Annotated in this window: 59 protein-coding genes and 5 pseudogenes (2 of these 64 cut by a window edge); 53 read left to right on the forward strand and 11 right to left on the reverse strand. The window is 41.7% G+C overall.

Translation table 11 applies throughout. The features are described from left to right. The 13 genes and pseudogenes from argF to G593_RS0105780 all read left to right on the forward strand — a co-directional run. Nucleotides 1–680, forward strand: partial view of an ornithine carbamoyltransferase gene (gene argF / locus G593_RS0105720; RefSeq protein WP_005340588.1) — the 3' portion only. The gene continues 313 nt to the left of window position 1, outside the view; only the last 680 of its 993 coding nucleotides appear in the window; its start codon lies off the left edge, out of view; its stop codon occupies nucleotides 678–680. A gap of 72 nt (nucleotides 681–752) precedes the next feature. Next, nucleotides 753–1,733, forward strand: coding sequence for a biotin--[acetyl-CoA-carboxylase] ligase (locus tag G593_RS0105725; protein WP_029731065.1), 981 nt, complete (start codon nucleotides 753–755; stop codon nucleotides 1,731–1,733). Nucleotides 1,734–1,823: 90 nt separating this feature from the next. Beyond that, nucleotides 1,824–2,156, forward strand: coding sequence for a DUF6145 family protein (locus G593_RS0105730; protein ID WP_005330822.1), 333 nt, complete (start codon nucleotides 1,824–1,826; stop codon nucleotides 2,154–2,156). Continuing rightward, entirely contained in the window at nucleotides 2,157–2,927 is a 771-nt protein-coding gene (locus tag G593_RS0105735) for a type III pantothenate kinase (RefSeq protein ID WP_029731066.1), read from the forward strand. 91 nt (nucleotides 2,928–3,018) lie between these two features. After that, nucleotides 3,019–3,975, forward strand: a complete 957-nt coding sequence (gene dusB / locus G593_RS0105740; RefSeq protein ID WP_022278685.1) for a tRNA dihydrouridine synthase DusB — start codon at nucleotides 3,019–3,021, stop codon at nucleotides 3,973–3,975. 147 nt (nucleotides 3,976–4,122) lie between these two features. Next, nucleotides 4,123–4,605, forward strand: coding sequence for a transcription elongation factor GreA (greA, locus tag G593_RS0105745; RefSeq protein WP_005330829.1), 483 nt, complete (start codon nucleotides 4,123–4,125; stop codon nucleotides 4,603–4,605). A gap of 24 nt (nucleotides 4,606–4,629) precedes the next feature. Next, nucleotides 4,630–6,111, forward strand: a pseudogene (lysS, locus tag G593_RS0105750) (lysine--tRNA ligase); the annotation flags it as partial. A gap of 225 nt (nucleotides 6,112–6,336) precedes the next feature. Further along, complete coding sequence (locus tag G593_RS0105755) at nucleotides 6,337–6,942, forward strand: helix-turn-helix domain-containing protein (protein WP_003525258.1); 606 nt, start codon at nucleotides 6,337–6,339, stop codon at nucleotides 6,940–6,942. Between the two features lie 108 nt (nucleotides 6,943–7,050). Next, nucleotides 7,051–7,716, forward strand: coding sequence for a phosphatase PAP2 family protein (locus tag G593_RS0105760; RefSeq protein ID WP_022156502.1), 666 nt, complete (start codon nucleotides 7,051–7,053; stop codon nucleotides 7,714–7,716). 135 nt (nucleotides 7,717–7,851) lie between these two features. Beyond that, nucleotides 7,852–9,243: a zinc-ribbon domain-containing protein gene (locus G593_RS0105765; protein ID WP_029731068.1), complete on the forward strand. Its 1,392-nt coding sequence runs from the start codon at nucleotides 7,852–7,854 to the stop codon at nucleotides 9,241–9,243. Next, nucleotides 9,240–9,419, forward strand: a complete 180-nt coding sequence (locus G593_RS0105770; protein WP_029731069.1) for a hypothetical protein — start codon at nucleotides 9,240–9,242, stop codon at nucleotides 9,417–9,419. Before G593_RS0105765 ends, G593_RS0105770 begins: the two co-directional genes overlap by 4 nt. 334 nt (nucleotides 9,420–9,753) lie before the next feature. Beyond that, the gene (locus G593_RS0105775) at nucleotides 9,754–10,605 is read left to right on the forward strand and encodes a tyrosine-type recombinase/integrase (protein WP_029731070.1); all 852 of its coding nucleotides are present in this window, start codon (nucleotides 9,754–9,756) and stop codon (nucleotides 10,603–10,605) included. Further along, nucleotides 10,598–11,749: an IS91 family transposase gene (locus G593_RS0105780; protein WP_029731071.1), complete on the forward strand. Its 1,152-nt coding sequence runs from the start codon at nucleotides 10,598–10,600 to the stop codon at nucleotides 11,747–11,749. Before G593_RS0105775 ends, G593_RS0105780 begins: the two co-directional genes overlap by 8 nt. 281 nt (nucleotides 11,750–12,030) lie before the next feature. Here the strand turns inward: G593_RS0105780 and ant(6) are convergent, their stop codons facing one another. Further along, on the reverse strand, nucleotides 12,031–12,903 hold the full coding sequence (ant(6), locus tag G593_RS0105785; protein WP_002582178.1) for an aminoglycoside 6-adenylyltransferase: 873 nt from the start codon (nucleotides 12,901–12,903) through the stop codon (nucleotides 12,031–12,033). Between the two features lie 54 nt (nucleotides 12,904–12,957). Further along, nucleotides 12,958–13,725 carry a nucleoside phosphorylase gene (locus tag G593_RS0105790; RefSeq protein WP_002582179.1) on the reverse strand — a complete coding sequence of 256 codons (768 nt, stop codon included), beginning with the start codon at nucleotides 13,723–13,725 and terminating at the stop codon, nucleotides 12,958–12,960. A 619-nt stretch (nucleotides 13,726–14,344) separates the two neighbouring features. Here G593_RS0105790 and G593_RS0105800 point away from each other — a divergent pair. From G593_RS0105800 to G593_RS0105840, 10 genes and pseudogenes are all read left to right on the forward strand, one after another. Then, nucleotides 14,345–15,169, forward strand: coding sequence for a ParA family protein (locus G593_RS0105800; RefSeq protein WP_029731073.1), 825 nt, complete (start codon nucleotides 14,345–14,347; stop codon nucleotides 15,167–15,169). Further along, entirely contained in the window at nucleotides 15,126–16,061 is a 936-nt protein-coding gene (locus G593_RS0105805; RefSeq protein WP_029731074.1) for a ParB/RepB/Spo0J family partition protein, read from the forward strand. Before G593_RS0105800 ends, G593_RS0105805 begins: the two co-directional genes overlap by 44 nt. 232 nt (nucleotides 16,062–16,293) lie before the next feature. Continuing rightward, nucleotides 16,294–16,998 carry a hypothetical protein gene (locus G593_RS0105810; protein ID WP_029731075.1) on the forward strand — a complete coding sequence of 235 codons (705 nt, stop codon included), beginning with the start codon at nucleotides 16,294–16,296 and terminating at the stop codon, nucleotides 16,996–16,998. A gap of 71 nt (nucleotides 16,999–17,069) precedes the next feature. Next, complete coding sequence (locus tag G593_RS0105815) at nucleotides 17,070–18,116, forward strand: thioester domain-containing protein (protein WP_029731077.1); 1,047 nt, start codon at nucleotides 17,070–17,072, stop codon at nucleotides 18,114–18,116. Nucleotides 18,117–18,130: 14 nt separating this feature from the next. Further along, on the forward strand, nucleotides 18,131–18,490 hold the full coding sequence (locus tag G593_RS0105820; RefSeq protein ID WP_029731078.1) for a glutamyl-tRNA amidotransferase: 360 nt from the start codon (nucleotides 18,131–18,133) through the stop codon (nucleotides 18,488–18,490). Nucleotides 18,491–18,563: 73 nt separating this feature from the next. Continuing rightward, the gene (locus G593_RS0105825) at nucleotides 18,564–19,400 is read left to right on the forward strand and encodes a hypothetical protein (RefSeq protein ID WP_003525214.1); all 837 of its coding nucleotides are present in this window, start codon (nucleotides 18,564–18,566) and stop codon (nucleotides 19,398–19,400) included. A 14-nt stretch (nucleotides 19,401–19,414) separates the two neighbouring features. Beyond that, nucleotides 19,415–19,603 (forward strand): hypothetical protein, encoded by a 189-nt coding sequence (locus G593_RS20060; RefSeq protein WP_155961782.1) that lies wholly within the window; start codon nucleotides 19,415–19,417, stop codon nucleotides 19,601–19,603. Continuing rightward, nucleotides 19,555–21,765, forward strand: a pseudogene (locus tag G593_RS18385) (VirB4-like conjugal transfer ATPase, CD1110 family); the annotation flags it as partial. The gene G593_RS20060 and the pseudogene G593_RS18385, both read left to right, overlap by 49 nt. 37 nt (nucleotides 21,766–21,802) lie before the next feature. Further along, nucleotides 21,803–22,573 carry a class B sortase gene (gene srtB / locus G593_RS0105835; protein ID WP_029731079.1) on the forward strand — a complete coding sequence of 257 codons (771 nt, stop codon included), beginning with the start codon at nucleotides 21,803–21,805 and terminating at the stop codon, nucleotides 22,571–22,573. A gap of 40 nt (nucleotides 22,574–22,613) precedes the next feature. Then, nucleotides 22,614–24,323, forward strand: coding sequence for a CHAP domain-containing protein (locus tag G593_RS0105840; RefSeq protein WP_029731080.1), 1,710 nt, complete (start codon nucleotides 22,614–22,616; stop codon nucleotides 24,321–24,323). A 276-nt stretch (nucleotides 24,324–24,599) separates the two neighbouring features. Here the strand turns inward: G593_RS0105840 and tet(W/N/W) are convergent, their stop codons facing one another. Beyond that, nucleotides 24,600–26,519, reverse strand: a complete 1,920-nt coding sequence (gene tet(W/N/W) / locus G593_RS0105845; protein ID WP_029731081.1) for a tetracycline resistance ribosomal protection protein Tet(W/N/W) — start codon at nucleotides 26,517–26,519, stop codon at nucleotides 24,600–24,602. Between the two features lie 672 nt (nucleotides 26,520–27,191). Here tet(W/N/W) and G593_RS21425 point away from each other — a divergent pair. Then, nucleotides 27,192–27,431, forward strand: a pseudogene (locus G593_RS21425) (winged helix-turn-helix transcriptional regulator); the annotation flags it as partial. Nucleotides 27,432–27,472: 41 nt separating this feature from the next. On the opposite strand, the gene G593_RS0105850 reads toward G593_RS21425, so the two are convergent. Together G593_RS0105850 and G593_RS0105855 are read right to left on the reverse strand one after the other, a co-directional pair. Further along, nucleotides 27,473–28,006, reverse strand: a complete 534-nt coding sequence (locus G593_RS0105850) for an ImmA/IrrE family metallo-endopeptidase (protein ID WP_024532699.1) — start codon at nucleotides 28,004–28,006, stop codon at nucleotides 27,473–27,475. A gap of 100 nt (nucleotides 28,007–28,106) precedes the next feature. Next, nucleotides 28,107–28,517, reverse strand: coding sequence for a helix-turn-helix domain-containing protein (locus tag G593_RS0105855; RefSeq protein WP_003525181.1), 411 nt, complete (start codon nucleotides 28,515–28,517; stop codon nucleotides 28,107–28,109). Between the two features lie 148 nt (nucleotides 28,518–28,665). Between G593_RS0105855 and G593_RS0105860 the strand changes: the two genes are divergently transcribed. The 8 genes and pseudogenes from G593_RS0105860 to G593_RS0105890 form a co-directional block, all read left to right on the forward strand. Continuing rightward, on the forward strand, nucleotides 28,666–29,256 hold the full coding sequence (locus tag G593_RS0105860; protein ID WP_029731082.1) for a DNA polymerase Y family protein: 591 nt from the start codon (nucleotides 28,666–28,668) through the stop codon (nucleotides 29,254–29,256). Further along, nucleotides 29,235–30,527 (forward strand): type IIL restriction-modification enzyme MmeI, encoded by a 1,293-nt coding sequence (locus G593_RS0105865; RefSeq protein ID WP_081646496.1) that lies wholly within the window; start codon nucleotides 29,235–29,237, stop codon nucleotides 30,525–30,527. The genes G593_RS0105860 and G593_RS0105865 overlap by 22 nt, the downstream gene beginning before the upstream one ends. 15 nt (nucleotides 30,528–30,542) lie before the next feature. After that, nucleotides 30,543–31,319 carry a DUF6414 family protein gene (locus G593_RS0105870; protein WP_029731084.1) on the forward strand — a complete coding sequence of 259 codons (777 nt, stop codon included), beginning with the start codon at nucleotides 30,543–30,545 and terminating at the stop codon, nucleotides 31,317–31,319. Further along, on the forward strand, nucleotides 31,306–32,424 hold the full coding sequence (locus tag G593_RS0105875; RefSeq protein WP_029731085.1) for an AAA family ATPase: 1,119 nt from the start codon (nucleotides 31,306–31,308) through the stop codon (nucleotides 32,422–32,424). The genes G593_RS0105870 and G593_RS0105875 overlap by 14 nt, the downstream gene beginning before the upstream one ends. Nucleotides 32,425–32,691: 267 nt before the next feature. Then, a pseudogene (locus G593_RS0105880) lies at nucleotides 32,692–34,875 on the forward strand (AAA family ATPase); the annotation flags it as partial. A 342-nt stretch (nucleotides 34,876–35,217) separates the two neighbouring features. Further along, nucleotides 35,218–35,526 carry a type II toxin-antitoxin system RelB/DinJ family antitoxin gene (locus G593_RS21430; protein ID WP_005339370.1) on the forward strand — a complete coding sequence of 103 codons (309 nt, stop codon included), beginning with the start codon at nucleotides 35,218–35,220 and terminating at the stop codon, nucleotides 35,524–35,526. Continuing rightward, on the forward strand, nucleotides 35,523–35,861 hold the full coding sequence (locus G593_RS0105885) for a type II toxin-antitoxin system RelE/ParE family toxin (RefSeq protein ID WP_029731087.1): 339 nt from the start codon (nucleotides 35,523–35,525) through the stop codon (nucleotides 35,859–35,861). The genes G593_RS21430 and G593_RS0105885 overlap by 4 nt, the downstream gene beginning before the upstream one ends. Nucleotides 35,862–35,912: 51 nt before the next feature. Then, nucleotides 35,913–36,083: pseudogene (locus tag G593_RS0105890) on the forward strand (IS110 family transposase); the annotation flags it as partial. Between the two features lie 72 nt (nucleotides 36,084–36,155). Here G593_RS0105890 and G593_RS0105895 read toward each other — a convergent pair. Together G593_RS0105895 and G593_RS0105900 are read right to left on the reverse strand one after the other, a co-directional pair. Further along, nucleotides 36,156–36,488, reverse strand: coding sequence for a type II toxin-antitoxin system RelE/ParE family toxin (locus G593_RS0105895; RefSeq protein ID WP_029731089.1), 333 nt, complete (start codon nucleotides 36,486–36,488; stop codon nucleotides 36,156–36,158). After that, a complete protein-coding gene (locus G593_RS0105900) occupies nucleotides 36,485–36,748 on the reverse strand; it encodes a type II toxin-antitoxin system prevent-host-death family antitoxin (protein ID WP_029731090.1) in 264 nt (87 codons plus the stop codon). Before G593_RS0105900 ends, G593_RS0105895 begins: the two co-directional genes overlap by 4 nt. A 483-nt stretch (nucleotides 36,749–37,231) precedes the next feature. On the opposite strand from G593_RS0105900, the gene G593_RS0105910 reads away from it, so the two are divergent. From G593_RS0105910 to G593_RS0105925, 4 genes are read left to right on the forward strand one after another with little or no spacing between them, the layout of a single operon-like run. Further along, nucleotides 37,232–37,936 carry a hypothetical protein gene (locus tag G593_RS0105910; RefSeq protein WP_029731092.1) on the forward strand — a complete coding sequence of 235 codons (705 nt, stop codon included), beginning with the start codon at nucleotides 37,232–37,234 and terminating at the stop codon, nucleotides 37,934–37,936. Then, complete coding sequence (locus tag G593_RS0105915; RefSeq protein WP_029731093.1) at nucleotides 37,927–38,574, forward strand: hypothetical protein; 648 nt, start codon at nucleotides 37,927–37,929, stop codon at nucleotides 38,572–38,574. Before G593_RS0105910 ends, G593_RS0105915 begins: the two co-directional genes overlap by 10 nt. 34 nt (nucleotides 38,575–38,608) lie before the next feature. Further along, a complete protein-coding gene (locus tag G593_RS0105920; RefSeq protein ID WP_029731094.1) occupies nucleotides 38,609–39,913 on the forward strand; it encodes a hypothetical protein in 1,305 nt (434 codons plus the stop codon). After that, entirely contained in the window at nucleotides 39,894–40,493 is a 600-nt protein-coding gene (locus tag G593_RS0105925; RefSeq protein WP_029731095.1) for a response regulator, read from the forward strand. The genes G593_RS0105920 and G593_RS0105925 overlap by 20 nt, the downstream gene beginning before the upstream one ends. 164 nt (nucleotides 40,494–40,657) lie before the next feature. On the opposite strand, the gene G593_RS0105930 is transcribed toward G593_RS0105925, so the two are convergent. The 4 genes from G593_RS0105930 to G593_RS0105950 all read right to left on the reverse strand — a co-directional run bounded on the left by G593_RS0105930 (nucleotide 40,658) and on the right by G593_RS0105950 (nucleotide 43,249). Next, nucleotides 40,658–41,029: a cysteine-rich VLP domain-containing protein gene (locus G593_RS0105930; protein ID WP_081646497.1), complete on the reverse strand. Its 372-nt coding sequence runs from the start codon at nucleotides 41,027–41,029 to the stop codon at nucleotides 40,658–40,660. After that, nucleotides 41,026–42,360, reverse strand: a complete 1,335-nt coding sequence (locus G593_RS0105935) for a relaxase/mobilization nuclease domain-containing protein (RefSeq protein WP_029731097.1) — start codon at nucleotides 42,358–42,360, stop codon at nucleotides 41,026–41,028. The genes G593_RS0105930 and G593_RS0105935 overlap by 4 nt, the downstream gene beginning before the upstream one ends. Continuing rightward, nucleotides 42,321–42,650 (reverse strand): plasmid mobilization protein, encoded by a 330-nt coding sequence (locus G593_RS0105940; RefSeq protein WP_029731098.1) that lies wholly within the window; start codon nucleotides 42,648–42,650, stop codon nucleotides 42,321–42,323. The genes G593_RS0105935 and G593_RS0105940 overlap by 40 nt, the downstream gene beginning before the upstream one ends. 230 nt (nucleotides 42,651–42,880) lie before the next feature. Further along, nucleotides 42,881–43,249 (reverse strand): helix-turn-helix domain-containing protein, encoded by a 369-nt coding sequence (locus tag G593_RS0105950; protein WP_029731099.1) that lies wholly within the window; start codon nucleotides 43,247–43,249, stop codon nucleotides 42,881–42,883. A 278-nt stretch (nucleotides 43,250–43,527) separates the two neighbouring features. Between G593_RS0105950 and G593_RS0105955 the strand changes: the two genes are divergently transcribed. From G593_RS0105955 to G593_RS0106030, 17 genes are all read left to right on the forward strand, one after another. Beyond that, nucleotides 43,528–44,118 carry an MptD family putative ECF transporter S component gene (locus G593_RS0105955; protein WP_028085898.1) on the forward strand — a complete coding sequence of 197 codons (591 nt, stop codon included), beginning with the start codon at nucleotides 43,528–43,530 and terminating at the stop codon, nucleotides 44,116–44,118. Then, nucleotides 44,119–44,853 carry an energy-coupling factor transporter transmembrane component T gene (locus tag G593_RS0105960; RefSeq protein ID WP_044994146.1) on the forward strand — a complete coding sequence of 245 codons (735 nt, stop codon included), beginning with the start codon at nucleotides 44,119–44,121 and terminating at the stop codon, nucleotides 44,851–44,853. Then, nucleotides 44,850–46,313 carry an ABC transporter ATP-binding protein gene (locus G593_RS0105965; protein ID WP_029731101.1) on the forward strand — a complete coding sequence of 488 codons (1,464 nt, stop codon included), beginning with the start codon at nucleotides 44,850–44,852 and terminating at the stop codon, nucleotides 46,311–46,313. Before G593_RS0105960 ends, G593_RS0105965 begins: the two co-directional genes overlap by 4 nt. 34 nt (nucleotides 46,314–46,347) lie before the next feature. Further along, nucleotides 46,348–47,289, forward strand: coding sequence for a helix-turn-helix domain-containing protein (locus G593_RS0105970; protein ID WP_029731102.1), 942 nt, complete (start codon nucleotides 46,348–46,350; stop codon nucleotides 47,287–47,289). 106 nt (nucleotides 47,290–47,395) lie between these two features. After that, the gene (locus G593_RS0105975; protein ID WP_028085902.1) at nucleotides 47,396–48,766 is read left to right on the forward strand and encodes an MATE family efflux transporter; all 1,371 of its coding nucleotides are present in this window, start codon (nucleotides 47,396–47,398) and stop codon (nucleotides 48,764–48,766) included. A 1-nt stretch (nucleotide 48,767) separates the two neighbouring features. Next, nucleotides 48,768–50,522, forward strand: a complete 1,755-nt coding sequence (locus G593_RS0105980; protein WP_029731103.1) for an ABC transporter ATP-binding protein — start codon at nucleotides 48,768–48,770, stop codon at nucleotides 50,520–50,522. A 47-nt stretch (nucleotides 50,523–50,569) separates the two neighbouring features. Continuing rightward, nucleotides 50,570–52,249 (forward strand): ABC transporter ATP-binding protein, encoded by a 1,680-nt coding sequence (locus tag G593_RS0105985; protein WP_330360806.1) that lies wholly within the window; start codon nucleotides 50,570–50,572, stop codon nucleotides 52,247–52,249. Nucleotides 52,250–52,251: 2 nt separating this feature from the next. Continuing rightward, on the forward strand, nucleotides 52,252–52,407 hold the full coding sequence (locus tag G593_RS19340) for a TetR/AcrR family transcriptional regulator (protein WP_081646498.1): 156 nt from the start codon (nucleotides 52,252–52,254) through the stop codon (nucleotides 52,405–52,407). 205 nt (nucleotides 52,408–52,612) lie between these two features. Further along, nucleotides 52,613–53,692 (forward strand): DNA/RNA helicase domain-containing protein, encoded by a 1,080-nt coding sequence (locus G593_RS18400; protein WP_049946463.1) that lies wholly within the window; start codon nucleotides 52,613–52,615, stop codon nucleotides 53,690–53,692. 1 nt (nucleotide 53,693) lies between these two features. Continuing rightward, complete coding sequence (locus G593_RS0106000; protein ID WP_029731105.1) at nucleotides 53,694–54,026, forward strand: nucleotide pyrophosphohydrolase; 333 nt, start codon at nucleotides 53,694–53,696, stop codon at nucleotides 54,024–54,026. A gap of 89 nt (nucleotides 54,027–54,115) precedes the next feature. Further along, a complete protein-coding gene (locus G593_RS0106005) occupies nucleotides 54,116–54,313 on the forward strand; it encodes a helix-turn-helix domain-containing protein (RefSeq protein WP_029731106.1) in 198 nt (65 codons plus the stop codon). A gap of 60 nt (nucleotides 54,314–54,373) precedes the next feature. Further along, on the forward strand, nucleotides 54,374–54,574 hold the full coding sequence (locus G593_RS0106010; protein ID WP_029731107.1) for a hypothetical protein: 201 nt from the start codon (nucleotides 54,374–54,376) through the stop codon (nucleotides 54,572–54,574). Between the two features lie 185 nt (nucleotides 54,575–54,759). After that, nucleotides 54,760–55,194: a hypothetical protein gene (locus tag G593_RS0106015; RefSeq protein WP_029731108.1), complete on the forward strand. Its 435-nt coding sequence runs from the start codon at nucleotides 54,760–54,762 to the stop codon at nucleotides 55,192–55,194. A 16-nt stretch (nucleotides 55,195–55,210) separates the two neighbouring features. Then, nucleotides 55,211–55,339 (forward strand): hypothetical protein, encoded by a 129-nt coding sequence (locus G593_RS21730; protein ID WP_442852370.1) that lies wholly within the window; start codon nucleotides 55,211–55,213, stop codon nucleotides 55,337–55,339. Between the two features lie 168 nt (nucleotides 55,340–55,507). Next, complete coding sequence (locus G593_RS0106020; protein ID WP_192925217.1) at nucleotides 55,508–56,377, forward strand: hypothetical protein; 870 nt, start codon at nucleotides 55,508–55,510, stop codon at nucleotides 56,375–56,377. Between the two features lie 145 nt (nucleotides 56,378–56,522). Continuing rightward, complete coding sequence (locus G593_RS0106025; RefSeq protein WP_044994159.1) at nucleotides 56,523–57,137, forward strand: class I SAM-dependent methyltransferase; 615 nt, start codon at nucleotides 56,523–56,525, stop codon at nucleotides 57,135–57,137. Further along, on the forward strand, nucleotides 57,107–57,671 hold the beginning of the coding sequence (locus G593_RS0106030; protein WP_029731111.1) for a DEAD/DEAH box helicase family protein. 1,925 nt of this gene lie beyond the right edge of the window; only the first 565 of its 2,490 coding nucleotides appear in the window; its start codon is at nucleotides 57,107–57,109; the stop codon falls past the right edge of the window. Before G593_RS0106025 ends, G593_RS0106030 begins: the two co-directional genes overlap by 31 nt.

Raw genomic sequence — 57,671 nt, forward strand, 5'->3', positions numbered from 1 at the left:
ACCGTGGATTTGGTCAGGAGATTGTAGAAGACCTTGCAAAATATGCAGGAGTTCCAGTATGGAACGGACTGACAAATGAGTATCACCCGACACAGATGCTGGCAGATATGTTGACGATCCGTGAGCATTTCGGACATTTAAAAGGAATAAAACTGGTGTACATGGGTGATGCAAGATACAATATGGGTAACTCTCTTATGATCGCATGTGCGAAACTGGGAATGCATTTTGTAGCATGTACCTCTAAGAATTATTTCCCAAATGCAGAGCTTGTTGAAACTTGCCAGGGATATGCAAAGGAAAGCGGAGCAACCATCACTCTGACAGAAGATGTAGAGAGCGGAACAAAAGATGCAGATGTTATCTACACAGATGTATGGGTATCTATGGGAGAGCCTGACGAAGTCTGGGAGGAGCGTATCCGCGAGTTGTCACCATATAAAGTAACAAAGAAAGTTATGGAGAATGCAGGAGAGAAAGCAATCTTCCTTCACTGCCTGCCGGCATTCCATGATCTGAAGACAAAGATTGGCAAACAGATTTACGAGAAATATGGTCTGACAGATATGGAAGTTACAGACGAAGTATTCGAGTCTTCCCAGTCAAAAGTATTTGACGAGGCAGAGAACCGTATGCATACGATCAAAGCAGTTATGGTAGCGACACTCGGCGAGAGATAAGCATAAGATCAATGAAATGACAAGGCATTCGAGAAATGTCTGAATATAGAAAAAGATAAGAAGAGATAAAAGATGAAATCAGAAATATTACGCTTATTAAAAGAAAGTGATGATTACATCTCCGGGCAGCAGATGTGCGACAGATTCCATGTGTCCAGAACGGCTGTATGGAAAGCGATAGAACAATTAAAAAAAGAAGGTTACGAGATAGAGGCGGTGCGCAATAGAGGGTACCGCCTTCTCGAAAGTCCGGATATTATGTCAGAGGCGGAGATCCGAAGCCTTATGGATACAGAATGGGCAGGAAAGAATATCGTTTATTTTGATGAGATTGATTCTACGAATAATCGGGCAAAAGAGCTGGGTGAGAAAGACGGTGCTCATGGAACACTTTTTGTGGCAGATCGTCAGGTGGCTGGAAAAGGGAGAAGAGGCCGTGTGTGGGAATCCCCAAAAGGAATCAGCATTTATATGACAATTCTGCTCCGACCAGATCTGATACCGACAAAGGCACCGATGCTGACATTAGTTATGGCACAGAGTGTGGCAGAAGGTATCCGGGAAGTGACCGGCATGGAGACTGGAATCAAATGGCCGAACGATATTGTTATGAATAAAAAGAAAGTCTGCGGAATTTTGACAGAGATGAGCACGGAGATTGATTATATCAACTATGTGGTCATCGGTGTAGGAATCAATGTCAATCAGAAAGTATTTGACGAGGAACTGAAAGAGAAAGCCACCTCCCTTATGATTGAGACAGGGGCACCGGTAAAACGTTCCGCACTGATTGCAGCTGTCATGAAGCATTTTGAAATAAATTATGCACTTTTTATGGAAAATGGTGATTTGTCCGGATTACAGGAGAGTTATAATGAGATGCTTGTAAACCGGGGAAAAGAAGTACGGATTCTGGAGCCGGGAAATGAATATAATGCCCATGCATATGGAATCAACGAGACAGGAGAATTAATCGTACGCACACAAAAAGGCGAAGAAAAACATATATTTGCAGGAGAAGTATCTGTAAGAGGGATTTATGGGTACGTATAATCCCAGGACATAAGCTTGTGTGACGTGAGAAGCCTGACAGGATTTTGCCTGGTGTTACACGGCTTAGAAATTATAAAAAAGGAGTAGTTTATGTATCAGGATAAGGTCGTGCTTTGTGGCGCGAATTCATATGAAGAAAAATATTATCTGAACCCGGATTTTGACAGACTTCCGGATCATGTAAAGGATGAGCTGAAGATCATGTGCGTACTGTATGTAAATGATGTAGGCGGAATTCTGACACTCGTATTTGAAGAAGACGGAGAACTGTGTTTCGAAGTGACTTCCGAGGACTTTGATCCAACATTTGATGATATTGGAAGCCATCTGAAAATCAAGCAGATCCAGAGAGAAAAGCAGGATCTGTTAGAAGCACTGCAGTTGTATTACCGAGTATTTTTTCTGGGAGAGGAGATTGAATAGATGCTGTTAGTTATCGATGTTGGAAATACAAACATTACATTAGGAGTATTTAACGGTGAGAATTTGTCAGCAACATTTCGCATGACTACGAAGATACAGAGGACCTCTGATGAGTATGGAATTGCGCTAAATGAACTGATCTGGCATCAGGGATTTGAAAAGTCAGATATTGATGCCTGTATTGTAGCATCAGTTGTGCCGGACATTATGCATTCTCTTGGAAGTGCCATGATCAAATATTTCGGAATCAAGCCAATCGTAGTTTCCGCCGGAATCAAGACCGGGCTGAAGATAAAGACTGAAAATCCAAAACAGGTCGGAGCAGACCGTATTGTTGATGCAGTGGCAGCATATACACTTCACGGCGGACCAGTCATCGTGATTGATTATGGAACTGCTACAACTTACGATGTAGTAGGAGCGGATGGAACATTTGAGGCAGCAGTTATCGCTCCGGGAATCCGCACCTCTGCACAGGCAATGTGGAATCAGGCAGCAATGCTCCCGGCAGTCGAGATTAAGAAACCAGAATCAATTTTAGCAAAAGAGACCATTTCCTGTATGCAGGCCGGAATTGTATTCGGACAGATTGGGCAGACAGAGTATATCGTCAAGAAGATAAAAGAAGAGTCCGGATATGTAGATGCAAAAGTTGTAGCAAGCGGCGGTCTCGGTAAGATCATTACAAATGAGACAGATATCATCGACGTATACGATCCACAGCTTACATTAAAAGGATTACGGATGATTTACGAGAAGAATAAACGTTAAAATAATAACGGGGGGCGTAGTAAAATGCCAAAGTACTACGTCCCCAATTAGGAAAAGGGGTGTCCCTAATTAATTAAAGAGGTGTTTCAAATTGGAAATAGGAAATTTAAAATTAGAGAATCCGTACATTCTGGCTCCTATGGCAGGCGTGACAGACCTGCCTTTTCGTTTGCTCTGTAAAGAACAGGGGGCGGGGCTTTTATGTATGGAAATGATCAGTGCAAAAGCACTGCAATATAAGAACAAAAATACAAAAGTGCTACTTGCGATCCACCCGCAGGAGTATCCGGTATCATTACAGTTATTTGGTTCAGATCCTAAGATTATCAGCGAGCAGGCGAAGAGAATTGAAGACCTGCCGTTTCAGATTCTGGACATTAATATGGGGTGTCCGGTTCCAAAAGTCGTGAAGAATGGAGAGGGGTCTGCGCTCATGAAGAATCCGAAGCTGGTGTTTGAAATCGTATCACAGCTTGTGAAAGCGATTGAAAAACCAGTGACGGTTAAGATTCGAAAAGGTTTTGATGATGATCATATAAATGCGGTGGAAATCGCGAAGATTGCAGAGGAAGCTGGGGCATCAGCGGTTGCAGTTCATGGAAGAACAAGAGAACAGTATTATTCCGGCGAGGCGGATTGGGATATTATCCGTCAGGTGAAAGAGGCAGTGCATATTCCGGTTATTGGAAATGGAGATGTGACGTCTGCCGAAAAGGCAGCAAAAATGCGGAAGATCACAGGCTGTGACGGCGTGATGATAGGACGTGGTGTTCAGGGAAATCCATGGATTTTCCGAGAGCTGGCTGAGTATGACAGAACCGGAACAATTCCACCAAGACCGACACAAGAAGAAATTCGGAATATGATGCTTCGGCATGCAAGAATGCAGTTGGAATTCAAAGGAGAGTACCTTGGAATCCGGGAAATGCGTAAGCATGTGGCATGGTATGTAAAAGGAATGAAAGGTGCAGCGAAGTTCCGCGCACAGATCAATCAGGTAGAATCTTACGAAGAGCTGGAAGAATTGTTGAAGATGTTAATAAAATAGAAAGAATTTGTAATTGCAACATCATAAAAAGACTATAGACTGCGTATACTTTATCGTGCAAAATGATTGACAATAGTCGGCTGGTTTTGTATAATAATGAAATTGTGAAAGTATCTTTATTTTCAAGAAAGGGAGCAAAAGAATACCATGGAAGCAAAGAAGAAATTACTTACTTATGCAGGATTAAAAGCACTTGAAGAGGAGTTAGAGAATCTGAAAGTTGTTAAGCGTAAGGAAGTTGCTGCAAAGATAAAAGAAGCCAGAGAACAGGGAGATTTATCAGAAAATGCGGAGTATGATGCTGCAAAAGATGAGCAGCGTGATATTGAGGCTCGTATCGAGGAGCTGGAAGCAATTCTCAAGAACGCTGAAGTCGTTGTAGAAGATGAAGTTGATTTTGATAAGATTAACGTAGGATGTACAGTAAAGGCATATGACATCACATTTGACGAAGAAATCGAATTCAAATTGGTAGGTTCAACAGAGGCTAACAGTCTGGAAGGAAAGATTTCAAACGAGTCACCAGTTGGACATGCCCTGATCGGCAAGACGATTGGAGATGTTGTAGAAGTGGAGACACAGGCTGGAGTTATGCAGTACAAAGTACTGGATATTACACGTACAGTATAAGAAAAGGAAGAGAGGAGAATCGCAGTGGGAGATCAGCAGAAGAATACACAGGAACCTGACGTAAGTCAGCTTAGAAAGGTTCGTCGTGAGAAACTTGCAGATTTACAGGCAAACGGAAAGAATCCATTTGAGATCACAAAGTATGATGTGACTTGTCATGCAACAGATATTAAAGAAAATTTTGAGGAGATGGAAGGAAAACACGTATCCGTAGCAGGACGTGTGATGCAGAAGCGTGTTATGGGAAAAGCTTCTTTCTGTAACATTTTAGACCTCAGCGGAAATATTCAGTCTTATGTTGCAAGAGACAGTATCGGAGAAGAGTCATATAAGGATTTCAAGAAACTGGATATCGGAGATATCATCGGTATTGAAGGTGAAGTATTCAAGACTAAGACCGGTGAGATTTCTATCCATGCATCTGCAGTAAAACTTCTGTCTAAGAGTCTGCAGATTCTTCCAGAGAAGTTCCACGGACTGACAAACACAGATACACGTTACCGCCAGAGATATGTAGATCTGATTGTGAACCCGGAGGTTCGTGACACATTTATTAAACGTTCCAGAATTATCAGTGCAGTTCGCCGTTATCTGGACGGACAGGGATTTATGGAAGTTGAGACTCCGATGCTGGTTGCAAATGCCGGTGGAGCTGCAGCAAGACCTTTTGAGACTCATTTTAATGCACTGAATGAGGATTTGAAGCTTCGTATTTCTCTGGAACTTTACTTAAAAAGACTGATTGTTGGTGGACTTGAGAGAGTTTACGAAATTGGACGTGTATTCCGTAACGAAGGTCTTGACACAAGACACAATCCAGAATTCACTCTGATGGAGTTATATCAGGCATATACAGATTACAACGGAATGATGGATCTGACAGAGAATCTGTACCGTCACGTTGCACAGGAAGTACTTGGAACAACGAAGATTGTTTACAAGGGGATCGAGATGGATCTCGGAGAACCATTCGAGCGTATCACGATGGTAGACGCAGTTAAAAAATATGCCGGAGTTGACTGGAATGAAGTTGAGACTCTGGAGCAGGCAAGAGAACTTGCAAAAGAGCATAATTTAGAATTCGAAGAGAGACATAAGAAAGGCGATATCCTGAACCTCTTCTTCGAGGAGTATGTAGAGGAGCATTTGCTCCAGCCTACATTCGTTATGGATCACCCGGTAGAGATTTCTCCACTTACAAAGAAGAAACCGGAAAATCCAAACTATGTAGAGAGATTTGAGTTCTTTATGAATGGCTGGGAGATGGCAAATGCTTACTCTGAGTTAAATGATCCAATTGATCAGAGAGAGCGTTTCGCTGCACAGGAAGAGGCATTTGCTGCCGGAGATGAGGAAGCAAACCATACAGATGAAGACTTCCTGAATGCACTGGAGATTGGTATGCCGCCTACAGGAGGCATCGGATTCGGTATCGACCGTATGTGTATGCTTCTGACAGGAGCTGAGGCTATCCGTGATGTGCTTCTGTTCCCGACAATGAAGTCCTTACCGAACGACAAGTAAGAAAACCCCAGTATTTATGCGGGTTTCGGGACTTTCCAAACCGAATAAATTTACCTCTTTACACCAAATTTACACCAATCGGTGCTAAAAACGGTGCAGAGACTAAAAAATCGCATAATTTACGGAATGAATGGGCAGTCCCATAGTGGGATTGCCCATTTCTAATAAAGGATACATTCGTATCTGAGTGCAAAAGGAATGTTTATTATGGAATTAAGTGAAAAATTACAAGAGTTGAGGAAAGAAAAAGGACTCACGCAGGAAGAACTTGCGGAAGCGTTATTTGTGTCTCGCACTGCAATTTCTAAGTGGGAATCCGGCAGAGGAGTTCCCAATATCGAGTCATTAAAAGCAATTTCAAAGTTTTTTTCAGTGTCAATAGATGAGTTATTGTCCGGTGAAGAAATACTTAAAATTGCTGACGAGGATAATAAGCAAAAGGAAAAACATACAAGAGACTTAGTGTTTGGTTTACTCGATTGCAGTTTGATTATGTTTCTGTTTCTGCCTTTCTTTGGACAAAAGGGTGATGAGATTATAAAAGAGGTATCTTTACTTTCGCTGACAGGTACCCCGCAGTATATCAAAATACCGTATTTAATTATTGTATTTGGAATTGTACTTACAGGTGTTTTGCTTCTCGCTCTACAAAATTATGAAGCAGTGTTTTGGTTGAAACACAAACATCAAATATCCATTGTGTTAAGCACAGTTGCTACAATAGAATTTATGATAACACTTCAACCTTATGCAGCCTTTTTCACTTTTGTTTTCTTGGCGATAAAGTCTCTGATGCTGATAAAATGGCGATGATACGAAGCGTGTCGCCAATGTGACGGTGAAATTCTTTTCATTTTTATTCATTCCGCCTATATTGTAAACAGGCGAAAGCCAAATAATTATGGCAAAGGATTGATAAAAATGAAAAAAGAAAAAAGTCAAAAAGTATTGCTTTCAGGAATAGCAATGGTAGTGTTATTTATTTTGTGGACAGTGGCAATAAGCCTTATTGATGTTCAGCCCATCGGGCCACAAAACTCTTCTGTTGGATTTGCAACCTTGAACGGCTTTATCCACAGCCTGACAGGTGTGCATATGGCAATATATACCGTTACGGACTGGTTAGGACTGATACCGCTTTGCTTTATTTTGGGATTTGCGTTGCTTGGACTTATACAGCTTATTAAAAGAAAAAGCTTATTCAAGGTCGATTCCAGTATTTTGGTGTTGGGAGCATTCTATATTGTTGTAATGGCGGCATATTTGTTTTTTGAATTTTATGTTGTCAATTACCGCCCGGTATTGATTAACGGTTTTCTTGAAGCTTCGTATCCATCATCGACAACCTTGCTTGTTATGTGTGTTATGCCGACAGCTGTTATGCAGCTAAACAGTAGAATTAGAAATACAAAAATGAAAAGAGCATTTGCCTTTGCTTTAATTGCATTTACTGCTTTTATGGTAATTGGCAGGTTGATATCCGGTGTTCATTGGATTACTGATATTATTGGCGGGGCAATTTTAAGTGCGGGTTTAGTGATGATTTATTATAGTGTAACCACTCTTATTGCCCGACAGGAAAGATAAAATTCTAACTGAGGAATCACTTATTGACCTTGAGAGATATTTTCTCCCAAGGTCTTTCTTATTATTCGCAAACTACACCAATCCCGATTTTCTCAATATAATTGGGATAATCACAAAGGAAGGGGTGGTTGTACTATGACGGGCAGTTTAGCAAGCGTTCATCCGGAACTTATTCCTGAATGGTCAGAGAAGAACTTACCGCTAACGCCGGATAAGATAACCTTCGGTTCAAATAAAAGAGTGTGGTGGAAAGGTGCTTGCGGACACGAGTGGGAAACGAGCGTCAAAGCTCGTTCAAAGGGCGAGAAATGCCCGATATGCTCAGGAGCGAGAGTAATAGAGGGTATCAATGATTTAGCCACATTGAAGCCCCTGTTGGCTCAGGAGTGGTCTAAAAAGAACAAATTAAAGCCTACCGAGGTATCTGTCGCTTCTCATAAGAAGATTATTTGGAAATGTAAACACGGACACGAATGGGAAGCAAGCGTTAAAAGCAGAACGGTAAACGGCACAGGCTGTCCATACTGCTCACATAATAAAGTCCTTGCCGGATTCAATGACCTTGCTTCACAGTATCCCGATATTGCTGCTGAATGGTCTGACAGAAATCTTCCGTTGCTGCCTACAATGGTAACAGCCTTTGCAAACAGTAAGGCTTGGTGGAAATGCAAAGATTGCGGAAACGAGTGGTACACTCTTATTTCAACCCGTTCCGGTGGGAGCAGATGTCCGTATTGTAGCGGATATACATTGCTCAAAGGTTTTAATGACTTGGCGACTACGCACCCTGACCTTGCGGCTGAGTGGTCAGAAAGAAATTATCCCCTAATGCCTGATGAGGTAAACGCAAAATCAAGACACAATGTTTGGTGGAAGTGTAAGACCTGTGGCAATGAGTGGAAGTCCGTTATCAATGCTCGTGTAAAAGGAACAGTATGCCCGGTTTGTGCGGACAGGGCGGTTCTTGCAGGATACAATGATTTAGCCACAACGGACAGGAAACTGCTTGCTGAATGGGATTACGAAAAAAACTCTCTGCTCCCGACACAAGTGTCAAGAAAGTCAATGAAAAGTGTGTGGTGGAAATGTTCACTTGGACACTCTTGGAAAGCAAAAATCAGCGACAGAACAATTATCGGAGAAAAATGCACTGTGTGCGAAAACGAATATCGCTCCGTGTTCCCCGGCTTGGCTGTCGCCTATTACGCCAATCAAAAAGGACTAAAGGTACAGCTCGGTTCGGATAAACTATTGGGAATACCTCTTGAAACATACATTCCGTCAGAAAAGCTGGCGATAGAATTTACGAACGGCTCAGAACATATGGAGGTTCTCAAAAGCCACTTATTCAAGCAACGAAATATAAAACTCGTAAAACTCCCTTTTAAGACAACCGAAACGGAAGCGGAGTATGCCGACAGAGTAAAAGCAGTTTTCAAAAGCGTACATATCTTTATTTATTCTGATGTCGAAGCAGATGTTTCGGTAATCAGAGCAAAATTCAATGAATGGAGGAAGCGACTGTGAGAGAAGAAAAGTTCCATATCTATCTTAATGATGACGAATATAGCAGAGTAATACAAACACTTATCCGCTTAAAGAACAGTCTGATTTCACAAGGCAGATACACCGACGGAGTTGACGATGTTCTCTGCAAGGTGCTTTCAACCAAGAAAAGAAAGCTCAAAATCAAATATATCTGAACACGAAAAGAGACCGCCTACACGATGTAAGCGGTCTTTGCTAATTTAGAGTAAGTTCGACAAATTGGAATTGAACAAAATCGCTGCGCGATGGCCTGCCAAGGCTGTGGCATAGCGATTTTCTTTTTCCTATAACAAAACAGTGGAAAGTAAGTCCTAAAAGTAGTATTGTTAAGTCACCACAACGAAACAATCAAACAGGATTGACCTTCCCACTGCCTATGAAAAGAATACCACCCTTCCGCTTGGTTGGCAAGCGGTTTTATGACCCCAATGCACCTCCATATAAAGCAGTGTTTCGGATAACTACTGATTTTATATGGAGGATTTTATTATGTATGAAAAATATTTAGAACAGCTTGAGGAAGCCGGAAAAATCCGTAACCTCAAAGAACGTTCCATCAGCTGCTATAAAAACTATGTTTCTTACTTTCTGAAATATCAGAATAAGAATCCTGAAGAGCTTACCTGTCAGGATGTCAGGACTTTTTTGCTTGCGAAAAAAGAGGAAGGACTGAAAGCCACAACTCTGAATCTTTATAATTCTGCCATCCGTTTTTTCTATCGGAATGTCCTGCATATCCTTTGGGATGATATCACAGTTCCACGTATGATTCTGGAACATAAGCTTCCGACTATATTGACCGCCTCTGAAATCGACCGCCTGTTAGATGCTGTTGATGATATCAAATATAAGGCTATGTTCGCAGTCATGTATTCCTCCGGCATGAGAGTTTCTGAAGTAATCCACCTTCACTATGATGACATTTCCCGTTCTAATATGCAGATCCATGTCCGGGATACGAAAAACCGGATGGACCGCTATACTATTCTGTCCAGACGTTGTCTGGATATCCTTACACAATACTGGTTTGAGAAAGGACGTCCTCGTGGCATCCTGTTTCCAAATAAATTTACCGGTAATTACCTGACTGTCAGTACTCTGGAACAGGTAATGCGACGGGCAGTGGCTGATGCTGAACTTTCAAAGGCGGTAACCCCGCACTGTCTCCGCCATAGCTTTGCAACCCATCTGATGGAACAGGGCGTAGAACGGCAGAACATTCAGGCGCTGCTTGGACACCGTGACCCGAAATCTACGGAAGTTTATCTTCATGTCAGCAACAAATCCCTCATGGGCATTCAAAGCCCTTTTGACAGGAAAGAAGGTGCTGGCTATGAATAAACCCACCGTCCAGGATATTTTCCGACGTTTTTATCCAGCATACCTTGAAAAGTATTCTCCATCCCCGGAACAGGCAAAAGCTGTCCGGAACATCCTGAACTGCAAAACAGGAGCCTATGGTGCAAATATCAGTGTATGTGAAGACTGTGGTGCTGTCCAGATTCATTATAATTCCTGTCGTAACCGCTGTTGTCCCATGTGTCAGGCTATTCCAAAGGAAATGTGGATGGATGCTCGCAGAGAAGATGTACTTGATGCACCTTATTTCCATCTGGTGTTTACAGTCCCTGACATTCTGAATCCGGTCATTTACAGTAACCAGAAACTGTTATATGACACGCTGTATCATGCGGCTTCCGCTACTATTCAGGAACTGACATCCGACCCAAAGCACCTCGGGGCTTCTGTTGGTTATATCTGCATCCTGCATACATGGGGCTCAGAAATGAATTTTCATCCCCATATCCATACGATACTGCTTGGCGGCGGCCTGACACCGAAAAATGAGTGGAAAGACAATGGTACGGAGTTTTTTCTCCCCATATGGGCTATCTCCAAAGTCTTTCGTGGGAAATATATGGATGAACTGAAAAATCTCTGGAATACAGATCAGCTTGAGTTTCATGGAACAGCAGAAAAATACCGTAATCATTATGAATTCAAAGAACTTATAGATTCCTGTTATGACGCAGAATGGGTTCCTTACTGTAAGAAAACTTTTAACGGTGCACAATCTGTGATTGATTACCTTGGAAAGTATACCCATAGGATCGCTATCAGCAATCACCGCATCATCCATATGGATGATGAAAATGTTACTTTTTCCGTTAAGGATTACCGGAAAGAAGGACAATGGAAGGAACTGACCATTTCCGGCATTGAATTTATACGGCGTTTTCTGATGCATGTGCCACCCAGACGTTTTGTCAGGATCCGGCATTACGGACTTCTATGTTCCCGCAGCAAACACAAAAAACTCACTTTATGCCGGAATCTCCTTGGATGTAAAAAATATCTTTCAAAGCTCAGGGATAAAGAGATGCCGGAAATATTGAAACAGCTATACGGGATAAACATCTGTGTATGTAAATCCTGCGGCGGACATCTTGGGAAGCCCCAACTTCGAATGCCGCAAAGGTGTTAAAATACACTTTCGTTATATGTTTTTTAAGCCTCAAAATCCTGAGGTTTTATTGTTGTACCTATTTATCTGAAAACACTTGATTTCTGTAGCGTCTGCACAGGAAATCCTGTATAATTATGGATAAGAACAAAAGATTGAAAGTCCATAGGTAGCAACTACCCGGACGCTCACTTTGTTCAATTAGGTCAAATCGAAAATGGAGTAAACGAAGGGGCAGTTCACTGGAATGTCAAAACTGCTTTTTCGTTTACCCCATCATCGATTCTAACCTAAAGAATTTGTCAATACCTATTACCATAAAGATATTTATTTGAAATTCTCTTTTGTGTTTCCAAATATTTTGTAACGTTTTCATCATAATCAGGATAATTATAACCAAGTGAATCTGCCACTTTTTTAGATATTTTTTTGAACAAACATAGACACAAATCAAACGATTTCCACATTTCTTCATACGAACTCATTGAATATGTATTTAGTAAGTTATCCCACAATTCTTTTGAAATATGCTTATCTAAAAATTTATAGTTTTTACCCAAACTGAAATTAAATCCTTTTTCAGTACCGACATACCAACTAATCATCCTAAGAAGCTCATGACGTAATACTTCATTCATATGGTCTATTGCAAATAGTATTTCACCACGAAGTAAGCCCTTGGATACATATGTTGCAACATTCCAAAATTCGTTACAACAGTCATCAAACTTTCTTTCTGTTGGACACTTAATGTAATAATCTTCATCTGTGGGAACTATTTCTGTTTTAATCATATTATCTTTATCTAACATGATTTTTACAAGTTTATCGCGAGTAAGATACTCCTCAAGCATTGAAACAGGTAACAAAGTTAAATCAATCTTTACACCATCATCAAAAAGCATTATATAAGAAAATCCTTTTTCTTCTGGAGGAAATAATTCCATATCTTCAGGTTTTTGCATCATAATTCTGTTACCAAAAACACTAAGCCAGTCATCGCTTTTCAAAAATTCTCCCATATCTATAACAAAAAAAGTAATATCATAATCTTGAAGATTGTCTTTTGGTATATTAACATTAGTGCGAGACCCCTCAAGAGTTACAATTCTAATTCTCTCATCTTGAAAAGCAAAATTCAAAACTAAATCGTATATTTCTTTTTCAGTCCTCATTTCATTCACCTCAATAAAATTATATCACAAAAAAAAGATTGATTCTAACTGTTCTTATAATTTGATAACCGCATCAAGGCAGAGCGTAAGTGCATATTCGTATGCATTACCGCCCCAGTTTCTTTCGTCGTATTTGTCAACATCTGCAAGACTGTCTGCGGTATAAAGTATCATACCCCAGGTTGCCCCTCTGAAATCAGCACAGGCCGCCAGAGCAGAACATTCCATTTCTACAACTGCACAGCCTTCACTTTTGCGATAAGCCACCTTTTCTTTGGTTTCACGGAAAAATCCATCCGTTGACCAGGTTATAACCTCCTGATATTTCATACTATGCTCAAGAATGGTTTCTTCAATTGCTTTTCTTGCCTTCTCGCTGATTTCCACAAATCGAGAAGGGGGCGCATAGTGATAAGATGTTCCCTCATCACGCAGAGCCTTGTTTGGTACGAGGAATGTACTTTCGGGGAACTTTTCCAGAGCACCGCAACTACCTGCCGAGATTACCTCTCTTACACCATAACCAATCAGCCAATCAAGTATCTGTGTGGCTGCTGCCGCACCAACGGGTGCTTGACAAAGCACAATGTCCTCACCCTTGTATTTGGTGATGTAAATGGGATAATGCTTCGTTGCACTCTCAAAAGTGGATACCTGTTTGGTATCACTTTTACTGGCATATTCATCTATGTAAGCACCAAGAAATGCGAACACACATTTCTTGGGTAAGTTCAAACCAAGATTTTCATGAGTGGGATTAAGAACTGCTGTCTGCTCTGTATCAAACTCCAAAATCGGTATTTCGTTTTTAATAATAGCCATACTATCTCTCCGTCAAATTCAAATTTGTCTTTCTCTTAATTTCCTATTATACACCAAAATTATGAATATTTCTACCCGCCGTCTATTGACCTCAATTACGAGGGAAATAGGCGGCTTTTTTGTTTCTAAAAAAATATTTTCAAGAAATTTTTGAAAAAGGGGTGATTTTGGGTGTGCATTTTGACCCCCTTTGTCCAAATGAGTGAAGGGGTTAATTCCGAACCACGAAAAGGTCAGCCCATTCACTTGTATTTTGACAACTGAATAAATCATTCACTAAGACTTTAATTCTGATGATTTTAGCCACCTTATCGGGTACGCCGTGACTTCTGCATTGCAGAACAGCGAGAACTCCCGGTATAAGTAACAGGTTGCCCCTGTTACGGCGATGACAGTCAGAAGGATAATGATACTTCTCTACGGAGCTGGCGGAGTACCCGGCAGAGGTGAAATTCCTATGATACAGATTAGCAACCTGTTTCTTAGTGACTTCCCGTGAGCTTTATGCTCGGCAAGGGGTGTTGAGAACAAATATTGCCCGACCGGTTAGGAAATGAGCCGGTCAAGTACATAGCCATACTGCGATGGCTATGAATTTTACGAAAGGAGGACGCACAAAGTGTCGAACTGCAAAACGATTGCGATATGCAATCAAAAAGGCGGAGTTGGAAAGACGACCACTACGGTAAACCTCGGCGTCGGTCTTGCAATGCAGGGAAAGAAAGTGTTGCTCATAGACGCAGACCCACAGGGCGACTTAACCACTTGTCTCGGTTGGCAGGATATGGATAACTTGGGTATCACGCTTGCAACAAAACTCACAGATGTCATAAACGAAACGATGAATGACCCTACGGTCGGTATTCTGCACCACGACGAAGGTGTTGACCTTGTTCCGGCAAACCTTGAGCTTTCTGCGATGGAATTTAACCTTGTAAACGCAATGAGCAGAGAGACGGCATTGAGAAACTATCTCAGCGAAGTGAAGGACAAATACGACTATATCCTTATAGATTGTATGCCTTCCCTCGGAATGGTAACAATCAATGCTCTATCTGCGGCAGACAGCGTAATAATTCCTGTTCAGGCTCAGTATTTACCGGCTAAGGGTATGACGCAGCTTGTTCAGACCATTTCACGAGTAAAGAAGCGTATCAATCCGAGTTTGAAGATTGACGGTATGCTTCTCACTTTGGTGGATAGCCGTACCAACCTCGCCAAAAGCACGGTAGAAGCTCTGAGAGAGAACTTCGGTAATCAAATTAAGATGTATCGAACATATATCCCGATTGCCGTAAAAGCCGCAGAGACTTCTTCCAAAGGCAAGAGCATTTTTGCCTATGAACCCAACAGTACGGTGTCAAAGGCGTACACCGAATTTACAAAGGAGGTGTTAGCCGATGGCAGGAAGAAAGAGCGACTTCACTCTCACGAAGCTCGATGACTTATTCTCAACGCAGGAACAGAGAGATGAAGAAAAGCTTTCCAAAATCCGAGATATTCCCTTGACTGAGATTGACGATTTCCCCGACCACCCTTTTAAGGTGCGTGATGACGAGGATATGGCACAGCTCATAGAGAGTATCAAGGAACGAGGGGTAATCACTCCGGCAACGGTAAGGCAAAAAGAGGACGGCAGATACGAACTCATTTCAGGACACAGACGAAAGCGAGCTTGTGAGCTTGCCGGGTTTGATACGCTCCGCTGTGAAGTCGTTGACCTGAACCGAGACGAAGCCACGATTTTAATGGTTGAGAGCAACTATCAAAGGTCGCAGATACTTCCCTCGGAAAAAGCCTATGCCTACAAAATGCGTTTGGAAGCGATGAAAAGGCAAGCGGGCAGACCGAGCAAAGATAATTTAGTCCCAGTGGGACAAAATTTTTCAAGGGAAGAACTTGCAACTCAAAGTGGCGAAAGCCAAACGCAAATTCAGCGATATATTCGCCTTACAAACCTTGTTCCCGAACTTTTGGATTATGTTGACGAGGGACGAATTAAAATGCGACCGGCGGTTGAATTGTCCTTTCTCGATGAGGACAGTCAGCGTGATGTGGTTGATGAAATCGACCTGAACGATGCAACCCCGTCCCACGACCAAACAATCCGTATGCGAAAGTTCTTTGAGGAGGGCAAGCTCACAACCGAAGCAATCCAAGCGATTATGTCGGAGGAAAAACCAAACCAAAGGGAGAAAATTGTTTTGAGGGGCGACAGGGTTCGACAGCTTATCCCGAAGAACATTCCCATAAGCCAAACGGAGGATTTTGTGTGCAAGGCATTGGAGCATTACAACAAGTTTCTGCGAAGCAGAGCCGACCGTGACAGCCGATAGCCTTCCCCCTTTCTCACACTCTAACCCCTATATATACCGGCTATTAACCTGCTGAAAAATATACTCTATCTCCCTTGAGTATATCTATCTCAATAACATATAGCTGTCTATATAAGGGTTCGCACATTTAGAGCAAAAGCAAAATGTCTGCTACGATAAAAAGTTCAGCCAATCGCACCTTTGATGTTTTGACCGGTTTTGATTACGATTAAGGCAGAAAGGAGCGATGGATATGAAAAACAGGCTGATTCCTTGTGTTCTTGCCTGCCTGATGATTTTCCTCGTAGGTTGTACCGGTAACACAGCCAAAGAAGCTGCACAGGAGATTACGAAAACAGAGACTTCTTTTCCGGCTGGTAATACCGAAACAAATTCTCAGGAAGATACGGCAGAAGAACCGGAAAGCACGGCAGTTCAGGAAGAAACACCGATTACGGCAGAAGAAAGCCAATCAACCGCTGAGAGTCAGACGGTTACGACGGTTCAGACAAAACCGGCGGAAGATAAAACGGCTGAAACTCCTGTAACTGAAAAGCCAAAGGCAGAGCCACCAAAGCAGACAACCACGCAGGCTGAAACCGAAAAACAACCGGAGCAGCCAAAAGAACAGACAACTGCCGAACAAAAGCCGGTTGAAAAACCGACGGAGAAGCCGGCAGAACCGAAACCGACAGAGCCGCCTAAGCAGACATTTGATGTCAGCCCTTATGTGAGTTACGCAAAAGAGTATGCGGTAAGCATAGGGCTTTCTCTTGACAGCACGGCGACAGAATGTTGGGACAATCCCATATCCGCAAATCCTAACCGTAGCGGTATCAAATCTGATATTGAAAGCAGGCTTAACCGATACAAGAACAGCGAGGGTTTTACCGCTGTGTGGATATGGACAGAAAAGCTATCCGATACGGAGTACAACATCTATATCGGCTACTGTTAAAACAAAATAAATTCTAAGAGGACGCACTGAGTAAAATCGGTGCGTTTTTGCATTTCAAGGAGGAAAACGCAATGGTTAAAACAAAATTCAAGAAAGCCGTCTCGCTTATGTTGGCGGCGGTTATGAGCCTTACTGCTTTTATGGGCATTGGGGCAACGACAGCCTTTGCAGCCGTAGGCGAAAAAGCCGATGTGTACCTCGTCGATTATCCCCGAAGCGGAGATACCAATAACAACGGCGAATGGGGACACGGCAATCTCAACTATATGAACGGTTGGAGAGGCTTGTCCACGAAATATACGGGACTTCGTGCAATGGGTTCGTATTCGGGCAATATCGCCTACTGTATCGAGCCGGGTACAGGTCAGCGGACTGGAGATACTCTCACCGAAAAGGACGAGAACTTCTTCAGCAACATCAGTCCGAACGGTACGATTTCCGGCGATGATATTCGCCTGCTTATCGGTCGTATCTTGCAGTACGGCTACCGTGGAGGAATTTCGACAAGCTGGAAGTCGCAGAATGAAAGCGACGCAAACTGTATCGCCCACGCTTATGCCACTCAGATTTTGATTTGGGAAACGATTGTCGGCGAAAGAGACGCAGGCTTTAATCACGTTTCTACCGGCGGGTACAATGCCGTGCTTGAATGTGTAAGCTCCGCACACCCACTCCGCAGTAAAATCTTGTCTTACTACAACAGTATGGTAACAAGCGTTCAGAATCACACCAAAGTACCGAGCTTCTGCACAAGGTCAAGCGGTTCTGCAAAAAGTACCGGGCGAAGCGGCAACTACTCCACCAATTATCAGATTAGCGGTCGAGAGCTTCTTACCCCCGATGAGGTTCGTATGCTTGATAACCAATATGCAATTCTGTTTATTCGTGGAGAACGCCCCGTTATGGACTTCAAGTATGACATCTTGAAGCACCCGAATGTGGCACTTACAACCGATGGAAAGGCTTCTGCCTATAAGCACGGTGAAGTTACCATCAAGCACTCATCAATTTCCGTTCTTTCTATTGACCCGGAAGAACTTCCGGAGGAAAGCTACGGAGAAACCAATTACGAGCTTCTGTCCGATGAGGATTTTGAAGTAAATAAAAACTTATATTAACGGAGGAAAACACAATGAACATTTTTAAGAAGAACAACGAAAAGAAAACCACTCAGAAGCTGCCTATGACCGGCAAGGCTCAGAAAGGCTTCCGTGCTTACTGCGGCGTAGTCGCAGCAGCAACTCTTGTCTGCGGCATGAGCGTTACCGCTTTTGCCGCCAGCGACCCGATTGCCGTGGTCAACAACCTGTCTGATTTCATCTTCGGACTTATCCGTGCCATCGGTCTTATCCTGCTTGGCTTCGGTATCGTTCAGGTCGGTCTCTCTTTGAAGTCTCACGACCCGTCTCAGAGAGCCAACGGTTTTTTGACTCTTGCAGGCGGTATCATCATTACCTTTGCAAAGGAAATCCTGACCCTTATTACCGGTTAATAGAACACAGTTATCAAACGGGGCATACCTGGCATTTCAGGTATGCCCCTAATCTTAAAGGAGGTGCAAACAGATGAGCGATAACTGGGTAGTTCAGAACCTCGAAAATGCCCTTGAAACTTGGAACAGCAAGCTGTCGGAAATATGGCAGCTCTTAACCACTTCGCCGCAACAGTTCAAAGGCGGCAGTATTTGGTCTGTAATGGTGAATATCAACGGGGCGGTTCAGGCTATCGGTCTTGCCCTGCTTGTTCTGTTTTTTGTTGTCGGTGTGGTTCGCACCTGCGGAAGCTTTACCGATGTAAAGAAACCGGAACACGCATTAAAGCTGTTTATCCGCTTTGCCATTGCCAAAGGTGTGATTACCTACGGGCTGGAGCTTATGCTTGCCCTGTTCGACATCGTACAAGGTACGATTTCAACCATTATGACATCTGCTGGGTTCGGTACGCCAAATCAAACAACCTTACCTGCTGAAATGGTAACAACCATTGAAAGCTGCGGATTTTTTGAAAGTATCCCATTGTGGGCGGTTACTCTTATCGGCGGACTTTTTATAACAGTCTTGTCGTTCATTATGATAATGACGGTGTACGGACGATTTTTCAAGCTGTATATGTACACGGCTCTCGCTCCGATACCGCTTTCCACTTTTGCCGGAGAACCGTCGCAGAATGTGGGTAAGAGCTTTATAAAGAGCTACTGTGCCGTTTTGCTTGAGGGAGCAGTAATTGTACTTGCTTGTATCATATTCTCCCTATTTGCTTCTACGCCGCCGGTAGTGAACCCTGACGCAGCAGCCGTTACTCAGGTATGGGCATATATCGGAGAACTGGTATTCAATATGCTTGTGCTTGTCGGTGCGGTTAAGATGAGCGACCGAATTATCCGTGAAATGATGGGCTTATAACGGGAGGTTCTCTGATGAAGAAAAATAAGAAAAATAACGATAGATGGCAGGGCTATACGCCTGCCGACTGCGACTGCAAATATTGTGTGTATTACGGAGGAAAGAAAAACAGCAATGTAATTTGCCTTGCGGACACCTGCGTCTGCTCTGATGAAATCCGTCACGCAAGAGCTTCAAGTTCACGGATATTAACTATGCCGTAGCGAGCCGTGAGGATAAGGAAGCGATGTTCCTTGAATATTCCGAGCTTCTCAACTCTCTTGACAGCGGAGCTACTACAAAGCTGACCATCAATAACAGACGGCTTAACCGTTTGGATTTTGAGAAAACCATTCTTATCCCCGAAACCGGCGATGAGCTTGATGTTTACCGAGAGGAATATAACAAAATGCTTCTCGACAAGGCGACCGGTGCAAATGCAATCGTTCAGGATAAGTATGTTACTATCTCCATTAACAAAAAGAGCGTGGAGGACGCAAGAACCTATTTTGCCCGTGTCGGTGCTGACCTTATTGCCCACTTTGCAAGACTCGGAAGCAAATGTGTGGAGCTTGAAACCGATGAGAGGCTGAGAATTGTCCACGATTTCTTCCGTGTCGGTGAGGAAACCGCCTACCACTTCAATATTAAGGAAACGAGAAAAAAGGGACACGATTTCAAGGATTATGTTTGCCCGGATACAATGGAATTTGAAAAGGACTACTTCAAAATGGGAAACCGTTACGGGAGAGTCCTTTTTCTTCGTGAGTACGCTTCCTATATCAAGGACAGTATGGTAGCCGAGCTTACCGACCTGAACCGCAACCTGATGATGTCCATTGACATTGTACCCGTTCCGACCGACGAAGCGGTGAGAGAAGCAGAGAGCAGACTGCTCGGTGTTGAGACGAACATTACCAACTGGCAGAGAAAGCAGAATCAGAACAACAACTTTTCCGCCACCGTTCCGTATGATATGGAACAGCAGAAAAAGGAAATGAAGGAGTTCCTTGATGACCTCACCACTCGTGATCAGCGAATGATGTTCGCTGTACTCACTATGGTTCATACTGCGGACTCCAAAGAACAGCTTGATAACGACACCGAAGCTTTGCTTACGACTGCAAGAAAGCATTTGTGCCAGTTTGCCGTTCTCAAGTATCAGCAGATGGACGGACTGAATACGGCTATGCCGTTCGGAACACGCAAGATTGACGCATTCAGAACCCTTACCACAGAAAGCCTTGCGGTATTTATCCCATTCAGAGTTCAGGACATTTACCACGAAAACGGAATTTACTACGGTCAGAATGTCATCAGTAAAAATATGATTATTGCCGACCGCAGACAGCTACTCAACGGCAACTCTTTTATTCTCGGCGTATCCGGCGGCGGTAAATCCTTTGCGGCAAAGGGAGAGATTGAAAACATCATTCTTTCCTCCAATGCAGATGTTATTATCATCGACCCCGAGCGAGAGTATTCGCAGCTTGTAAAGGCTCTCGGCGGCGAAATCATCAATATTTCCGCTACTTCTCCGAGCCATATCAATGCAATGGATATGAACAAGGAATACGGCGACGGAGCAAATCCGGTTATCCTGAAATCCGAGTTCATTATGTCCCTTTGCGAACAGCTTATCGGCGGCACAAACCTCGGAGCAAAGCAGAAATCTATCATCGACCGTTGTACGGCGAGCGTTTACCGAGACTATCAGCAGAGAGGATATACCGGTACTGTTCCTACTTTGCAGGACTTCCGTGCGGAACTTTTGAAACAGGACGAGCCGGAAGCAAAGGAAATCGCCCTTGCTATCGAGCTGTTTACACACGGTTCTTTGAATACTTTTGCAAAGCCGACCAATGTTGATACGGATAACCGACTTATCTGTTATGACATTCTTGACCTCGGCAAGCAGCTTATGCCTATCGGTATGCTTGTTGTCCTCGACTCTATCCTAAACCGTATCACACAGAACCGTGCTAAGGGTAAGCAGACTTTCATCTTCATTGATGAAATCTACCTCCTTTTCCAGCACGAGTACAGTGCAAACTTCCTCTTTACCCTTTGGAAGCGTGTAAGAAAGTACGGAGCTTATGCCACCGGTATTACACAGAATGTGGACGACCTTTTGCAGAGCCATACGGCAAGAACTATGCTTGCAAACAGCGAGTTTTTGATTATGCTCAATCAGGCGTCAACCGACAGAATTGAGCTTGCCAAGCTCCTTAACATTTCCGACCTCCAGCTTTCGTATATCACGAATGTTGACGCAGGACACGGACTGATTAAGGTCGGCAGTTCGCTTGTGCCGTTTGCAAACAAATTCCCGAAGAATACGAAGCTGTATAAGCTGATGACAACCAAACCGGGCGAGGGTGCATAACCCTTGCCCTATTCTGTAAATGAGAAAGGAAACACCTATGAAAAACAAAATCTATATTGCCATAATCTGTGCTTTCAGCATTGTATTTGCCGTCAGTTCAGGTTTTCTCATCAAGCACTATTACGACTCTGCAAGGCAGGCGGAGATGTACGACAATCTGATTGAGGTTGTGGAGACCGAGCCTGAAGAAACCCAAGAGCCGATGAACTACTCCGAAGAAAAGACTTTTATCCCGGAGTATCAGGAGCTTTATCTGCAAAACAACGATATGGTCGGCTGGATTAAGGTTGAGGACACAAAAATCAATTATCCGGTTATGCAGTCAAAGGATAACCCGAACTTCTATCTGAAGCACGGCTTTGATAAGGCATACACCGACTACGGATGTCCTTATGTTCAGGAAAACTGCGATATGGAACTGCCAAGCGACAATATCATTATCTACGGTCATCATATGAACGACGGCTCTATGTTCGCCGGTCTTATGAAATTCAAGGACAAGAGTTTTTGGGAAAAGCACAAAACAGTATCCTTTGATACACTGACCGACAGACAGACCTATGAAGTAATTGCCGTATTCAAAACCGTGGTTTATACGGACAGTCCTGAAAGCTTCAAATACTATCAGTTCATCAATGCGGAAACCGACGATGATTTCACAGCCTATGTTGAGAGGTGCAAGGAACTGTCGCTTTACGATACGGGCGTAACCGCCGAATACGGCGACAAGCTCCTGACCCTTTCCACCTGTGAGTATTCCCGGACAAACGGCAGACTTGTTGTAGTGGCAAAACTCATTAACGAATAACGCAATAGGTGGTTCAGCCTGCATAGGAAGGAGGGATTGTATGGCTGATATTAAAACGAAAGACAATGCAAAAGGTACAATACGAACCATAGATAAGGCTGCCGTTGCAACCCAACGAATGAAGCAGGCGTATATCGCAACCAAAGAAAAGGCGGAGCGGTCGGTAAATGCCAACAGCAGTTCTGCCGAGGAATACGCTTCCGATAAGCTGGAAAGCGGTATTGACGAGGTAGTTCACGATGGTGCCTATGCGTTTGACAAGGCGGGACGAAAGGGACTTGAAACCACAAAAGAAAATATCCGCACCGCAAAGGACGGTATTCAGCGTTTCAAGCAACAGCGAGCCGAGCAGTCTTTACGAAAACAGGCTTCGCATAACACAAGCTCTGCGATTAAGACTGTCGATAAGGCGGAAAAGACCATAAAGCAGTCTGTCACTTCCTCCGGAAAGAAAACCATTAAGTTTGCCGGAAAAGAAGCAACCAAAACCGCACAGAAATCAGTTAAGACGGCTGAACAGACTGCAAAGACAGCGATAAAAACAAGTCAGCAAGCGGCGAAGGCGGCACAGAAAACAGCTCAGGCGACAGTTAAGGCTTCGCAGAAAGCGGCACAGGCGGCAAAAGCTACCGCCAAAGCAACAGCCTCTACGATTAAAGCCGCAGCCAAAGCCACCGTTGCCGCAGTAAAAGCAATCATAGCGGCGGTAAAAGGTCTTATTGCCGCTATCGCTGCCGGCGGCTGGGTTGCGGTGGTAGTAATTATTGTTCTATGCCTTGTAGCTCTGATTGCGGGTTCTGTGTTCGGTATCTTCTTTTCAGGAGAGGATTCCGGCACAGGAATGTCAATGCAGACAGTCGTTCAGGAAATCAATCAAGAATATGATGACCGATTGGAACAAGAAAAGAACTCTGTAAGCTATGATGTGCTTGAAATGAGCGGAAGCAGAGCTGTGTGGAAAGAAGTTCTTGCGGTCTATTCCGTTAAAGTAAATACCGACCCCGATAATCCGATGGAGGTTGCTACGGTTGATGAAACCAAGAAGCAGCTACTGTCGGATATTTTTTGGGAGATGAACGATATTTCTTCCAGAACGGAATCGAAAACCCACACCGAAATCGAAGAAAGCGACGACGGACACGGCAACATCGTACAGACCGAAACCACAGTAACAGAAACTTTCCTGTATATCACGGTATCGCACAAGACCGTTGATGAAATGGCGGCTATGTACGGCTTTAATCAGGAGCAGAAAGAGTATCTTGCCGAGCTGCTAAAGGACGAAAACAATAAACTATGGTCTCAGGTGCTTTACGGTATCGGATACAGCGACGACCAAATCGTAACGGTTGCTCTGTCTCAGGTAGGTAATGTAGGCGGTCAGCCTTACTGGTCTTGGTACGGATTTGACTCCCGTGTAGAGTGGTGTGCCTGCTTCGTTTCTTGGTGTGCCAACGAGTGCGGATATATCGACGCCGGTATTATTCCGAAGTTTGCCGGCTGTGTAAACGGCGTTCAATGGTTCAGAGACCGAGGACAATGGGCAGACGGTTCGTATGAACCTTCGCCCGGTACAATCATCTTCTTTGACTGGGAGGGCGACGGTGTGACAGACCACACCGGTATCGTTCAGAAATGCGAGAACGGTACAGTCTATACCGTTGAGGGCAACTCAGGCGACACTTGCAGAACCAAAACATACACGGTTGGTAGCTCAGTTATCTACGGATACGGTATTCCGGCATATTAAAAAAAGATGGCTGCTCGTTTGAGTAGCCATCAAGTACATTATTCAAAATCGTTGTTGGGCATCATATTTAACGGATTTTGCTTCATAAATTTGATACCTCATTTTTTTGATTATTTGATGTGTCCATATTATCCAGCCCTATACGATGGGCTGTTATCAAATTGTTATCGGTGGTGATAACGGGGGGTAGCAGGGTTGTTGTTTTCTCTGGTGGTTTACAACTACATTTTACCACGAAAGGCAGGGAAATGCAATAACCATCCTTGCTGTGGCGTATCAAGGAATCTTACTGAACATATGGCGCACCTTATCCAAACGGCTGTTTGGACGACGGGGCTGGATGACTGGCTTGCCGACAGCGGCCTGATACCCTTTCAGTTCTGTAAGGCATACGCTCTGCCCGTTGGTGTAAAAGGCCAGATCAGTACGGTATGCCTGTATACAGCGGGCGGGAATCTCGCCAGTAAAGACAACTTCATCCTTTTTTACCTGGACCGTTTCGATGGTGGCACAGTATTTCGGTGCATCATGATAAGCCCTGGAAAGATATTCCCGGGGCGCATAGAGGGTGAAGGAGAGATAAGGTTCCAGCAGTTGCGTCCCTGATTCCTTCAATGCCTGTTCCAATACAATCGGGGCCAATGAGCGGAAGTCCGCCGGCGTGCTGACCGGACTGTAATAAAGCCCGTATTCAAAGCAAATCTTACAGTCCGTTACGTTCCAGCCGAACAAGCCCTGCTCCAGCCCGTAACGGATACCATCCCTGACAGCGTTTTGAAAACTCTGGTTCAAGTATCCCAGCGAAACCCGGCTCTCGTATTGTACACCGGAGCCAAGCGGGAGTGGTGTAACAGACAGTCCGATGGATGCCCAAAACGGGTTGGGCGGCACCTCGATATGGATGGTGTGGCTGGCTGCTTTGAGCGGCCGCTCCATATAAATGACGGTGGGTTCCTTCACTGCTGTTTCAATCTTGTATTTTTCCGTCAGCAAAGCGGAAACAACCTCCAACTGCACCCGGCCCAAAAAAGAAAGAATGATCTCATGGGTGATGGAATCCACCTCGCAGCGCAAAAGCGGGTCAGTATCCGCAAGTTGCGTAAGAGCGTCCAGCAACCGGTCTCTTTGCTCTGCCGTTTTTGGCGTAATCGTCGTCCGCAGCATAGGGAAGGGAACATCACTCCACATTTCACGAGGAAGTTGGGTTTTGTCCCCCAATATATCGTTTAATCTCACGCTGTCGCTGGGAAGGATAACAATTTCACCCGGATAAGCGGTGTCTGTCCGAACAATTTCCCCTTTGGATGGAATACGCATCTCTGTGATTTTCAGCTTTTCTCTCCCGGCCAGGGCCACCGTATCCCGCAGACGCAGCGTTCCGCTGTATAGCCGTAGATAGACACGCCGCTGGCCGCAATCTGTATACTCCACCTTGAAAACGCTGCCGCATAGGGCGGCGCTCCCCTGTTCCCCAATCGGTTGGAACAGCCCTGTCACCGCATCCATCAACGGTTGAATGCCAAGGCCCTTTTTGGCGCTGCCATAATAGACCGGGAACAGGGAGGCGTCTTGAACCCGCCGCTGTTCCTCCCGCACAAGTTTTTCCCGGCTGATTGGTTCTCCTGCGATATACTTTTCCAATAATTTATCGTTATTTTCGATGACCGCATCCCATGCTTCTATGTCGGTATTTTCCTCCAGGACTATTTCCGGGGACAGCGACACCGTCTGCTTGATGATAATATCGGCGGAGAGCTTATCCCGAACAGACTGAACCACGCTCTGCAAATCAACGCCAGCCTGGTCGATCTTGTTGATAAAGATAACGGTGGGAATGTTCATTTTCCGCAGGGCATGGAACAGAATACGGGTCTGGGCCTGCACGCCATCTTTAGCGGAGATCACCAAGATGGCCCCATCTAAAACAGCCAAAGAGCGGTACACCTCCGCCAAAAAATCCATGTGGCCGGGCGTATCCACAATGTTGACTTTACATCTGTGCCACTGGAAGGAAGTGACTGCCGCTTGAATGGTAATCCCACGCTGCCGCTCCAAAAACATGGTGTCCGTCCTCGTTGTCCCTTTTTCGACGCTCCCCGGTTCTGAAATGGCTCCGCTGGCATATAGCAGGCTCTCCGTCAAGGTCGTCTTTCCAGCGTCTACATGGGCAAGAATTCCAATATTGATTATTTTCATGTGATTGTCCTCCCTTTACTGCCCCGAAGGGCATAAAAATCCCCAGCAGTAAAATACTTTTACCACTGGGGATGATAATTTGCGGACATACACATATACAGCATACACCTGTTTGTGAGTGCTGTTTTTGGGGATATGTCAAAATTGATAAGGCAAAAGTATTCTTAAATTGGGTACAAAAAACTAAGCCCCTACAAAAGGGACTATCATAATCCTTTGTTCCCACTATTTGATTATAGTTTTATTTAAGAATACCTTGCCGCATATTTTTTACTCCTTTTCTGGAATTGAATTATTATATCACAATTATATCACATCAGTTTTAGGAAAACAAGTATCTAAAAGAAATTTTTCTTCCCCTTATATGTAACAATCATACCGGCTTCCTAACGTTCAGAATGGTTTCTACTGTCTGCTGCGGTGTTTGGTTGGAATTGTCCAGCCAAAAGCCGATCCGTGGTGTTGTCTGCATTTTACTAAATACAAATTCAATGTATACAGAAAGAAATATATAAGGAGTGGGAGGGATTCCGCCGTAGTCGGCATTGTAGGAAAATCCAAAAGTTTAGATTTTCTCAAAATGCTTATCTTTTGGTCTTTGGTTCGGAATAGTGTAGTGCTGGCGGTCTATCTATTGTTTTCGGTTGCTTGCTTCTTTACCGTACATGAGCATTACTGCCGGGTACAAAGCGTTTCGGTGAATTAAAAAAATCAATCGGCAGCGTTTCTCAAAAGGTTTTGACTGCTCAGCTTCGTGATATGGAAGAAAACGGACTCGTTAATCGAAAAGTGTATGCTGAAGTTCCGCCGAGAGTAGAATACTCTCTGACAGAATTGGGACAAAGCTTGAAACCTATTCTCGACGCTATGTGGAGTTGGGGCGAAGATTATAAAGAAAAATGTAATAAATAACGAAAAGACCGTCAAATCTCAACATTCGAGACTTGACGGTCTTACATTTTGTGATTGTATTTAAGAAAATCGTTTTGGTGTTCCTGTTTGCGAAGTTGATAGCCCTGTGCAATCAGCGTATCCACTTTCAGAGCAATCAGGTTTATGTCAGAACACATTGCCCGTGCAATCTGCTGAATGTCATAGCCGTTTTCAATGTATTCCAAAATGGTGTCGTCCGGGAGCGAAGCCTGAGAAGCGAAGATATTTGCTTCATACTCCATACGGTTCTCTCTCATATCAAAGATGTTGAACTCTTTGAACCCGCCGACAGCAACCGCTTCTTGCCTGTGGAGAACATCGTGTCCGATTTCGTGCCATAGCACTATCTGCTCCACGACCGGGTGCATACCGTTTTTAAGAAAAACAAAGCGGTTCTTCAGAATAACTTTATATGCTCCACGCTGCTTGTCAAAATTTCGGTAGATTATATTGATACCAAGCTCTTTTGCGACCTTGTATGGGTCACGAGTACCGCAGCGGTCAATGAGCTTGTTTACGATTTTCACAATCTCAGCCGTAGTGTAATACCCCAATCCGGCTCACCTCCCATATTATAGTATATCGGATATTAACCCTATAATAAATTATAAACTATTATATGTCCCATATATTGGACTTAGTTCACTTCGAGGATTACTCGTCTTTGCGGTATTTCTTCGGGGTGTATTTTTTATTGTTTTTCTTTGCAATAAGATAGGCTTCCTGAATGGCGTCAACCATTTCACGCATATCCTCGTCAGCCATTTCGCCGCCGGCAAACAGACCGGTAACTTCTGCAAGCAACTCCTGAGCCTGTCTTGCTCCTCTGCGTCCGTACTTATCCTCTACATCGGCGATGAAAGCGTCGTCCTCAGACAGCAGATAATTCACATTTACATTTAAGGATTCTGCCAGCTTCTTATATCTTTCCATTCCTCTCGGACGGGATTTATCATTTTCATAAGAACCAATTATGCGTCGGGTTACGCCGATTTTAGCTGCCAACTCATCTTGACTCATACCAAGCTTTGTTCTTTCAGCCTTGACTTTTTCACCGAATGTCATTGTGATTTCACTCCTTAAAAGAATATTTACAGTTGAACTACCCATTTGCTCTTGACAAGTACAGTTGAAGTGTATATAATATGAATTGGGAAGTTGAACTACACATAGTGTACACCAAACTACCCAAAATGTCAAGGGGGTTCTAAAAATGTTACGAAGCATACTTCATTGTGATATGAATAACTTCTATGCCAGCGTCGAATGTATGCTCGACCCCGCATTGAAGAAATATCCGATTGCTGTCTGCGGCTCTGTGGAGGAACGACACGGTATCGTGCTTGCAAAGAACTACAAAGCAAAGGCTTTTGATGTGAAAACCGGGGACGCAGTATGGCAGGCTAAACAGAAGTGCAAGGACTTGGTTGTAGTGCCGCCCCATTATGAGGAGTATATCAAATACTCAAAGCTTGCGAGAAGCGTTTATGAGCGATATACCGACCAAGTTGAACCGTATGGTATGGACGAGTGTTGGCTGGATATTAGCGGGACAGAAAGCCTTTTCGGTTCGCCGGAAAAGGTGGCAAATGAAATTCGTGAAACGATGAAGTTTGAACTCGGCTTGACGATTTCTGTGGGTGTTTCCTTTAATAAGATATTTGCGAAGCTCGGCTCGGATATGAAGAAACCGGACGCAGTAACCGTTATACCAAAGGATACATTCAAAGAAAAGATTTGGGGACTTCCTGCCGCTGACCTGCTCGGTGTAGGACTTATATCATGGGTAACCCACCATTTGTAGGAACTAAAAATATGAACACTGAGCAGAAAAAGGATGCAAAATTAGTTTTATCAGATTGGAAAAACTATGGAACCTTGGACTACGTTTCTTGCTGGTATAAGAAAGCCGCAGATTTTATTAATAATACGTTGATACATTGTGCCTATGTTTCTACCAATTCAATATGTCAGGGTGAACAAGTTGCAAATTTATGGGAACCGCTTTTTAAAGCAGGTGTGAAAATTGATTTTGCACATAGAACTTTTCAGTGGGATAGCGAAGCTAGTTTAAAGGCACATGTACATTGTGTAATAGTCGGATTTAGCCAGGTGGGTGGAAATGTAAAGAAAATATTCTCTGATGGAAGAATGACATTAGCAAAAAATATAAATCCATATCTTGTTGATGCGGATAATGTTTTCATTGTAAGTAGAAAAACGCCAATTTCTGATGTACCTAAAATGTATATTGGCTGTGAGATGAAAGACGATGGAAACTATGTTATGACGGAAGATGAAAAAAATATATTTCTACAAAATGAGCCGCAGGCGGAAAAATATATACATCCTTATATGATGGGAAAAGATTTTATTGCGAGAAAATCGAGATATTGCCTTTGGCTGAAAGATATATTGCCATCGGAGTTAAAAAAATATCCTAAAATTATGGAACGTGTAAAGAACGTTCGTGAATTTCGATTAAGTTGTCCAAGTCCTGATACTAATCATTATGCTGACAAGCCGACATTTCCAGTTCGACTCCGATATTATAGCGAAGACAGAATAAATCCGGCGTTAGCATTACCGAAAGTATCTTCACAAAATCGAAGATATATTCCGATGGAAGTAATCGATGCTGATGTTATTGCTGGAAGTAAATTGTTTTTGATACCGGACATTTCTCTGTATCATTTTGGTGTATTGACATCGAATGTTCATATGGCGTGGATGCGAACAGTTTGTGGCAGATTAAAGAGCGATTATAGTTATGCAAGTAATGTGGTATATAATACATTTCCATGGCCAGAGCCGACCGCTCAGCAACGGCAAAAAATCGAACAGACTGCACAGGCAATCCTTGATGCCAGAGCATTATATCCGGATAGCAGCCTTGCAGATCTTTATGATGAACTGACCATGCCACCGGAACTGCGAAAAGCACATCGCCAGAATGATATGGCAGTCATGCAGGCATACGGATTCACAAAAGGCAGTGAAGCCTATAAAAGCGAAGCTGCCTGTGTTGCAGAACTGATGCAAAGGTATCAGAAATTGTGCGAGGAACAGAAATAGTAAGGAGCAGAAAAGTTGAAAAATAATAACATTGAGAAAACAGAGTTTCTAAAAATAGTATATTTTGATGAAGCTGCTGCACAGGATTATGTTGATGTTACCAATGGAGGACGGCTTGATTGGTCAACGCAGGAAAATAAAGAAAAAATAGCTAAAATAGTTGCTGAAATTGAAGCTCAGGCCAAAAGTGGCTTTAATATTTTGAATTATATTAAAGCAACATTTCAGGGAAAGGTTGATGCCAGTGCTTCCGCTGAGCTGACTAGCGCTTTTGACAAAACAATAAAAAATACGTTGCTTACAGATTATATACAGGCAGCATCGGAAGATGAACATGTAAAAAAATTCGAGAATAGTGGTGTTTATGCTCCGGAAAATTCTGTAACATTGTATAAAATGGTCAGTTCGTATTTGACTATTGTGCCTAAAGAAGAAATGCCAATAGATATGGAAAAATTAAATGAGGCAATATTAGGTGAACGAGGTTATTATGATATGTTGTTAAAGACAGAGAAAGAGCGGAAAAGCGTATTGAGATTTAACCTTAAAGCATTTAAAAATAATTATAACCTTGTCGATTTAAGTAAAATGAAATTGACATATTTTGGAATAAAGGTTGGAACCTGTGGAGAAAATCATTTATCAATTGATAAAGAGTTTGAGTTTCAACCAGTAGAAAAAAAGACTACAGCAGAAGAAATTGTTGAGGGAGAAAAGTCTGCTGATGAAAGAGAAAAAGAATTAGATGTTTATGATATAGTATTGGCAGGTGTGGTACGTGAAGAAGATTGAAATTTTTGTAGGATCTGATTCTGCTTTTGAAAAGATTGTTCCGAAAAGTGCAAGAAATCTTAGTGAAATGGCAGCGAAACTTGATGATGGTAATAAAAAAATGGATGTGTTTGTTAACATTCCAGGGCAGCCAGAACCAAAGTCTAAGAAAAAGAAGAAACCAAGAGTTCAAGATTTTATTATTCATGCAGACGAGTATTGTAGTGTTCAAGAACATGTTATTATAAACTTTATAAATTTTATTTTCCAAATGTCCATAACAAATATGTACATTCAAAATCCACCGAAAAATATTCGAGAGCAGATATATCGAACATTTGATAAAAGTATTATTCATGAAACGCAACAGCCATATTTGGAAGTTTCAAAGGAAATGATACAAACATTTAACAGCCAATATAGTGAAAGAGTAATTGGCCAGGAAAGAGCAAAAAAGAAATTGCTTCAGGCAATATATCCTTTGGTAGATGGTAAGCAGAGTAAGCCTGTTGTAATATTATTATATGGAGATTCAGGGCTTGGAAAGACGGAATCCGCACAGTATATGGCAGAATTGATGGGTGGAAAATTATTAAGAAAACAGTTCTCCATGTATCAGAATAATGAGTCAGCCAATTACATTTTTGGTGGAAGATATAACGAGAAAAGCTTTGCACAAGATCTTTTGGCTAGAGAAACAAATGTATTGCTGTTTGATGAGTTTGATAAAGCTTTATCTGTATTTCATAGTGCATTTTATCAATTATTTGATGAGGGGATTTATGAAGATCATAATTACAAAGTGGTAGTAAATAAGGCAATTATTGTGTGTACCTCAAATTACAAAACAATTGATGAGATAAAAGAACATCTGGGGTTGCCTATATATAACCGTTTTGACTCAATTATTAAATTTGCTGATTTGCCAGATATGGCAAAAGAAAAAATTGCGGAGAGGGAAATAGAAAGGTTAAAGAAAGATTATGATATCGAAGACAGAGAGTTGTTCGACAAAATAAAGAAAGGTGCAGTTACTCAATCAAATGCAAGAGAAATAAAACATTTGATTAAAGACACTTTTTCACTTGTAGCACTCAAAAAAATATGTGGTGAAACGGAAATATAATTCTCTTAGCGAAGCTAAGAGCGCACTTCTATACAGGTGATTGCATCTACCTGTATCGTGCGACCTGCGGTGCTGTTCCCGGATTTGAAAAATCCCAATCCATGGATATAGCAAAATCATAGATTTCGGACAAGGGGAAAGCCTTTTGCGGCGGCATGCATATTCTTAGTTTTATATTAATCAAATGAGTTAGAAACAGATGATATCGACAGAGAAGGTAGAATATGGTATTTGAATGAAAATGTAAAATTTAAAGGGGGATTTTAAATGTTAAGAGATATTGCAGGCATAAGATTATGTGGTGCTAATTTTGATGAAGTAACGAATATATTATTATTAGATCCGCATGAGGGAAATAAGGTTAAGCCAGTTAAAGGGACTTTGCTTTATGGGAGAAATGGTGCAGGAAAGAGTACATTGGCTAAAGCGGTACGAAAGGCAAAGGGTGAGAGTCAGGATACAATTAGTCAAGCTGAATTTTTAAGCATTAACAATTTGCCAATTGAATTAACAGAAGAAGAAAAGTCGCATGTTTTTGTATTTGATGAAGAATATATAGATAAGAATGTAAAATTCCATGAGTCAGGATTAGATACAATTATTATGCTAGGACACCAAGTTGAGATTGCAGAGCAGCTTCAGGAGGCTCAAAAAAATTTAGAGAAAGCTAAGGGGGAATTTGACATCCAAGAAAAAACAATAATAGAGAATGAAAAAATTGAATGTAAGAATTCGCCAAAGTATCATATAAAAAAGATGAGATTAGCATTACAAGGAGATGATTGCTGGGCTGGAAGAGATAAGTTAATAAAAAACAATCGTCAGAATACAGGGGTTCGAGATGATACATATAAGCAGTTTATTACCCTTACTACGACAAAAACCAGAGATCAATTAATTATAGAGTTCAATGAAATATTAAAAGTATTGCGTATAGCGCAGCAAGGGGATGCAGCAATATCAACAAAAGTACCTATATTTAATAAAAAATATGACGAGACAAATATCTTAAAACTTTTAAGAACAAAAATTGAGAGACCGGAATTGTCAGAAAGAGAATGTTATTTACTTGAACTAGCACAAACAGGGAGAAGTAGTCAGCTAAATGATATGATTGATATTTTTTCAAATACTAAAACGTATATATGCCCTACATGTCTGCAACCGATATCGGAGAAGTATAAACAGGATTTAGTGCAAAGCGTTCAGAAAGTACTAAGTAAAACGGTTGAAGAACACTTAGCAGAACTGCGTACAGTTATGGCAGAAGAAATAGAAATTGATTTTTCACCATTTTCAAAATTGGAAATGTCTACGAACTCATGTTTAGAAATATTAGCACAAATAAATATGGGGATTAGGAATAATAATTTGCTGATTCAAAGTAAGATTGATAATCCGTATTCTGTATGTAATGGGGAGATTATATCAGTTTCGAATTTATTGACACAACTGAATAAAGCACTTGAAAATTTAGAAAATGAGCGATTGGAATATAACAAGAAAATTACTGATACAAAACCGATAATAAAGCGTCTAACTGAAATCAATAATCTTATTGCATATCTAGATATTAGAGAATTATATATCCAATATCTAGCATGTAAAGCACAATTGAAAAAAGAACATGAGAAGTTAGAGGAAAGACGAGCTACATGCACTAATTTGACAAAGCTTGTGGATGAATTAGAAGCGAAACAAAAAAATGTTAGGGTGGCTCTTTCGATTATTAATAGGAATTTAAGTTATATTTTTTTCTCAAACGATAGATTCAAAATTGATTATCGTAACAATAATTATGTATTGCTTTCTAATGGGAAACCTGTACAGCCCTCTAAAATATCGCAGGGAGAAAGAAACATAATAGGACTGTGTTATTTTTTTGCAAGCATTTTAGAAAATCAGGAAGAAACAACTGCTTATACAAAAGAATATTTGCTGTTAATTGATGATCCTGTGTCAAGCTTTGATATGGAGAATAAGACTGGGATAATGTCTTTCCTAAGATATCAACTAGGAAAATTTTTGCTTGGAAATGAATATACAAAATCAATTATTATGACACATGACTTGCTTACATATTATGATTCTGAAAAAATGTTTGGAGAGTTGATTGAAGCAAGTAAAGTGAAATACGGTGGAGATAAGCCTGTTTATAAACGATATGAATTGAAAAATAAAATATTAATTCCATTTCCGCATAATGGGCGTCAAGAATATACAGAATTAATGAAAATTGTGTATAGATTTGCTTTGGGGGATGCTGATGAATATGAATTGGTAATAGGCAATATTATGAGACAAGTATTGGAAGCATTTTCTACATTTCAATACAAAAAAGGTATTGAGGAGGTTTCTACAGATCGAAGTATATTAGCAATACTACCAGAAAAAGAATATCAAAGTTACTTTGAAAATTTAATGTATAGATTGATATTGAATAATGGAAGCCATAGACTTGATCAAACCAGATCAATGTCAGATATGAATTTTTTTACAGTAATATCTGATTCGGAAAAGAAAAGGACAGCAAAAGAAATACTCTGTTTTATTTATCTCTTGAATGAGAAACACGTGTTAGCACATTTGGATGGATGTTCTAATGTGCAATCCAAACAGTATTCGATTAAAAGAATGATGGGTGGCAGAGTCATTGAAGAAAATATAGATTTTTATAGATACCTTATCTGCCGTCTGCCACCTGCCAGCGTATTAATGATAAAAAAGATTGCGAACTGCTTGCAATTTGCAATCAAACGAAATATAATGAAGAAAAAAGAGGAGGCGATATCTATGGCAAGAACAGCAAATGTATTTGCACGTGTTGAGCCTGAAGTGAAAGAACAGGCAGAGCAGGTGCTTGATCGACTTGGAATTCCAATGTCCAATGCAGTAGGAATGTTTCTGAGACAGATTGTACTCCAGAGAGGAATTCCTTTTGAGATGAAACTTCCAGCTTATGAGGAGCCTGTGGCATATGGCTCTCTGACAAAGGAACAGTTCAATGCAGAAATAGAAAAAGGCATGGAAGATATTAAGGCTGGCAGAGTGTATTCAGCAGATGAAGTTGAAGCAGAAATGAAACAGGAATTTGGTATATGAAATATAAAGTGATGTATACAGCAGGAGCAAAGAAAGATCTGCGAAATATTTTCAGATATATTTCAGAGGAACTGTTAGCTTCGGAGAATGCTGCAGGACAGACAGAGCGGATTATGACGGCAATTCGGAAGCTGGATACTATGCCGAACAGAAATCGGCTCTATGAGGAAGAACCGTGGCACAGCAGAGGACTTCGATTCTTTCCGGTGGGTAATTATCTGGTATTTTACAAAACAGATGATGAAACTGAAATAGTATATGTAGTGCGAATTATGTATGGTGGACGTGATGTTCATAAACAGTTAAGTCAAACAGAAGACGTTTCAGTAAATTAAAACAGAATATGGAACAAAAACACGAGCAGTTAGTCTATGAAAAATAGGTTAGAACTAAAGCCTTTAGGTCGACAGTACCGCCATTATATGCGGATGCGAGTGGAAAGTGTGTTGGAACTGATTCATCTTTTGGACTATACGATGCCAGGGATTAAAACGCTACTGAAAGGGTGGAATGAACCAAATGGGAAAGATAAGCTGGGGGATTTTGTGGAAGAATATTGACATTATGACAATATTACAAAGAAATCGGAGGAACAGTTTATAGAAAAGGAATCTGCAAAAACAGATTCCTTAAACCAGGGGAAATCCCTGTCGAAGAATGGAACACCAGTTACTTTTTTGATAGAGAAAACGGACTACAATAACGGTCTGCTTTTCTTCATCAATAGTATAAAAGGCAAGGTAATTATTGATGATTACAAAACGAATTTCCCAACTGGCTAAAACAGGATCATCGACAAGACGGAACTTTTGAGGAAAATCTGATAATGTTCCTATCTGCTTTGTGACAGCATCTAACAGATTGTCAGCAGCTTGTGGATTTTTTAGGGTAAATTCGATGTAATCCACAGCACGCATAATACCATGCTCTGCGGTGGATGTGATATGAAGCTGATAACTCATCGTGTGCGGCGACTCCTGATATCTGCCATAGCTTCAGAGAAAGGTCGGGTGTTGCCTGATGCAATATCGTCCATTCCGTCCTTGATTTGGCTGTAAAGCTCAAATCGGCTGGCAAGATTTTCGTAGGCTTCAATGCTCATAACTGCAAGGTCTCCTTTTCCATTCTTCGTAATGAAAACTGGTTCTGGATAATTATGACAAAATGTAGAAATTTCATTGTAATTATTCCTTAAATCAGCACTTGATTTGATTATCGGCATAAAAGCACCTCCTTATCTGATAACAAAATTATACATAAATTTTGTTATGAATTCAATGGGTTTGCTATAAGTGTTGGTAGAATTAAATCTTAATATGTCAATGAGATTGATCTTTCTTTAAAGAAAGTAAGTATCAAGTTTAGAAAATTTAAAATCAATACAGATTGAGCAGACAACTGAATAACTGAGCTTTGTACCGAGCCACGGAACCGATATGAGTTACCAAATAGCCGGACATTGAGAATGATGGGATAACCAGATCCCGCATATTCTTGATATCCAGAGTAGAAATCCGTAGTTTGATAGAGGCTCTAAAAGCTGACGGAAAAACGGTTCTTATCACTTCACATGACCTTAGCGAGATTGAAAAGTGCGCTGATGATGTATCTATGATTAAAAATGGCAGATTGCTGTTTGATAAGGGTATTCAAGAAATGCAAGGACAATCATTGGAAGAAATCTTTATTAAGGAGGGCAATCGGCATGAGTAACATGGGAAAAGGCGCAGGCTACTATCTTACCAGAAGTAAAAGCCTCCTAATTGATACTGCGATTGTTGCCATTCTGGCGATTTTTATGAGCTTTGCAATGCAGATGGACGCCTTGCAGTCTAAGGGAGAAGATTATTTAGTCCTAATGCTCTATGCGGTTATTTTTGGTCTTACCTCCCTGCAATCCGGTGCTATGATTGTAGATTTGACAGCAAAGGATAAGTTAAGCCGGAGAATTGAATTTTTTGCAGCTTCTGGAATTGCGGTAAAAGAGATTATAAAACAGTATTCGATACAGATTTTCCGCTTTTCTGGTATTATCCCGTTCTTTGTTTTTATGAGTTGCTATTACTTTACCGACTGGACAATGAGCTTTGGGCGGATCGTATGCGTTTATCTTAGTATTCTTGTACTTAGTTTTTGTGAGATTGTCGCTTTGAATATCATTGTACTGGATGTGAAACGAGTAAAACTGTTCAAAAATGTTCTATTCTTTGGTAATTTTGCACTGGTTTATTTGATTGCGATGTCGGCAGAACGAATTACAGAGTTTGTGAATCAACATCATATAGGAATTGACTATTTGATTATTGTGGTTGATGTTGCACTTTGCATGATGTTTGCACTATTAAGTTTCTTTAAGGCTCGGCACATGAGCAACGAAGCAGTTATCAGGAGGGATGGCGAATGGGTTTGATAACCTTAAACCTTAAAAGGGTATTGAACTGGAATTTTATATTTATGAGTGCGGTAGCAGCTATCTTTGGCATGATCTCTCTGATGAACTTTGGGGATATTTCAGAGAACATTGTATTTGGCGTTGATATAAAGTATTTTATGCTTGATGGATACCTGTGCTTATTTATCTTTTTTGCCGGAGAAATAAGCAAGGATATGTTGCAGCAAGAAAAAATTACAAAGAGAATAGAATGGAAACTTGCTAATGGTATTAAAATCTCAAGTATTGTTAAGGAGAATCTGCTATCACTATGGATTGGAACGCTGATCCTTTTGTTTCCTCTACTTTTGATGATTTCCATTCGCCTGCCAAACCTTATCTTGTTATTAGGCACCTATTTTCTGATCCTTAGCATATTGTATTCGGCATTTATAAATGTTTTGATTCTCTGGATTAGAAATATGAACTGGTTTAAGAGTATTCCTATCTTTGCAACACTGCTTCATATTTTGCTGGTTGTCTTAAAATGTGGGATATTTATGAAAACGAATAATGTGTGGGTGTTGCTACTATTTTCTCCAGTGAGTATAATAGTTTTGACTGCGTGTGGTTTATGTCTGATGACTAAAGAACGGATCGTATCATCATATTACTAACATAATGAATTTTAGCTGAAAGGAGGGGTGTCCTATGCAGGATAAACGCTTCTATCCGTATCTGTTTCTTCATGCGGGTATTGTGACTTTATGGGTTATATTGGATAGAACACATAAAGGAATTGCGAATGACGGAGCCATCAACTTATTGTCGATTGCCGTCTTGTTTTGTTATTTCAATCTGCTCTATCTTCATGTAATGACATCACGGCGAAAGGCAACAATATCTGAATGTGGCTGGAACCTGCTTTCTGTTTCCTTTATTGCGGCGCTGATGTATGATGGATTTTCTACCTTATACACGGGTGCATTTCTGGCTTTTGCATTGATTATCGGAATAATGCTGGTAAGAACTGACGCAAGCCGGGGTAAAATGGTTCGCTTGCTGTTTGGAATTGCGGCTATCATACTGTCGTTTTTCAATTTCCAAATTCTCCCTGCTATAACTATGTTAGTTGGAATGTTCATGGGAATTTTCCTTGATTATAGATATATAAATTTGAAACAGGTTAATATTCTTCCGATTGCCCAGAGGAAAGCAAGATATGTCCTCGCTTTTATGATTCCCTTGTTTACAGTCGTACTTTATTGCTTTGATTTGTCCACCCTACAAGTCAATGTATTTTTTCAGCTTATAATGCTTTTATTTGAGGCTTTTGCTGTCATTCATCTTGGCGACATGGAGGCCCGTTACAAGGAGTTGACAAAGTATTATGAATTAACGAACTATATTGCAAATGAGAGGGAAGATTTCTCAAGACTGCTTCATAACGATGTGCTTCAAGACATTGGAGGTGCCAAAAATCTCCTGTCGCTTCGCTCACCAGATGTTGATGAAACAAAAAGGATATTGTCTGATTTGGAATTGCGGGTAAGAAATATGATGAATTTCTATTCCTCTAATATCTTTTCGTGGTATGCTTCATGGGAACATATCGGATATATGCTTGACGCGATTAAGAAGCTGTACCCAAAGAAGAATATACTTGTAGATTTCACGATTGACAGCGAAGCAAGGATTGCTTTGAAAAAAGATAACAGTTTGGAACAGACCATGCAGATAATCAAAGAACTTGTCAACAATGTTTATAAACACGCTGCCGCTACTTTTATCCATTTGGAAATCGCGCTAAATGAAGAAAGTAAACTCGTAATTACCTGTCAAAATGATGGAGCGAAACCAAATGACATTGAAAACATTCTTTCTTCCAAAGGTGGTATGCTGTTCTTGACGGTGTTGATAAATGGGAATGGTGGTAACATTCAGTATTTAGAGAAAGATGGTATTTTAACTGCAACGGCAGTTTTGGGGAGAAAAAATGAAGATATTACTATTTGATGATCACAGGATATTTGGAGAGAGTTTAAGCAAACTTCTGGAAGATTGGGATGAAATCTCTATCTGTCGCTATGTAAGTAATGAAACAGAGTTTTGGAATATTCTTTCCGTAGACGAATGGGACATTGTATTACTTGATGTCAACCTAAGAGAGCAGTCAAAAAGTTCTGGCATTGATCTGATAGAAACGATATATAGTAAAAAGCCAAAAATAAAGGTGGTTATGCTATCCTCTTATGATATGCCAGTTTATAGACAGGAGGCACTTAAAAAAGGCGCCGTAAGTTATATTGATAAGTCTGCTTCTGCTGACGAGTTGGTAAAAAAACTCACAGCTATTAGTAAAGGTCACAAGTCCACTGTGTCCCCTTTATTAGATTGTCTAACAGATCGTGAAGTAGAAATTATTAAGGCGATTGGAACAGGGAAAACAAAACATGAAATAGCAAAGGATTTATATATCAGTGAGAGAACTCTTTATAATCATATCCAAAATATTTATGAAAAATTGGATGCCACAAATTCTATTGAGGCGTACAACAAAGCTATTATTTTAGGATACATTAACCCTTTAATGTAACCCAGTGATAGAAAACGCCGAGCGCGGGGGCTGTCAAAGCCTCTGCGTCCGGCATTTCTTTTTGTTCGTTTTCCCGCATTTAGAACCCCGTTTTAAGGGGAACAGGATAACTTTATCCACCTGCCTGCCGACTATGCGGAAAAACCCTTGATTTCCGTGGACTTTTACCGTCCTAAATGCGTAGACAGGAGGTATCTTTTCCGCTGGCGTTCCGCCTCTTTCTTCCGGCGTACCTGCACCGCGCAATCCGGGCAGTATTTGGCCTGGTTGGAGTTGGGTGTAAACGCCGCCCCGCAGACGGCGCAGCGTTTGATCTCGTCCCGGCCTTTGGTGATCTCGGCACACAGGGCCGCGTCCAGCGGCAGGACGGCCACCTTGAACCACCGGCACAGCAGCGAATAGGAAATACTCTGCACACAGACACATTCCTCCCCATCGTCCAGCAGGAGGCAGTTTCCGTTACAGTAGTTGCAGCACTCATGGGTGAGCCTGCGGGCCTTGCGGTATTGGGGATAACTCATTCCCGGTATGTTCATCGTTCCTGCGTATGCTCCTTTCCCGGCGCTGTCCGCAAAATGCTGTCTACATTCTGTTTGACAATGCCGTATTCTTTCAATTTCTGTTTCGCTTCGCTGTACTGTGCGGACAGCCGTTCCCGTTCTGCGTCTAGTTTTTTATACTTGGGTTTGAGGGCGTACAGATTGGGGAGCTTTGTGACCCCGGCCTCTTTGAGCGCCTTTGCCGCCGCCTCATACAAGATCAATTGGCTTTCATGCTGCCGCCGGAACGCGGCCTTGTCTTTGGCATTTCGCAGTTCCAGCGCCACAGGCCGCAGCCCCTTGTAGGTGGAAATATGCTTTATCAGTAGCGCCATGTCCCCAAGACGGCGCTCCACCGTTTTTAGGGTAGCGGCGGCTTTGTCGTTGGTCGCGCTGATCTCGTGCAGCCTGCTTTCCAAGCCCTCGTAGCTTTCAATCTGGTGTTCCGTCAGGAAGTTTAAGGCTTTGGCGGCCTGCTTCAAGTTATGGACTTTCGCCCACCGCGCATAGCCCGCCGATTGCTGGGCCTTGATGTTGTTTTCAAGCTCAATCCGCAGGGAGATTCCCTTATCCACTTTCCGTTTCGGCCCTCTGTCCACGGCCAGCCCCTTAATGCGCCGGGTAATGGCTTCTTCGGTGTAGTCCTCGCCCAAGGTTTTGCAGCGGGTGAAGCGTTCTTGTCCGGGGGAGCGGAATGAAATAAATTTCCCACGCTTTATCTCGTAGCCCTGTGCCTCCATGAGCCGCAGGAGGCCGTCAAAATCTTTGGCCTGCGGGATAGCTGCGTCAATGGCGGTTTTCAGTTTTGCTTTCCAGCTCTTGCCCTTTTTCTGTGCGTCCCACTCGGCGTAGGTCTTGCCCTTGCCCTTGCCGGGCTTTACCACAGACAGGCCGTGTTCCTTGCACAGCCGGTCGCTAGTGCGCCGGATAAAGGCATAGGTCTGGCGGTTGGAAATGTACTTGCGCTGGTTCGCCATATCCACGGCGCAGAAAATGATGTGGTTATGCAGGTGGCCCTTGTCAATGTGGGTGGTAATCACATAGGGATATTTCCCTCCCAGCACTTCATCGGCAAGCTGCCGTCCGATTTCGTGGGCCTGCTCCGGCGTGGTTTCGCCCGGCTCAAAGGCTTGTATCAGATGGTGGGCCAGATTGCTGCCTTTCTTGAACGCCTGATCTAACAGCATTTGAAATTCTATATCCGCCGTTTCATAGGAACAGCCGTAGGAGGAAACAAACAGTTTATCATCGGTCTTGTCCGGGTTTTCGATGTAGTCCAGGGCTTTTTTCAACGTTGACTTGATAGGATGGATCTTTGTAACTGCCATATCTGCGCCAGCGCCCCCTTGATGTCCTCGATGTCCTGCGCGTACACCGGCCCCATGCTGTTCAGCCGCTTTGCAATCTGATTGACGTTGACGCCGATCTTTTGCAGCTCTGCGGTCTGCGCCCGGACTGGGCCGGTGTCGATATGGACGATATAACCGTCGATCAGCATTTTCCGGGCGTAGGCAGAGAAGTTCTTTGTGCCAAGCTGGGCCATCTTCTGTTGGATCAGCGCCCGTTCCTCCGGCGTCACCGGGACGCGCAGCACAAACTTCCGTTTTCGGTTTGCCACTTTCGCACCTCCATTCATTCAGGGGTTTGGGGACTTTCCAAAGATACAAACGGGAAGCCGTTTGCCGGGAGTGTGGCTACACTCCCTATGCTTGCTGTTTTTCTTTTCCTCCGCATATAGAGCGAACAGAACGCCCCATTTTACCCGCAAAACCGGAATTTCCGGGAAAAAATCTATAAAAAATAAGAGGCTCTTTCGCGGCCTCCATAAAAAGCAAAACAGAGGATGTTTTATTCACCCTCCGTTTTCCCGTCGATTTCATTCAATTTGATTGCCCCGTCAATGACGCCCTCGACGATAGGCAGGTATTTTTCCGGGCAGAGCTGCAACTTGTGGCTTGTCCACTGGCGCTGTTCGCTGTCCTCCCTGATTAAGCCGGGATTGAAATAGCGTTCCGCTGGCAGCTTGCACAGCCGGATAAGCTGCATAACAACCGGCATACTCGGTATAGTGCCGCATAGTTCAATGTTGGCAAGATAGCGCGGGGCAATTCCCACCCGTTCCGCCAATTCCCTGCGGGACATTCCAGCGGCTTCCCGTGCCTGCTGCACGTCCGCCCCGAAACTTTCAAAACCAGGACAATCTTTTACATTCGGCATATCATATCACCCAGTTACATTCTATTGTTCATAGAGTGCGTCGGGAATGATTTGATATGCGTTTTATCTTCATTTTATAATTCTTCCCAGTGATATTTTTGTAAAGTGTGTTCTTATAATTTATGAACCAACGGGAGCATATTTGAGCTATTGAGAGTGGAAGAAAATTTTTGAGATTGATATACTTAAAAATCGAAAAGGGGTACAAAATTTTTCCGTATCCCTTTTCTAAAGAAAATAGGTTAGCATTTTCTAACCAAGAAACGGAGGAACAATTTATGAATCAACAATCTTCTAAATTGCAGGCAAAAGACCTGATTACCATAGGTATTTTTACTGCAATCTACTTTGTAGTCTTTTTGGCTTGCGCTATGTTAGGGTTTATTCCAGTTTTCCTGCTGGCTATGACATTCTATGGCCCGATCATTACCGGGATTCCTTTCATGCTCTACTTAACCAAAATCAAAAAATTTGGCATGGTAACAATTACAGCAATTATCTGCGGGATTCTCATGTTTGTATTTGGCATGGGATATTTTACAATGTTTACCGCACTGATCTTTGGCCTTGCGGCTGATTTCATTTTGAAAGCCGGGAACTATACCAGCAAAAAGAATACGACATTAGCCTACGCTGTTTATAGCATTTGGTTTATTGGCAATTACATACCGCTTTATCTGACGAGGGAATCCTATTTCGCAGATTTAGTGTCTGGTTATGGACAGGAATATGTTGATACGCTTCGCGCCTATACACCTGGCTGGATGTTCCTTGTTTTACTGGCGGCCTGCTTCATCGGCGGATTGATCGGAGCCGCATTGGGAAAAGCTGTTCTGAAAAAGCATTTTGTCCGGGCAGGTATTGTTTAAGTGTCTGCCGGTCTGATTTCAGGCAACGAAAATACAGTACGCTTTACACTTGCCCCACGCACAAAATTGGCTCTTGTAGCCACAGTATGCACCATTATGATAAGTGGCAGGGTTGGTGGAATTATGACCGTCATTCATCCTGTGCTGGCGTTGGTTCCATTTGCCCTGCTGCTTTTGTCTGGCCGTGTAAAAGCTGCTGTTTCTTATCTCTTAGCTTATGCCGCCGCATATAGTATGATTTCTTTCGTTATGCCTGTAACAAGTGGAATGATAAGTATTCTGATCGGAGCAACCGCTGGCATTATTTACCGAATGATGCCGAGCCTGATCACTGGATATTTTGTGGTAAGTACAACAAAGGTCAGCGAGTTTAACGCAGCTATGGAACGTATGCACATTTCCAATAAAATAACGATTCCTATGTCAGTTATGTTCCGTTTCTTTCCGACCATTAAAGAGGAGAGCGCAGCAATCAAGGACGCTATGCACATGAGAGGAATCAATTCTTTGCGTAATCCTATGGAAATGTTGGAGTATCGTATGGTTCCCCTTTTAATGTCAGTTGTAAAAATCGGGGAAGAATTATCTATTTCTGCACTGACAAGAGGACTAAGCGGAGATACAAAACGCACAAATATTTGTGAGATCGGTTTTCATCTTTCTGACCTGTTGTGTTTTCTGTTATGTATTGCCTGCTGGATATGCTTTGTGCTTCATGTAGGGGGTATGATATGATTCAACTTGAAAACGTGACCTTTACTTACAATGGAAGTGAGGAAAAAGGGAACCTGAAAAATATCAATCTTTCCATCCGGCAGGGAGAAGTCATACTTCTCTGCGGAGAATCCGGCTGTGGAAAGACTACGCTGACACGATTGATAAACGGGCTTATTCCGTGGTATTATGAGGGAGAATTAAATGGGATTGTCAGGGTGGACGGCAAGGAAATCCGGGAGCAGCCATTACATATTTTGAGCCGGAAAATCGGTTCTGTCTTTCAGAATCCCCGCAGCCAGTTTTTTAATGTTGATACCACCAGCGAGATTGCGTTTAGTTGTGAAAATCAAGGACTTCCAGAAGATGAAATCCGTGAGCGAATCCATCAGACGGTTTCTTTGTTTCAGATTGAAAATCTGATCGACCGGAATATTTTTCATTTATCAGGTGGTGAAAAACAAAAAATCGCCTGTGCGTCTGTATCTGCCGGGGAACCTGAAATTTTTGTTTTGGACGAACCATCTTCCAATTTGGATGTAGCGGCGATTGAGGACTTAAAGCATATCATTTCATGCTGGAAATCTGCTGGAAAGACTGTCATTATCGCAGAACACCGGCTCTATTATCTTATGGAATTGGCTGACCGCATTATTTATATGCAAAACGGTGAGATACGCCGTGAATGGACAACGGCTGATTTTTTAGGACTCTCCCAAAGGGAAGTAGAAAATTTAGGGCTGCGGCCCGCCAGTCTAAAACAGATTTATGAATTGCATATAGAAAAATCCTCTGGTTCCGGCTTCTATCAATTAAAGCAGATGGATTTTGCCTATAAAGGGGAACAGCAATCGTTACATATTCCTGCGGTGAATTTTACAAAAGGGACAGCGATTGCAGTCATTGGTAAAAATGGCGCGGGAAAGAGTACCTTTCTCCGCTGTCTGTGCGGTTTAGAAAAAAGATGTTCCGGGGAAGTGCAGGACAATGGAAAATCGTACTCTTTGCGTAAATGGGCGAAAAACTGTTATCTTGTTATGCAGGATGTCAACCATCAGCTATTTACAGAGAGTGTGTTTGATGAAATTGTTTTGGGGGCTGATAATGCAGACACAAATAAAGTAGAACAGGTTATGGAACGTCTTGACCTCATTTCGTTTCGTGAAAGACATCCTATGTCATTATCTGGTGGGCAAAAACAACGGGTAGCCATAGCCGGTGCTATTTTTTCTGATAAGAAAATGCTTCTATTAGACGAGCCTACAAGTGGCTTAGACTTCCGACATATGGAACAGGTGGCGGAACTTATGCAGCAGCTTAAACAACAAGGAAAAACGCTGTTGATCGTGACACATGACCCGGAATTTATTCTAAAGACCTGTGACAATATTATCCGTATAGAGGACGGAACAATCGCAGAGCAATACAGCCTTGATACTGCTGAAATGGGAAAGCTGTTAGATTTTTTTCACTTATATTAGTGATAGAAAATAAGTTAGAAAGTAAGGTGACGGAATGGGTGAAACGAAAAAAAAGCCGTATTATAAATCAGATACTTGCGAAGTGAGCCGTATGGAAAATGAAACCGGCGACGGGATTTCTACGGCCTTTCGGGTGTTCCCCGGTATTTATCTGCTTCATTCTGATTTTCATATGCAGGAGTGTCCTACGGTTAAAAGTGACGACGTTGATATTCTTTGGCTGGATTTTTGCAGGGAAGGCCGTGTAGAATGGGAAATTTCCAAGGATAAATATGTTTATCTGGAATCAGGAAACTATGTGATTGATATTCGGGCGGGACGTAAATTTACCCTCCACTTTCCAATGGGACATTACCACGGAATCAGCCTGCGTATTCACATGAAAGAAGCAAATCAGGCGTTGGCAGACTTTATAAAGGGTGTAAATATTGATATTTATACCATCAGGGATAAGTTTCTTTCGGAGGGGCAGCCCTTTATTACAAAAGGAAATGAAATCATCCATCATATTTTTGAGGAAATTGAGCAAGTACCGTGGGATAGCAGTGGCGAATACTACAAGATCAAAGTATTGGAAATCCTGTTTCAGTTAAAAAACATGGAACGCTCCAAAGAACAGATCGAGAGGCCCTACTTTGTGAAACAGCAGGTTGAAATTGTGAAAGAAATACGCGATTTTATTACCGCTTCTCCAGAACAGCATTATACGATGGAGGAATTGTCCAAACGGTTTGAAATACCTGTTTCCAGCCTGAAACGCTGTTTTAAGGGCGTATATGGAACGGCAATCTATTCTTTCATGCGTTCTTACCGTATGGATATGGCAGGTCATTTGCTGGCGGAAACCGGCGAAACCGTAGCTGCGATTGCGGCTGAAGTGGGTTATACAAATTGCAGTAAATTTTCAGGAGCATTTAAGGAGGCCACGGGAATGACGCCGATTGATTACCGTAAATTCAAAAGCCATCGGGAGTAGGTTTGAGCCGTAGAGAGTGGATGAAAAAAACAAATGCCAGTACAATAAGTGGTAGGTTAGAAATAGCTAATCTATCACTTATTTTTTTGATTGCGAGGTGTTCAAAATGAAAACTTCTGACAGTAGAACAAAGTTGCTGACAGAACGCCCAATACCTCTTATGATTTCCCTTTGTGTTCCTGCGGTAATCGGTATGCTGGTAGTTGGGCTGTACTCTTTTATGGATGGAGTATTTGTAGGACAAATGGTAGGTACAGCCGGTGTAGGCGCGGTATCTGTTTCCTACCCGTTCACTTTGATTAACAACGGGCTTGCGATTATGGTAGGCGTCGGCTCCGCTTCGGTATTATCACGGGCTATCGGGAAAAAAGACCAGGCCACCGTTGACAAAATCATGGGTAACTTGATTATGATGATTGTTGTCTGCTCCCTGATTATTACTGTGATCGGAACGGTATTTACCCGTCAGATTTTGCTTCTTTCCGGCGCTTCCGGGGAAACTCTGTCCCTTGCAGTAAAGTATCTTAGAATTGTCTTTTTAGGCTCTGTATTTGTAAACTTTTCACAGGCGGCAAATATGGTAATGCGCGGCGAGGGCTTATTGAAACGCGCCATGACAATTATGGGAATCGGCGCAGTTTTGAATATTGTCCTTGACCCTATTTTGATTTCCCTGCTGAATCCATTGGGAATGGGAATTGAAGCGGCAGCTTATGCAACAATCTTCTCCCAATTTGTTCAGGCAGCAATCACACTTTGGTATTTCGTGAAAAAGAGCAAAAATGTCCGTATCTGTAAAATCCGGTTTGAGCGTACTCTGGTGCCAGAGATTGTCGGCGTGGGAATTTCTGCTATGTTAATGCAGGTTACAACCTTGCTTCAGCAAACAGTTCTCTATAACGTAGCCGCTAACTATGGCGGTGATACATGGCAAACCTTATTAGGTGTTGCCCTGCGTATTCAGTCTTTTGCCTTTATTCCTGTTTGGGGAATCAGCCAGGGATTCCAGCCCGCCGCCGGGACAAATTATGGAGCAAAACAATATGACCGGGTAAAAACGCTCGCAAAAGTTTTTATGATTGGCGCGACGTTAGTTTCACTCCTGTTCTATATTCCCATTGAACTTGCGCCGAAAGCTGTTATGTCTTTGTTTATTACTGACCCGGCGATTGTAGATCAGGGAGTGGCAAATTTCCGTATCTTCTTTAGTTCTTATATTTTGCAAGGCTCCATGATTGTGATTATCACGCTGTTGCAGGCATTGGGACGGGCGAAAAAAGCCAGTATCATGTCGCTTCTTCGGCAGATTGTTCTTTTTATCCCATGCGTCATGATTTTGCCTATGATTGCTGATATGGGTATCAGAGGCGTTTGGGCGGCTCCCGCAGTAGTGGATGTCATTATTTTTATTATCTGCGCCGGAATTGCGGTTATTGAATTTCGCAGAATGTCCCTATTGAAAAAGGAGGTGTGCTGAAATGGAACAGAAAAAACAATCTTTTATGCAGGCATTGGATGAATTTATACGCCCTAATCGTCAAGGCTATCTATTTTCTGTACTTACCAGTATTTTAGGCGTGGCTTGTAGTATTGTTCCCTATATTTGCGCTGGGCAGATTATAACAGAACTGATTCAGGGCCAAACATCTGTGCAGAAAATTTTACCGTGGGTATTATTGGCGCTTGCAGGATATTTCCTAAAGGTATGCTTTTCAAACCTATCAACTTCTCTGTCGCACAAAGCTACATTTTCTACATTGGAGGCTTTAAGAAAAGCTATGGTAGAAAAATGGCAGCGCGTCCCTATGGGATATTTTCAAAATAATACTCTGGGAAGTTTGAAAACATCCTTTGTTGATCGTATCGACAGTATGGAGCCAATTTTAGCTCATATGTTCCCGGAAATGACAGCAAACCTTTTGGTTCCTGTCGCTATTTTAATCTATCTGTTTTTGTTGGATTGGCGTATGGCCTTAATTTCTTTAATTGTTCTTCCCATAGGTTTTGCTTTACAGATGGGATGTATGAAAGGATTTGCAGAGAAGTATAAAGAACAGATACGAATTACAAAGAAATTAAATACAACACTTGTTGAATATGTCAATGGAATTGAAGTTATAAAAGCCTTTAATCAGTCGGCTGCATCTTATCAAAAATTTACTGACGCTGTAAATGAAAACGCAGCATTTTATGTAAATTGGATGCACGACACGCAAAAATATATGGCAAGTAGCCGCGCTGTTATGCCTACGGTTCTCGCTACGGTTCTTCCCTTTGGCGTGCTTTTCTACTTGCAGGGTTCTCTTTCTGCGTCTGCCTTTGTTATGATTATGATTCTATCATTGGGAATTATAAAACCGTTATTGGCCGTTGTAGATTATACGGATAATTTTGCTATGTTAGGTACGATTGCCGGGGAAGTCCGCACAATATTGGACGCGCCGGAGCTGATACGCCCAGCACAGGAAATCAAGATAACAGATACAGCAATTTCTTTGGAAAATGTTCGGTTCCATTATAATGCAAATACAGAAGTTTTACATGGAATTGATTTGAACATTATGCCAGGAACAGTAACTGCGTTAGTCGGAGCGTCGGGCAGCGGGAAATCGACGATTGCCAAACTGATTGCAGGTTATTGGGATGTTACGGACGGTTCTATTAAGTTAGGGAATATTGATCTGCGAAATATTCCTGCGGAGCAGTTGACAAATCTTATTGCTTACGTTTCGCAAGACAATTTTCTCTTTGACGATACCATCCGCGAAAATATCCGAATGGGAAATCCAAAAGCCACAGATCAGCAAGTCGAACAAATGGCGAAAGCGGCAGGATGTGATGAATTTATCCGTGAGCTGCCCGCTGGTTACGATACAAAGGTTGGAGAAAGCGGCGGCCAGCTTTCCGGCGGAGAGCGCCAAAGAATTGCGATTGCCCGCGCTATGATGAAAAATGCGCCAATTATTATTCTCGATGAGGCGACCGCCTATGCTGACGTTGAGAATGAAGCAATTATGCAGGAAGCGATTGCAAAGTTGATTACAGGAAAAACCTTGCTTGTTATTGCACATCGTTTGTCTACAATTACGGACGCAGACAATATTGTAGTTGTTGAAAATGGTAAAATCGCGGCTCAAGGCCAACATTCTTATCTCTTGAAAAATTGCGACTTGTACCGCAAAATGTGGGCGGCCAATCAGGAAGCCGCAGATGAAAAGGAGACGGTATTATGATTCGGACATTAAGAAAAATATGGGCTTTCTCTGGTTCCAAAAAAGGCGTGTTAGCAAAGGCTCTTATCGCAAGTATATTAAATGCTGTTTTTGAATCGCTGCAATTCGGAGCTATTATGATTGCGCTTCAAACAATTTTAGGAAACCAGATCGTTAGCCATCCAGTTTTCGTAATTTCTGGCATTATGTTGATTAGCATTTTAGGAAAAACTGCCACTGGCTTTTTCAGTAATCAGGGCATGACGGAAGCAGGTTACTATATGTGCGCTGAAAAAAGAACACATATTGCAGATTTGATGAAATATGTACCTATGGGCTATTTTAATAAAACAAGCATGGGGAACATTACCGCTGTACTTACTTCTGTTATGGGAGATATTGAAAATACGGCTCCCCGTTCCTTGATTCTGATGTTTGGCGGCTTTATTCAGGCTGTTATTGTATCTGCTGCATTACTATTTTTTGATGTGCGAATTGGTCTGGTAATGCTTATTGGGATTGTATGTTTCTTGTTTGCTACTTCTCTCTATAATAAGCGTGTAGGTAAAAATGCCCCTCAAAAACAAAAAGCGCAGACAGAACTTGTAAAAAATACAATGGAGTTTTTAGGTGGAATCAGTGTTATTAAATCCTTTGGGCTAAAGGGCCGTAATTCTAATATTATGCGTTCTGTTGAAAACAGTACAAAGGAAAACCTGAATCTGGAATATGCGATTATCCCTTTTACCATGTTTCAGGAAATGATTCTTTATGTGTTCGATATAGCAATTATCGCATTGGCAATCAGTTTTTATTTTTCTGGCACAATGGCTTTAGCAGACTGTTTGTTAATGATTGTTGCTGCGTTTATGGTATATGCTTCTCTGCTCTCAGCTGGAAATATGGTTGCAGCATTGGGCCTGATGGATGTCGCTATGGAGCAAGTAGAAGCCCTTGATAACACGCCGCGTATGGACTTTAATGGAAAAGAAATCTCGGTAAAAAATACAGATATTACGCTCTCTGATGTTTCCTTTTCCTATGACAAGAGCGAAACCTTACAACATATATCATTCCGTATTCCATCCAAAAGTTTTACAGCGATTGTAGGACCATCTGGCAGCGGAAAGTCAACCCTTTGTCATTTGATTTCCCGATTTTGGGATGTGAATAACGGCAGCATTAAATTGGGTGGAATTGACATCCGGGATTATACTTTGGATAGCTTACTGGCAAATATCAGCATGGTCTTTCAGAATGTTTATTTGTTTCAGGATTCTGTAATAAATAATATCCGCTTCGGAAAACCAAACGCTACAATGGAGGAAGTAGAAGCTGCTGCGAAAGCGGCTTGTTGTCACGATTTTATTATGTCTTTACCCAATGGATATGAAACAATCATTGGTGAGGGCGGCTCTACTTTATCTGGTGGAGAGCGTCAGAGAATCTCGATTGCCAGAGCTATTTTGAAAAATGCGCCTGTGATTATCCTCGATGAAGCGACTTCCAGCATTGATCCAGAAAATGAGCGACAGCTTCAAATGGCGATTGAGGCATTAACAAAAGAAAAGACAGTGATTATGATTGCACACCGTTTGAAAACGATTCGTGGTGCCGATCAGATTATTGTGCTGGACAAGGGAAAGATCGTTCAGACTGGTACGCACAAAGAATTGCTTGCACAGTCGGGAATTTACTCTGATTTTATCGCAATTCGGCAAAAAGCAATCGGTTGGAAACTGACTTAACTATGAAAACGAAAAATGAAAAACTACGAATAGCCTTGCTTAATGCCGGTAAAAATGAATTTTTGGCACATGGATATAGAGCTGTTTCTATCCGAAACATAGCAACAAAGGCAGGGGCTACAACAGGAGCTATCTATGTATATTTTGAAAATAAGTAAGGTCTATTTCATGCCTTAGTAAAAGATACCGCCCAAGAGTTATTGGCATTTTGGAAACAAATGGCTGCCAAAAGAAAAACTGGTCAAACATTCGCTGGAAGAAATTAAAAATTCAGATCTATTCAAATATTCTCCATATAAAGAACTGAACGACAACCAGCGGAAAGCAGTAGAAGATATACTTGCGTAGATTGAGAGTGGAAATGTGAATCGTGTAGTGGTAAATGGAATGCTGGGAAGTGGTAAGACAATTGTGGCGGTATATCTTATGAAATACCTGGCAGACAGCGAAGAATTTGCCGGGAAAAAGATTGGATTCGTTGTGCCGCAGACTTCGCTCAGAAAGACGATGAAGTTCATCTTCCGAGGTATTTATGGATTGACGCCATCACAGGTACTGTCCCCGTCTGATATTACGAAGAAACAATATGATATCTTACTGGTCGATGAAGCACACAGACTTCATCAATATAAAAATATTTCCTATAGGGGAGCTTTCAAGAAAAGCTGCGAGCGGCTGGGCATGACGACGGATGCAGACGAATTAGACTGGATATTAGAACAATCAAAGTGTGCAGTGTTATTCTACGATTACAATCAGGTGGTTGGTCCGTCGGGCATTGATTATGAGCGGTTCGAAGAAAAAATGAGAAATCCATATAAAAAACATACGATATCGTATTTCACCCTTGCGACGCAGATGAGGGTGCAGGGAGGCAATGACTATATTGCATTCATAAAGGATCTATTGGCCGGAGCCGCTGACCGGAAGTATCATTCGAAAAAATATGATTTGAAATTATATTCCGATTTTTCAAAATTTGAGAAAGATATGTATGCCAAAGAGGAAGAAACAGGGCTTTCCCGAATGGTAGCAGGATATGCATGGCCATGGATCAGTAAAAATGACCGGAGCAAAAAGGACATAGAGATACAAGGTGTAAAACGAATGTGGAATCATTGTACAGAAGGATGGGTTCATACAGGAGAAGCAATCGATGAGGTGGGATGTATTCATTCCATTCAAGGTTATGATCTGAACTATGCGTTTGTTATTCTCGGAAATGATATTGGATATGATAAGACAACAGGACAGATCATTATCCGGCCAGAATGTTATTTTGATAAAAATGGTAAAATAACGGCATCATATGAAGAACTGAAAGAATACATCACAAATGTGTATTATGTGCTGATGACCAGAGGAATCAAAGGAACATATTTGTATGTGTGCGATGATGAATTAAGAGAATACTTTAGCAAATATATCGAAGAGGAAAACTAAGATGACAGAAGAAACAATTAAAGAAATACTAAAATTCAGAGATGACAGAGACTGGAAACAATTCCACAATCCGAAAGATCTGGCAATCTCCATTTCGCTGGAGGCAGCAGAGCTACTGGAAGTATTCCAGTGGAGCGGTGCGGATATCTCAAATGAAGGAAAACAGGAAAAGATAAGAGAAGAACTGGAGGATGTTGTGAATTATTGTGTCTTGATGGCAGATGCCTGCGGACTGGATCTGGATGAGATCGTGCGGGAGAAGATCAAGGTGAATGCAAAGAAGTATCCGGTGGAGAAGGCTAAGGGGAAGAGTGCGAAGTATGATAAGCTGTGATTGAACCGGAGGTATAGAAAATAGTCATTGACAGACATTTATACATGAATTATTATTTTAATAACGCAATGCGTCTGGAAGGTGATCTGATGAGTCGAGGAAAAGAAGTAAAAGAATTACGGGAAAAAATGGGAATGAACAGGAGAGAGTTTAGTGATTATTATGGTATACCGTATCGTACTGTTCAAGATTGGGAAGCTGAGAAGAGAGAACTTCCGGAGTATCTTTTACGTTTGATGGAATATCGGGCGGAAGTGGAATATATGATTAAAGGAAATGAGTCGTAAGACTTATTTTTTTAGAAAACATATAACGCAATGCGTGTAAAATGTGGGTGAGGAGTGCAAATGAAAAGAAAAATATGGGGGAAAACGAATGGAAATGCGAAATATGGTTGGTATAGATATGATTCGCGTTTTGCGCTTCCGGTATATAATAAAAATGGAGATGTTGAAAGATATAATGTTTTTTATGCATCTATGATTGTAAGACATTCGGAAAATGGTAAAAAATATTTATACGATATTATAGACATAAAAAAGAAATGAGCAACTCGGTTGAATCCTAAGATTGTACGCGACACTAAACCCATTTCTTATATATAATATTAACCTGCTTGTTAATAAAAGTCAACTATAAAAAATTAAAAAGATGATAAGTTGTGCCGTTTCATCAAGTACAGTATAATTAATATATCATTTCAATTCAAAAACATAATGTAAGGAGCACCGCTATGTCCACACCCCATAAAGAAAAATTAATCCGAGTCCTTCAACTTTTTCAGACTACTGATGAAAAAACACCGATGAATGCTGTGCAGATAAGCCAGAAACTGGAAGAAGAATACGGAATGGAAAATGTACACCGTACATCCATTTATGACGATGTGCGTTTGTTACAAAGCTGCGGTTATCCGATTAAGCAGGCAGAAAATTCACATAAAAGATGGTATATGGAGAAACATTTGCTGGAAGACTGGGAAATTAAGCTGATGTTAGATTCGGTGCAACAGGCAAGGTGTGTGTCCGTTCATGAAGCGAATGAGATTCGAAATAAGCTGTTAAATCTGACGAGTCAGAGAGGACGAAGCAGATTTTCGCATATGATTATGCCGCTGCCTGGAAATGTCAGGGGTGTCGGTCAGACCGTTAGAAAAAGGAAAGTATAAAGCGGTATTTAAAAAGATGGACAGCGTGACATTGGTTGGCTGGTTCGTACAATATGCGAATAGATTTAAAGTCATATCACCGGAGAGTCTGAAAGGTAAAATTATAAAAAATTTAGAACAGGCACAAAGCATATATAGTGAGTAAGAAAAGTCCTACATATAATATGTGGGATTTTTTTGAAGTAAGATACATAAGTGTTGCGATATTACGACAGTAAATTTGCTAAAATGATAATAACTATGAATGATACGACGAGAAATAGAGTTTATAAATGTAAATGCATGTGGAGTTTTTGAAGATGGGAGTAGATGAATGGAAGAAATAGTGACAATTTTATCAACAAGAGAATGGGCAATTGCCATATGGGGTACAGGATTCTTTGTATGGATGTTGACTCAAAGGGAAATCCGTAAAAGTTTATGGAACGTTATTAAAATCCTCTTAGGCAAAAATTTAAGACACTTTTTTCTGATAATTGCTTTATATGTGGCGGGAATAACCATGATCTTTTATCAGTTACCATTCTGGAATAATATATATTTAAAAGATATTATATTATGGTTGATCTTTTCTGGAATATCATATTGTGTGAATTCTATTATAAAGGGTGATGCAGAGCATTTGAAAAGCACAGTGAAAGATAACTTTAGAGTAATAGTTATTTTCGAATATTTTATTGGAACATTTACATTTAAATTTTGGATTGAAATGTTGATTATTCCGGTAATAACAATATTAATACTTATGAATGTGGTAGCAGAATCTGAAGAAAAATACAGGAGAGTTCATAAGCTAATAGATATTGTGCTGGCATGTATTGGTTGGTATATGCTTTGGGGTGCCGCGAATGTTGGATTAAAAGAGTATAAAGAATTAAATGCAATCAATACACTGGTTAGTTTTATGATTCCAATAGTATATACAATTTTAATCCTGCCGTTGGAATTTGGACTGGAGATATATTCTGATTATGAACAAGTATTTGTCAGGATGAAATTTCGTGATAACCAAGATAAGAAGATTCAAAGGAAACATCGATGGAGAGTGATTCGAACTTGTAAATTATCACTTCGGAAAATATTGTTGTTCAGAAAAGAATATGTGAATAAAATGTATGGTTTAATGTCAGAAGAAACATTTGATAATATAATGAGAGAATTCAAAGAAGAGAGTGATAAGTAATAAAAGGTGAAAAAAGATAATGGTTATTAAGTTGCTGAATGCTTTGTGAAGGAGAGTATACTCTTTCTTGTATCCATCCACTCCCATGCAGTATAATGAATACAAGACAATATTGGAACAAGTATCACACCCTCAGGAGGCAACCGTGAACGCAAGAAACGAAACCACAAAATCAACCACAACACTGGACTACTACAACAAAAATGCAAAAAAATTCATCACCGGCACCATATCCGTAGACTTCGGCACCATACAAAATCACTTCCTGGACAAACTGCACCCAGGAGCGGAAATCCTGGACTACGGCTGCGGTTCCGGCCGCGACACAAAATATTTCCTGGAGCAAGGATACAAAGTCACTGCCATAGACGGTTCACAGGAACTATGCAAACTCGCAAGCGAATATACAGGCATTCCGGTAAAACACATGCTGTTCCAGGATCTGGATGAAAAAGAAGCCTACGACGGAATCTGGGCATGCTCGTCAATCCTTCATGTTCCGGCAAATGAACTACGAGACATTATAAAGAAGATGGCAAACGCTCTTCGAGCCCACGGAATCATTTACACATCCTTCAAGTACGGAACATTCGAGGGCGAACGAAACGGCAGATATTTTACGGATATGACAGAAGAGACATTTGCAAAATTGATTCAGGATATGGATGAATTAGAGATAGAAGAACAATGGATTACATCAGATGTACGTCCGGGGCGGGGAGAAGAAAAATGGCTCAATCTAATTTTGAGGAAAGAATAGATACATATGAGATCGAATCTACGAATGTAATGACCGGGGACAGAGACCGGAGCCGGTATCTATATTATCAATTGAAAATGAGTATGGCAAAGGCGAAGCAGATTGATATCATCGTCTCATTTCTGATGGAATCGGGTGTGCGGATGCTCTTAAATGATATGAAGCGGGCGCTGGAGCGGGGCGTGAAGATCCGTATCCTGACGGGAAATTATCTGGGGATCACACAGCCGTCGGCTTTATATCTGATCAAGAGCGAGCTCGGTGACCGTGTGAATCTGCGCCTGTATAATGAAACATCACGCTCATTTCATCCAAAATCTTATATCTTTCATTATGAATCTTCGAATGAAATATACATCGGATCATCGAACATTTCCAAAAGTGCGTTAACTTCAGGAATCGAATGGAATTACAGATTCAGTGATACGCTGGACAAAAAGAATTATGAATTGTTCTATGCTACATTTGAAGATCTGTTTCTGAACCATTCGATCATTATAGATGATGAAGAATTAAAACGATATTCCAAGGCGT

Source organism: Dorea sp. AGR2135 (genome assembly GCF_000420885.1).
GTDB classification, from domain to species: Bacteria; Bacillota; Clostridia; order Lachnospirales; family Lachnospiraceae; genus Dorea; species Dorea formicigenerans.

Bases quoted from the DNA above. Each gene is read 5' to 3' on its own strand.
- G593_RS0105725 (WP_029731065.1), top strand. From the start codon at position 753: ATGAAATCAGAAATATTACGCTTATTAAAAGAAAGTGATGATTACATC.
- G593_RS0105885 (WP_029731087.1), top strand. From the start codon at position 35,523: ATGAAATATAAAGTGATGTATACAGCAGGAGCAAAGAAAGATCTGCGA.
- G593_RS19340 (WP_081646498.1), top strand. From the start codon at position 52,252: ATGAAAACGAAAAATGAAAAACTACGAATAGCCTTGCTTAATGCCGGT.
- G593_RS0105805 (WP_029731074.1), top strand. From the start codon at position 15,126: ATGGCAGGAAGAAAGAGCGACTTCACTCTCACGAAGCTCGATGACTTA.
- G593_RS0105810 (WP_029731075.1), top strand. From the start codon at position 16,294: ATGAAAAACAGGCTGATTCCTTGTGTTCTTGCCTGCCTGATGATTTTC.
- G593_RS0106010 (WP_029731107.1), top strand. From the start codon at position 54,374: ATGAAAAGAAAAATATGGGGGAAAACGAATGGAAATGCGAAATATGGT.
- srtB (WP_029731079.1), top strand. From the start codon at position 21,803: ATGAAAAACAAAATCTATATTGCCATAATCTGTGCTTTCAGCATTGTA.
- G593_RS0105730 (WP_005330822.1), top strand. From the start codon at position 1,824: ATGTATCAGGATAAGGTCGTGCTTTGTGGCGCGAATTCATATGAAGAA.
- G593_RS0105920 (WP_029731094.1), top strand. From the start codon at position 38,609: ATGCAGGATAAACGCTTCTATCCGTATCTGTTTCTTCATGCGGGTATT.
- G593_RS0105820 (WP_029731078.1), top strand. From the start codon at position 18,131: ATGAACATTTTTAAGAAGAACAACGAAAAGAAAACCACTCAGAAGCTG.
- G593_RS0105780 (WP_029731071.1), top strand. From the start codon at position 10,598: ATGAATAAACCCACCGTCCAGGATATTTTCCGACGTTTTTATCCAGCA.
- G593_RS0105735 (WP_029731066.1), top strand. From the start codon at position 2,157: ATGCTGTTAGTTATCGATGTTGGAAATACAAACATTACATTAGGAGTA.
- G593_RS0105930 (WP_081646497.1), bottom strand. From the start codon at position 41,029: ATGAACATACCGGGAATGAGTTATCCCCAATACCGCAAGGCCCGCAGG.
- G593_RS0105935 (WP_029731097.1), bottom strand. From the start codon at position 42,360: ATGGCAGTTACAAAGATCCATCCTATCAAGTCAACGTTGAAAAAAGCC.
- G593_RS0106000 (WP_029731105.1), top strand. From the start codon at position 53,694: ATGACAGAAGAAACAATTAAAGAAATACTAAAATTCAGAGATGACAGA.
- G593_RS0105865 (WP_081646496.1), top strand. From the start codon at position 29,235: ATGGGTAACCCACCATTTGTAGGAACTAAAAATATGAACACTGAGCAG.
- G593_RS21430 (WP_005339370.1), top strand. From the start codon at position 35,218: ATGGCAAGAACAGCAAATGTATTTGCACGTGTTGAGCCTGAAGTGAAA.
- G593_RS0105755 (WP_003525258.1), top strand. From the start codon at position 6,337: ATGGAATTAAGTGAAAAATTACAAGAGTTGAGGAAAGAAAAAGGACTC.
- G593_RS0105965 (WP_029731101.1), top strand. From the start codon at position 44,850: ATGATTCAACTTGAAAACGTGACCTTTACTTACAATGGAAGTGAGGAA.
- G593_RS0105955 (WP_028085898.1), top strand. From the start codon at position 43,528: ATGAATCAACAATCTTCTAAATTGCAGGCAAAAGACCTGATTACCATA.
- greA (WP_005330829.1), top strand. From the start codon at position 4,123: ATGGAAGCAAAGAAGAAATTACTTACTTATGCAGGATTAAAAGCACTT.
- G593_RS0105895 (WP_029731089.1), bottom strand. From the start codon at position 36,488: ATGAGTTATCAGCTTCATATCACATCCACCGCAGAGCATGGTATTATG.
- G593_RS0105910 (WP_029731092.1), top strand. From the start codon at position 37,232: ATGAGTAACATGGGAAAAGGCGCAGGCTACTATCTTACCAGAAGTAAA.
- G593_RS0105815 (WP_029731077.1), top strand. From the start codon at position 17,070: ATGGTTAAAACAAAATTCAAGAAAGCCGTCTCGCTTATGTTGGCGGCG.
- G593_RS0105915 (WP_029731093.1), top strand. From the start codon at position 37,927: ATGGGTTTGATAACCTTAAACCTTAAAAGGGTATTGAACTGGAATTTT.
- G593_RS0105950 (WP_029731099.1), bottom strand. From the start codon at position 43,249: ATGCCGAATGTAAAAGATTGTCCTGGTTTTGAAAGTTTCGGGGCGGAC.
- G593_RS0105790 (WP_002582179.1), bottom strand. From the start codon at position 13,725: ATGGCTATTATTAAAAACGAAATACCGATTTTGGAGTTTGATACAGAG.
- G593_RS0105925 (WP_029731095.1), top strand. From the start codon at position 39,894: ATGAAGATATTACTATTTGATGATCACAGGATATTTGGAGAGAGTTTA.
- G593_RS0105760 (WP_022156502.1), top strand. From the start codon at position 7,051: ATGAAAAAAGAAAAAAGTCAAAAAGTATTGCTTTCAGGAATAGCAATG.
- G593_RS0105765 (WP_029731068.1), top strand. From the start codon at position 7,852: ATGACGGGCAGTTTAGCAAGCGTTCATCCGGAACTTATTCCTGAATGG.
- G593_RS0106015 (WP_029731108.1), top strand. From the start codon at position 54,760: ATGTCCACACCCCATAAAGAAAAATTAATCCGAGTCCTTCAACTTTTT.
- G593_RS0105900 (WP_029731090.1), bottom strand. From the start codon at position 36,748: ATGCCGATAATCAAATCAAGTGCTGATTTAAGGAATAATTACAATGAA.
- G593_RS0105860 (WP_029731082.1), top strand. From the start codon at position 28,666: ATGTTACGAAGCATACTTCATTGTGATATGAATAACTTCTATGCCAGC.
- G593_RS0105980 (WP_029731103.1), top strand. From the start codon at position 48,768: ATGGAACAGAAAAAACAATCTTTTATGCAGGCATTGGATGAATTTATA.
- G593_RS20060 (WP_155961782.1), top strand. From the start codon at position 19,415: ATGAAGAAAAATAAGAAAAATAACGATAGATGGCAGGGCTATACGCCT.
- G593_RS0105970 (WP_029731102.1), top strand. From the start codon at position 46,348: ATGGGTGAAACGAAAAAAAAGCCGTATTATAAATCAGATACTTGCGAA.
- G593_RS0105855 (WP_003525181.1), bottom strand. From the start codon at position 28,517: ATGACATTCGGTGAAAAAGTCAAGGCTGAAAGAACAAAGCTTGGTATG.
- G593_RS0105975 (WP_028085902.1), top strand. From the start codon at position 47,396: ATGAAAACTTCTGACAGTAGAACAAAGTTGCTGACAGAACGCCCAATA.
- G593_RS0105840 (WP_029731080.1), top strand. From the start codon at position 22,614: ATGGCTGATATTAAAACGAAAGACAATGCAAAAGGTACAATACGAACC.
- G593_RS0105775 (WP_029731070.1), top strand. From the start codon at position 9,754: ATGTATGAAAAATATTTAGAACAGCTTGAGGAAGCCGGAAAAATCCGT.
- G593_RS21730 (WP_442852370.1), top strand. From the start codon at position 55,211: ATGGACAGCGTGACATTGGTTGGCTGGTTCGTACAATATGCGAATAGA.
- G593_RS0106020 (WP_192925217.1), top strand. From the start codon at position 55,508: ATGGAAGAAATAGTGACAATTTTATCAACAAGAGAATGGGCAATTGCC.
- G593_RS0106005 (WP_029731106.1), top strand. From the start codon at position 54,116: ATGAGTCGAGGAAAAGAAGTAAAAGAATTACGGGAAAAAATGGGAATG.
- G593_RS0105825 (WP_003525214.1), top strand. From the start codon at position 18,564: ATGAGCGATAACTGGGTAGTTCAGAACCTCGAAAATGCCCTTGAAACT.